Genomic DNA, 57,671 nt, shown 5'->3' with positions numbered 1-57,671 from the left:
GGCCGCTCGACGGCGAAGGGGCTGGGCATGCGGATCGACGGCACGGTGGCGCTCGTGACGGGGGGAGCGTCCGGGCTCGGTCGCGCGACGGCGGAGGGGCTCGTCGACGCCGGGGCGCGCGTCGTCGTCGCCGACCTCGCGTCGTCGGACGGGGCCGCGGTCGCCGACACGCTGGGCGACGCCGTGCGCTTCGTCCCCACCGACGTGACGAGCGAGGACGACGTCGCACGGGCGCTCGACGTCGCCGACGAGCTCGGCGGGGCCCGCGTCGTCGTGAGCTGCGCCGGGATCGTCCTCGCGCAGCGCGTGCTCGGCAAGCAGGGCGTGCACGCGCTCGACGCGTTCCGGCGGGTCGTGGACGTCAACCTCGTGGGGACGTTCAACGTCGTGCGGCTCGCGGCCGAGCGGATGCTCGCGCTCGACCTCCTGCCCGACGGCGAGGAGCGCGGCGTCGTCGTGCAGACCGCCTCGGTCGCCGCGACCGACGGCCAGGTCGGCCAGGCCGCGTACGCGGCGTCGAAGGCGGGCGTCGCGGGCCTGACCCTCCCGCTCGCGCGCGACCTCGCGCAGCACCGCGTCCGCGTCATGACGATCGCGCCCGGGATCTTCCGGACCCCGATGATGGCGTCGCTGCCCACGGAGGCCCAGGACTCCCTCGCCGCGCAGGTGCCGCACCCGAGCCGGCTCGGGAGGCCCGAGGAGTACGCGCGGCTGGTCCGGGCGATCGTCGAGAACCCCATGCTGAACGGCGAGGTGATCCGCCTCGACGGCGCGATCCGGATGGCGCCGCGCTGACATGCGACCCGACCCGACGACCACCGCCCCCGCGCTCGACGCCGCCACGTTCCGCGCCGAGCTGCTCTCGCTCGCGACACGCGAGCAGAAGCGGCAGTATGCGCGGTTCTTCCCCGGCGACGCCTCGTTCGCCGGTGTGCGCATGGGCGACGTCTTCACGCTCGCGAAGCGCTCGCTCGCGATGCCCGTCGCAGAGATCGAGCGTCTCCTCGAGGACCCCGTCCACGAGGTCCGGGCCGGCGCGTGCTCGATCATGGGCAAGGCGTCGACCGCGCGCCGCGTCGACCCGGCACGGCACGCGGAGCTCGTCGGGCTGCTGCTGCGGCGCCACGACCGCGTCGACGCGTGGGACCTGGTCGACCTCACCGCGCACCAGGTGCTCGGGACATGGCTCCTGGACCGGCCCCGCGACCCGCTCTACGAGCTCGCGCGGGCCGCCGACTGGCCGCGACGGCGCACGGCCGTCGTGGCGACCGCCGCGTTCCTGCGCAAGGGCCAGGTCGACGACACCCTCGCGCTCGCGGAGATCCTGCGCGACGACCCCGAGCCGTTCGTCCAGAAGGGCGTCGGCTGGATGCTGCGCGTCGTGAGCGACGCCGAGCCCGAACGGTTCCGCGCGTTCCTCGACGAGCACGCCGGCACGATGCCCCGGGCGACGCTGCGGGCCGCCGTCGAGAAGCTGCCGCCTGCGGAGCGCAAGGCGTGGGCCGCCCCGTGACGCGCGACGCGACCGAGCTCTTCGCCGGCCTCGTGCGCGCGTGGGGGGACGCGCTCGTCGCGAACGACCCCGCGGCGATCGACGGCTTCGTCGATCCCGGCTGGGTGCTCGTGGGGACGGACGGGAACGCCCAGCCTCGCGCCGCGTTCCTGGCCGCCGTCGCGTCGGGCGACCTCGTCCACACGGAGATGTCGTCGCAGCTCGTCACCGTGAGCGTGCACGACGACGTCGCGGTCACCCTCGCGCGCGGTGTCTCGGCGGGCACGTGGCAGGGCGCGCCGTTCCGCGACGACGAGTGGTCGGTCGACACCTTCGTCCGGCGGGACGGCCGGTGGGTCTGCGTGCACACCGCCGTCGTCCCGGCGAGCGGCCGAGGGGCGGGCGCGCCGACCTGAGCGCGGGCCGTCGGCGCCTCAGCCGACCGTCCCCGCCCCGAGCAGCCCGAGGCCGAAGAGGGTCCAGTCGTTGAGGACGTGCGCCCCCGCCGAGACCGCGAGGTTCTTCGTGAGCAGGTAGGGGACGAACAGGATGACGCGTGCCACGCCGATGATGAGCAGGCACTGGAGCAGGTTCCAGTCGTACGTCGGCAGGTGGATCAGCGCGAAGAGCACGGCCGCGACGACGAGGGCGATGGTGATCGAGGCGCGCCGGCCCAGCCGCCATGCGACCGTCGCCAGGGTCAGCACGGCCAGGAACGGCACGACCGTGAAGACCTCCTCGCCGACGAGCTGCGGGATCATGCTGAGGAAGTACGCGATGCGGTCGCCCGTGCCGAGGTCGGCGAGCGCCGCGCCCGTCGGGTTCGGGTTGGCGTCGAAGAGCGACGAGACCAGCAGGCCGACGGCGAACGTCACGACGACGTTGAGGGCCGCGAAACCGACCATGAGGCCGACGTCGCGACCGCGCACCCGGCGGAACAGCGTGCCCCACGCCGCGCGCACGCCGCCCAGGGCCCACGCGAGGGCGAGCAGCGGCAGCCCCGCGAACAGGACGCCGCGCACCACGATGCTCAGCCAGGGCGGCCCTGGAACGCCGACGAGCAGGTCGCACGCGGCGGCCACGAGCCACGCCCCGAGGAGCACCGCCCACTGGACCCCGGTGAGGCGCTTCGGGTCGCCCGCGTAGAGCGGGAAGTCGTGGCTGCGGGCGGCTGTGCCGCTCGCCGCGGGGATCGTGCCGTCTCCGGCGGTGGTCGCGCTGCTCATGCTGGGTCTCCTGGGGCGGGGCGGCGGTGACGCACTGCGACGCGGCCCGTGCGGCGTCACGAGCAGTATGTGACCGAGGGCCGGCGACCGCTCGCCCGATGCTGTGACGCTCCGCACGTCCGCACGGTGCGATGCTGTCTTCGTGCGCGTCGAACCGGTGTCCGAGGAGGTGCTGGTCCGGCGGGTCGTCGACACCGTGCTCGCCGCTCCGGGCCGCCCCGGCGCGTTGCGCGTGCTCGTCGACGGTCATCCCTCGGCCCGCCCGGAGGCGCTCGCGGACGCCCTCGTCGACCCGCTGCGCGCCGCGGGCAGGCCGGTCGCCCGGCTGCACGTCGCGGACTTCTGGCGGGCCGCGTCGCTGCGGCTCGAACGAGGCCGGGAGGACCCCGACGCGCTGCTCGAGGACCGGATCGACGTCGAGGGCCTCAACCGCGAGGTGCTCGACGCCGTCGGCCCGGGCGGCCGTGGCCGGTACCTGCCGAGCCTGCGCGACCCGGTGACGGACCGCGCGACGCGCGCGGCGTACGTCGAGGTGGAGCCGGGCCTCGTCGTGGTGCTCGACGGGTCGCTCGCGCTGGGCCGCGGTCTCACGACGGACCTTGCGGTGCACCTTGCGCTGCGGGCCGCGACGATCGGGCGGCGGACCGTCCCGGCGGACGCGTGGACGCTCCCGGCGTACGCGCGGTACGCGGCCGAGGTCGCGCCGGAGCGGGTCGCCGACGTCGTCGTGCGGGTCGACGACGCGCGCCACCCCGCGCTCGTGGAGCGCTGAGCCCCGGTTCGTCGCCGTGCGGAACGTCGCCGCCCGTGGAACTCTCGAACCTTGCCCGCCGAGCGAAGGAGTCCTCATGACCGGTCCTGCTGTCGAGCCCCTCGCCGTCCCCACGACCGACGCCGGCCTGCCGCTGTCGCGCCCGCCCGCCAACTTCGTGCCCGTCCGCAGCTGGCGCCTCGACTCGCTCGACGGCCTGTCGGCGCTGCGGCGTGAGCTCGGGGAGGTGCTCGGGCAGGCGGAGCCCGGGGCGGACGCCGGTCTCGCGCAGACGCCGGAGAAGGTCGTGCTCGTCGCGTCCGAGCTGGCCACGAACGCGCTCGAGCACGGACTGCCCCCCACGGTGGTGAGCCTCTCGCGGGACAAGGACCTGTGGCTCCTGGACATCGCCGACCACGAGCGGGGCGTGCCTCCGGTGTACGCCGGGGTGCGCGTACCGGGCGCCGGCGGCATGGGCCTCCACCTGGCGCGGCAGCTCGCGCTCGACGTGGGCTGGTACACGACCGGGACGACGAAGAACGTGTGGGTGACGTTCCCGGTGGACCGCCACGACGAGGGTGACCCGGCGCTACGCTGACGGGGAGCCGTGAACCCGCGGGGCGCTGGCGAATTTCTCCACAAGCACTCCGCAGCGTGAAACTTTATGCCACAATGGCGTCGTGCCGAATCCTGCTGGCGACGCCGCCTGGATCGTCGCGCTCGACGTCGGCGGTTCCGGGAGCCGGCTCGTCGCGCGTCGGCTGAGCGCCGCGCTCGCCGGCGACGAGGCGGCGCCGGGCGACGTCGTCCTCGCCGGCCGGTCCGTGACGATCCGTCCGGACGGGAGCGACGCGGTCGACGTCGTCCGCGAGCTGCTCGCGCGCCTGCGAACCGACGCGCCGCACGTGGCGGGGGTCGGAGCCGCGGCTGTCGGTGCGACCGGGCTCGCGACCCTCGTGCGCGACCCGGCCGAGCTGCACGCCGCGCTCCGGGACGGCCTCACCACCTCCGGTGCTCCCGACGGGAAGGACCTCTTCCGCTCGGCGGTCGCGGCCGACGCGCTGACCGCGCACCTCGGAGCGCTGGCCGGTCGCGGAGGGGCTGTCGTCGCCGTCGGGACGGGGGCGATCGCCCTCGGCACGGACCTGCGCACGACGTGGCAGCGGGTCGACGGCTGGGGGCATCTGCTCGGAGACCTCGGCGCCGGCTCGTGGATCGGCGCGCAGGGTCTGCGTGCTGCCGCCGCGGCCCACGACGGCCGGGCGAACGGCGGGTCCGCCGCCCTGCTGGACGCCGCGACGCGGCGGTTCGGCCCTGTACAGACCTGGCCGTCGCAGCTGTACACGCGCACGGACCGCGCCCAGGTGCTCGCCTCGTTCACGCCCGACGTCGCGGCCGCGGCGCGCGCGAGCGACGTGGTGGCCCGGCAGATCCTCGCCGGCGCGGGCACCCATCTCGCGACCACGCTCGCGGCGGCGGTCGTCGACGGCGTCCCGCCGCTCGCCGCGGCGACGGGCGGCGTCCTCGGCGTCGGGCCGCTCCTCACCGAGCCCTTCCGCGCGCGCCTCGCCGTGCTGCGGCCGGACGTCGAGCTCGTCCCGTCGGCGGGCACGCCGCTGGACGGCGCGCTGCTGCTGGCCGGACGGCTCGCGCAGGACCCGGCGGGCGTCGTCGGGCACGAACCGTGGCTCAGCGTGTCCGGCGCCGCGCGCGCCACGCCTCGCCCCGCATCTCGCCCCACATCTCGCACCGCACCGCACGCCGACCTCTCCGAGGAGGACCCCGATGGCCGCTGACGGTCTCGTCCGCATCCGCCAGGCACTGCCCGCGCTGCGCCCCGCCGAGGCGCGGATCGCCCAGGCGGTGCTCGACGACCCCGCGTCCGTCGTGGGCAAGACGATCACGGAGCTCGCGGCCGACGTCGGCACGTCGCAGGCGACCGTCGTCCGGTTCTGCCGCGCGGTGGGCTACGCCGGCTACCCCGAGTTCCGCATCGACCTCGCGCAGGCGACGAGCCGGCGTGCCGTCGAGCAGGAGCGGGCGAACGTCGCGCACGGCGAGATCGACCCGGACGACACCGTGCAGGACGTCGTCGAGAAGATCGCCTTCCACGAGGCGCGGACCATCGAGGAGACGGCGCGCGCGCTCGACCTCGAGGCGCTCGAGGCCGTCGCAGCCGCGGTGGCGGCGGCGCCGCGCATCGACCTCTTCGGCGTCGGGTCGAGCGGTCTCACCGCGCAGGACCTCGCGCAGAAGCTCCAGCGCATCGGGCTCGTGTGCTTCGCGTCGCCGGACCCGCACGTGCAGCTCCAGTCCGCGGCGCTCCTCGGGCCGGGGGCGGTGGCGCTCGGCGTCTCGCACAGCGGCCTCACGGTCGAGACGAACCACGCGCTGCGTATCGCGCACGAGCGGGGCGCGACGACCGTCGCCGTCACCAACTTCCCCGAGTCGCCCCTGGTCGGGCACGCCGACCTCGTCCTCACGACGACCGCGCGCGAGACCCAGTTCCGCTCCGGGGCGCTGTCGAGCCGTATCGCCCAGCTCGCGATCGTGGACTTCCTCTTCGTGCGCGTCGCGCAGCGGCTGTTCGAGCGGACCACGGAGAACCTCCGGGCGACCTACGAGGCGGTGCAGCCGCACCGGCTCGGGTACGAGCGCCGGGCCCGCCCGTGACGCCCCGCCGGCCACGGACCGTCCGGCCCGCTGAGCCCGGGCCGGGGTTCGAGCTCCGGACCGACCTGCTGACCCGGGTCGCCCACGCGCACGACGCCTCGCACTACCTGCTGCGGCCCGACGTCGTCGTCCGGGCGCACGACCGGGGCGGCGTCGTCGCCGCGCTCCGCGAGGCGCACCGGCGCGGCCTGCCCGTGACGTTCCGGTCGGGCGGGACGAGCCTGTCCGGGCAGGCGTCGGGCGGCGGGATGCTCGTCGACACGCGCACGCGGTTCACGCGCGTCGAGGTGCTCGACGGCGGCGCGCGCGTGCGGTGCGAGCCCGGCGCCACGCTCCGGCTCGTCAACGCGCACCTGCTCCGGCACGGCCGCCGCCTCGGGCCGGACCCCGCGAGCGAGATCGCGTGCACGATCGGCGGGGTCGTCGCGAACAACTCGAGCGGCATGTCCTCGGGCACGGCCCGTACGGCCTACCGGACGGTCGAGGCGATGACGGTCGTGCTCGCCGACGGGACGGTGCTGGACACGGGCGCCCCGGACGCGGACGCGCACCTGCGCGCCGTCCGGCCCGACGTCCACGCGGGCCTCGCCGCGCTGCGCGACCGCGTGCGGTCGAGCGCGACCGCGCGCGCCGAGATCGAGCGTCAGTTCGCGATGAAGAACACGATGGGCTACTCGGTCAACGCGCTGCTCGACCACGACGAGCCGGTGCGGATCCTCGAGCACCTGATGATCGGGTCCGAGGGGACGCTCGGCTGGGTCGCCGACGTCACGTTCCGCACCGTCCCGCTGCTGACCCACGCCGCGACCGCCCTTCTCGTGCTCGACTCGATCGAGCGCGCGACCGACGCCCTCGTGCCGCTCGCCGCGTCGGGTGCCGAGGCGATCGAGCTGCTCGACGCGGCCTCGTTGCGGGTCGCGGCGGCCGATCCCGCGGCGGACCCGAGCATGCGGGCCCTCGCCACAGGTGCCGGGATCACCGAGCAGACGGCGCTGCTCGTCGAGTACCGCGCCGCGACCGCGGACGGCCTGGCGCCGCTGCAGGAGGCGGCGCGCGACGTCGTCGGCTCGCTCGCACCGTCGTCGGGGGTCCCGGCGACCCTGACGACCGACCCCGCGACGCGCGAGCGCCTGTGGCGCGTGCGCAAGGGCCTGTACACCGCGGTCGCGGGCGCTCGCCCCGCGGGGAGCACGGCCCTGCTCGAGGACGTCGCGGTACCGGTGGCCGACCTCACCGCGACCGTGCGCGACCTCGGCGGGGTCTTCGCGCGCCACGGCTACGACGACGCCGTGACGTTCGGGCACGCCAAGGACGGCAACCTGCACTTCATGATCACGCCGCGGCTCGGCGACCGGGCGGAGCTCGCCCGGTACGCGGCGTTCAGCGAGGACCTCGTGGACCTGGTCCTCGGCCACGGCGGCACGCTCAAGGCCGAGCACGGCACGGGCCGCATCATGGCGCCGTTCGTACGGCGTCAGTACGGCGATGAGCTCTACGACGTCATGCGCGAGGTCAAGCGGCTGCTCGACCCGCGGGGCCTGCTGAACCCCGGCGTCGTGCTCAGCGACGACCCCGAGGAGCACCTGCGGAACCTCAAGGTCGAGGCGTCGGCGGGCGGCGAGGACGCCCCGCTCGTGGACCGCTGCGTCGAGTGCGGCTACTGCGAGCCGGGCTGCCCGTCGCGCACCGTCACGACGACGCCGCGCCAGCGCATCGCGCTGCTCAAGGAGCTGTCAGTCGCGTCGCCGGCCGAGCGCGCCGAGCTCGAGCGCGCCTACGACCACGCGGCCGTCCAGACGTGCGCCGTCGACTCGCTGTGCGTCGAGGCGTGCCCGGTCGGCATCGACACGGGTGCGGTGATGAAGGGCCACCGCGCCCGTGCGCACGGTCCGCTGGCCCGCCGCGGCGGAGAGGTCGCCGCCGAGCACTGGGACGGCGTGCTCACGGGGGTGCGCGGAGCGCTCGCCGTCGCCGACGTGCTGCCGACGCCGCTCGTGCGGGGCGCGTCGCAGGTCGGCCGCTCGTTGCTCGGGTCCGACGTCGTGCCGCTCGCGGGGGACGACCTGCCCGGCCCGGGGCCACGCCGCCAGTCAGGGTCGCAGGTCAGCGGGGTGTCCTCTCGCCCTGACAACCCGACGGCGGGCCGCGACCTGTCAGGGTCGCAGGTCAGCGGGGTGTCCTCTCGCCCTGACGCGGCGCCGCGCGCGGTGCTGTTCGCCTCATGCACCGGCGAGATGTTCGCGCCGGCGGCAGGGGGCCTCGGCGCGGAGGCGGCGCTGCGGGCGGTGTGCGAGCGCGCCGGCATCGGGCTCGCCACCCCCGCCGGGGTCGGTGGCCTGTGCTGCGGCACGCCGTGGTCGTCCAAGGGCCTGCCCGACGGCGCGGCCGCCATGGCCCGCCGGGTGCTCGACACGCTGTGGGTCGCGACGCGCGAGGGCGAGCTGCCCGTCGTGTGCGATGCCTCGAGCTGCACGCACGGCCTCGTGGAGTCCGGGCACCGTCTTGCGGACGACGAGGAGGCCCACGGCCGGTGGTCGAGGCTGCGGTTCGTCGACGCGGTGACGTTCGTGCGCACCGACGTCCTGCCGGCCCTCGCGGACCGCGCCGTCGACGTCGCGACGGTGGGCGACGTCGTCGTGCACCCCACGTGCGCGAGCGTGCACCTGGGTGCCGTGGACGACCTGCGCGCGGTGGCCGAGGCGGTCGCGGAGCGCGTCGAGGTGCCGGACGCGTGGGGGTGCTGCGGGTTCGCCGGTGACCGCGGGATGCTGCACCCCGAGCTGACGGCGGCGGCGACGCGCGCGGAGAGCGCCGAGGTCGCGCGCCACGCCGCGGCGCTCCCGGCAGGACGGTTCGACGCGTACGTGTCGAGCAACCGCACGTGCGAGACGGGCATGTCCCGGTCCACGGGCCACGACTACGTCCACGTCCTCGAGCTCCTCGAGGCCGCGACCCGCCCTGCGGTGACGGCGTGAGCGTTCCTCGACGGGGCCGCAGCTCCTGATGACAGCCGACGAGAGGCTCGTAGGATGACGACCGGGCGGTAGGTCGCACTCCGCCCGGACGCGGTTCGGACCCGGCCACCGCGCACGCTGCGCCGTGTGCGGTGGCCGCTCCTCTCGTACGACGACGTGCGGGGGGTCCCGCTCGACGGCGAGACGAGGAGGATCAGCCGCAGGGCGTGATGCCCTGACCTGCAAGGACACAGATCGGTCATCCCTCGAAGGAGAGACGATGAGCACGTCCCAGATGACACGTCGCAGCCTCATCAAGGCGCTCGCGACGTCGACCGTGGCCGTCGGCCTCGGTGCCGCCGCCGCCCCGGCGGCGAGCGCGGCGACACCCACCGCCGGGCCGCTCGCGGCAGCCGGCAACGGCCGGCTGCTGCCCCCCGGCAAGATCGGCATCCAGCTGTACTCGATCCGCGACAAGGTCTCGAGCCTCGGGTTCCGCGCGGTCTTCGAGCAGCTCGCCGACATCGGGTACTCCGAGATCGAGTTCGCGGGCTACAACCAGGGCCAGGTCGGGCCGATCACGCCGGAGGAGATCCGGCAGCTCCTCGACGACAACGGGCTCAGCGCCGTCGGTTCGCACGTCGGCCTCAACGCGCTGCGCAACGACCTCCCGCGCCAGCTCGAGATCGCCAACGTCCTCGGCATGCCGCACGTCGGGACCGCGAACGCGCCGACCAACGTCAACACCGTCGCCGGGTACCGCGCGGCGGCCGACGAGTTCAACGCCTGGGGGGAGCAGGCGCGCGCGGCGGGCCTCAAGCTCTACCAGCACAACCACGCCGGCGAGTTCGCGTTCGCCACGGACCAGCCGGACGTGCGCCTCTACGACGTCTTCTTCGACAACACGGACCCGCGGACGGTGTTCCTCGAGATGGACGTGTACTGGGCCTTCGTCGGCCAGTACCGCTTCCCGGGCTTCGAGCCGATCGACTACGTCCGGGACAACCCGCACCGCTACCCGCTGCTGCACCTGAAGGACGGCGACCGCAACGCGGCGAACCCCAACGGGTTCGACATCATCGAGTTCGACGCCGGCGACCTGCCGTACCGCGAGTTCCTCCGGGCCACGAAGGCGCGCGGGACCCGGTACGGCATCTGGGAGCAGGACAACGCCCCGACGACGGCGGTCCCGCCGAACCCGGTCGACTCGTTCGGCAACGCGGAGCGCAGCTACGCGGCGCTGCTCGGCCTGCGCGGCTGACGTCGCGGCCGGACGTCCCGCACCGACCCGGTCCGTCCGACGGCGGGTCTCCCGCGATCCCCGCAGCACCCTGGAACCAGGGCCGCTGCGGGGATCGCGGCGTCTGCGGGTGCGCCGGAACCCAACTAACGATCAACTTCCAACTTTTGATTGACACCTGACAGAAGGTCCGTAGGATAACGACCGGGCGGTAGGTGAACGTACCCGACGCCCGCCCGCTCCGCGCACCGCGCAGGGGCCGGAGAGGTACTTCCTCCCGCACGCCGACGTGCGGGAGCTTCGCTCGACGACGAGACGAGGAGGACACGACGCCGGGCGCCCGTCCGCGCCCCACCAGTCCACACACACAGACCGGGCCACCCGATTCCGTCGTTGGCGCGACGGGGGCGACCCGGTCCGGATGACCCCTCACAGGCGACTGAAACCTCACAGGAGTGGCATCACATGAAGGATATCCGCAGGCGGTCACGCCTGAGCAGAGGGATGACGGCCGCACTCGCCGCCGGCGCCCTCGCGCTGACAGGCGTAGGCCTGGCGGTCGCGCCCGCGACCGCGCACGACGGCGTCGACCACGGGGCCGAGCCCGGTGCCGACACCGCGCTCGACTGGTCGAACTACGAGAAGGTCCTGCTGACGAAGAACGTCGGCGAACCCCTCGACATGGCGATCCTGCCGGACTCGCGCGTGCTGCACACCGCGCGCAACGGCGACATCCGGCTCACCGACCCGGCGACGGGCACCACGCGCACGATCAACCAGGTCCCCGTCTACGCGAACTCGGAGGACGGGCTCCAGGGCATCGCGCTCGATCCCGCGTTCGCGGAGAACGGCTGGGTCTACCTCGTCTACGCGCCGATCGACGCCGACGGCGACGGGCAGCCCGACACCCCCACGGGGAACGCCCCGAACTCGCTGCCCGCCGGCGCCGACGAGAGCTACTGGGACCAGTGGGTGGGCGTCAACCGTCTGTCGCGCTTCCAGTGGACCGACGACGCGCTCGACCTGTCGAGCGAGCAGGTCATCCTCGACGTCGAGGTCCAGCGCGGGCAGTGCTGCCACGTCGGGGCCGACATCGACTTCGACGGCGAGGGCAACCTCTACCTCACGACGGGCGACAACACGCCCGCGAGCACGCCCGGCGCCAACGGCTTCGCGCCCAACAACGACGCGCCGGGGATGAACCCGGGCTTCGACTCGCGCCGCGGCGCGGGGAACACCAACGACCTGCGCGGCAAGATCCTGCGGATCCACGTTCAGGAGGACGGGACGTACACGATCCCCGAGGGCAACCTGTTCGCCCCGGGCACCGAGAACACCCGGCCCGAGATCTTCATCATGGGCGTGCGCAACCCGTTCCGCTTCGAGGTCGACCCGGAGACGAGCTCGATCTCCTGGGGCGACTACGGGCCGGACGCGACCAAGGCCGTCGCCGACGCCAACGACCGTGGCCCGATGGGCTACGTCGAGTGGAACGTCGCGAGCCTCGACGACCCGCACAACGCGGGCTGGCCCTTCATGACGGGCGACAACTTCGCATACAACGACTGGGACTTCGAGACGTCGACCGCGGGGGAGTTCTTCGACCCGGAGAACCTGCAGAACACGTCCCGCTGGAACACCGGCCTCGTCGACCTCCCGGCACCGCGCCCCGCGACGCTGTACTACGGCGACGAGCCGGGCGACCAGCCGTGGGACGAGCTCGTGAACTTCGGGACGAGCAACGGCCAGGCGCCGATGGGCGGCCCGGTCTACCACTACGACGCCGACAACCCGTCGACCACCAAGCTGCCCGAGTACTGGGACGGCAAGGCGTTCATGGGCGAGTTCTCGCAGGACTACATCGCGGCGATCACCGTCGACTGGTCGACGTTCGACGTCACGCACATCGAGGACTTCCTGCCGAACTCCGCCCTGACGAGCGCCGCGCAGCCGATCCACGACAACCCGATGGACATCGAGATCGGTCCGGACGGCTCGATGTACGTGCTCGACTACGGCGACGGCTTCTTCCGCGCCAATCCCGACGCGGGCCTCTACCGCATCGACTACGTCGAGGGGAACAAGTCCCCGCAGGCGCGGTTCACCGCCACGCCGAACTCGTCGTCCGAGGCCCCGCTCGAGGTCACGTTCGACGCCTCGACGTCGTCCGACCCCGACGGTGACACCCTCACCTACGAGTGGGACGTCGACGGCGACGGCACGTACGACTACACGGGCGCGCAGGCGACGCACACCTACACCGAGATCGGCGCCTACACGGCTCGGCTCCGGGCGACGGACGACGGCGGCCGGCGCGGGCTCACCTCGCGCGTCATCTCGGTCGGCAACCAGGCGCCCGAGGTCACGGTGGAGTACCCGGGCAACGGCTCGTTCTTCGACTGGGGCAACGCGATCCCCTACCGGGTCACGACGACCGACGCCGAGGACGACGCCTCCGTCGAGACGCCGGAGCCGCACCTCACCGCGGACTCCCCGATCAGCGCGTGGCTCGCGGACCAGATCGGTCACGACGTCCTCGTCGAGAACCTCGGGATCGACGCGGAGACGCTCGGCGAGATCAGCGGGTACAGCCTCAACGAGCTCGTCGCGCTGTCCGGCGGCGCACTGTCGGCGGAGATGGTGCAGGGCGTGGTCACGGCCTACGCGGCGGCCTTCGAGGAGGCTCCGAGCGGTGGCGGGACCGTGTGCTCGCGCGTCGCGTGGACGTACGGCCTCGGTCACGACGAGCACGCCCACCCGGAGAACACGGGCGCGGGCTGCACGGGTGCGTGGCTGACCGACCCGAACTCGCCCGAGCACGGGCCGGGCGCACAGCTCTACGGCGCAGTCGTCGTCACGTACACGGACGCCGGTCACAACGGGCTGCCCCCGGCCCAGGGCGAGGCCACCGTCCGCCTCAACCCGAAGCTCCAGCAGCCGGAACACGCGACGCAGCGTCAGGGCGTCGTCGTGTACGCCGACGAGACGGCGTCGGGCGGCACGGCCGTCCGCGGCCTCGGTGCGGGCGGCGACTTCCTGCGCTTCGACCCGGTGAACTTCGCCGGGATCGACGGGGCGGTCGTCCGGGCGAACGGCGCCGGCCAGGTCCAGCTGCGCTGGGGTGCCGCCGACGCGGCGCCCTTCGCGACGGCGACGATCCCGGGCGGTGCGGGCTGGAAGGACGTCGAGATCGCGTTCGACGCTCCCGAGGGCAGCGGTCAGCTCTTCGTCACCTCGGCGGACGACCTCGCGCTCGACGCCATCACGATGGTCGGTGCCGGCGTCGCCGACGTCACGGCCCCGACCGTGGTCCACACCCTCGCGCCGGCCGAGCCGACCGGGGTGGGCGGGGTCTTCAACGAGCCGGTCACGTTCTCGGTGGGTGCCACCGACGACGGGGCGATCCGGAGCGTGGAGTACTCGCGCGACGCCGGGGCGACGTGGCAGGCGCTCTCGTCGCGCCAGCAGTACTCCGTCGCGTTCTCCGAGAGCGGCACGTACGACCTCCAGTACCGGGCGACCGACACCGGGGGCAACGTCTCCGAGCTCGGCAGCGCGTCGTTCACGATCGACCTCGAGGCACCCGACGAGCCGACGGTGGAGTCGACCACGAGCATCGCGCTCGGTGCCGCTCGCGTCACCTACGGCGACCTGGGCGAGGCGGTCGTGACGGTCGCCGGCGAGGGCGGCGTGCCCACCGGCGAGGTCGTGCTCACGGCGGGTGACGTCGAGGTCGGCCGCGGGACCCTCGCCGAGGGCACCGCGACGATCGCGATCGACCCGTCGCTCGCCGTCGGGACGCACGTCGTCAAGGCCACGTACCAGGCGGACGGCACGTTCAAGGCGTCGTCGGCCGGGGCGCGGCTCACCGTGGCCCAGGCGAGGTCGACCCTGACCGGGTCGGTCATGCCGAACCCGGTCAAGCCGGCGGTCGCCGCCAAGGCGACGCTGCACGTCGAGCCGTCGACCGGCGTCGTCGCCACGGGTGACGTGGTCCTGACCGTCAAGAAGAACAACGTCACCGTCGCGACCCGTACCGGGACGCTCGACGCGGCCGGCGACGTCGTCGTGACGCTGCCCAGGCTCGGGGAGACCGGCACCTACCAGGTGCAGGCCCAGTACGCCGGTTCCGCCGGTGTCGCGAAGAGCTCGGCGACGTTCAACCTCACGGTCCGCAGCTGACCGTTCGCCGGTGGCTCGGGCCTCGCGCCCGGGCCACCGGCCCACCGGACGTCCCCGGGCTGTCCCGGGGCGGCTCACCTCGAAGGAGAGACATGAGTTCACAGCACCACCACCACCCGACGGTCCCGGCCAAGCCGATGAGCCGTCGCAACCTGCTCAAGGCGCTCGCCGCGTCGTCGGTCGCCGTGGGTGCCGGAGCGATCCTCGGCCCGGCGGCGGCCAGCGCGCTCGGGGGCGCAGGCCTGGCCGCGGCCCCCGCCCCGTCGGGCGGCCGCGGGCGCCTGGTCCCCGTCAACCGCATCGGCATCCAGCTCTACACCGTCCGCGACAAGGTCAGCTCGCTCGGCTTCCGCCAGGTGTTCGAGGAGCTGGCGGACATCGGCTACTCCGAGATCGAGTTCGCCGGGTACACGCAGGGCAACGTCGGCGCGATCACCGTGCCGGAGATCCGCCAGCTCCTCGACGACAACGGCCTGCGCGCCGCGGGCGCCCACGTCAACCTCAACCTCAACAACATCGACGCCGAGATCGAGAAGGCGCTCGTGCTCGGCATGCCGCACCTCGGGCAGGGCGGCCCGATCGCGGGCGGCTACGGCGGCCCCGTGCCGAAGGACGCGTGGCTCCAGGCGACCGACGTGTGGAACCAGATGGGAGCGAAGGCGAAGGCGGCAGGCCTGAAGCTCTACTCGCACAACCACGCCCAGGAGTTCAACTTCACGAGCGACGACCCGAGCACGCGCGTCTACGACCTGCTGTGGGAGAACCTCGACCCCGAGCTCGTCTTCTTCGAGATGGACGTGTACTGGGCCTACGTCGGCCGTCACCTGTACCCGGGGTTCGAGCCGATCGAGTACGTCAAGGCCGACCCGCGCCGCTTCCCGATCCTGCACCTCAAGGACGGCAAGACCAACGAGGCGAGCACCAACGGCTACGACATCATCGAGTTCGGCGCCGGGAACATCCCCTACGCCGCCTTCCTCTCGGAGCTGCGCGACCGCGGTCAGCGCTTCGGCATGTACGAGCAGGACAACGCCGCGACCGTGGCGGAGCCCGGCAACGAGCTCAACTCCCTGGGCAACGCCCGGCGCAGCTACGGCGAGATCTCCTCGCTCCGCGGCTGACGCGACCGACCACACGTTTCTTTCGAAGGAGAAGCACGCATGACATGGAAGTGGAAGGTCCCGTCCGCCGCGCTGCTCGCGCTGGCGACGGCCACGGTGGTCGCCCCGGCGGCGCACGCCGCGGACGTCGAGTGCACGGGCGACCTCGGTGACCAGACGATCAGCGGGGACCTCGTGGTCCCCGGCGGCGTCGACTGCGTCCTGGGCGGCGCGACCGTCGAGGGCGACGTGGTCGTCGAGCCCGAGGGCTGGCTCGACGCGACGTCCGTGACGGTCGGTGGCGACGTCGTCGCGACCGACGCGTACGGCGTCTCGCTCGACGGCACGAGCGTCGGGGGCGACGTGAGCGCGTACTCCGCCGACACGCGGGTCGGGTTCCTGTACCTCAACGACCTCACCGTCGGTGGCGACGTCGCAGCCGGGGGCATCGACGTCGAGATCAACGACTCGACGATCACCGGCACGCTCCTGACCCAGGAGGCGAGCTACGTCGACCTGCTGCGCACCTCGGTGCACGGCGACGCGACGCTCGACGGCTCGGCGTACGGCGTGTCCGTCGCCGGTGCGGTCGTCGGCGGCTCGCTCACGGTGAGCAACGGCCAGCGCGACCTGCTCGTCGGGGCGACCACCGACGGCCAGGCCGACGAGTGGGGCAACGCCGTCGCGGGCGACCTCGTGCTCACGGACAACTCGGGCAACCTCCGGGTCGCCGGCACGGCCGTGCAGGGCACGATCCGGACGTCGGGCAACGACCCGGCGGCGGCGTTCGGACCCGGCAACACCGCGGGCGGCGTCGACGGCGACCACTCGGGCGAGGCGCCCGCACCGGCTCCCGAGGGCGACCAGGCCGTGGCCGTCACCGTCCCGGCGCAGTCGGGCGGCGAGCTCACGTGGCAGCTCGAGGGCTCGTCGAGCCTCGTCGACCTCGGTGTCGCCACCGAGGAGCTGAGCTACTACCAGGCGATGGGCCAGCTCGTCCCGGTGCGCGTGCAGGACACGCGTGCGGGCGACCCGGCGTGGTCGGTCACCGGCCAGGTGTCCGACTTCGTCGCGGGCGGGCAGACCGTCGAGGGCAAGTACCTCGGCTGGACGCCGGGCGTCCTCGAGAACGGCGGCGACGCGGTCGCCGGCGAGCACGTGGCGTCCGGGTTCGACGAGGGCGAGGGCCTCGCGCAGGCCCGCACCCTCGCGCGGGCCGACGAGGGTCACGCGCGCGGCGCGTCCGTGGTCGGGGCGACCCTCGACCTCAAGCTGCCGCTCGACACCCCGCGCGGCACGTACACCGCGACGATCACCCTGACCGCTCTGGGGTGATCCACCCGCCCCGCCCCGCCCCCCGGGCCGAGGGGGGCGGGGTGTGGCCGGCCGCCACGAGCGCCGTGGCGGCCGGCCGTATGGTCAGGCACCGACGGGCGCCCGTCTCCACCAGACGGGCACCGCCGCCCGAGCATCACCGACGAAGGACCCAGCACCATGACCGACCGCCGCACGAACCCTCTCTCGTCCGCGAGCGCACGCCTGCGGCGCGTGCTCGCCGTGCTCGCCGCGCCGGTCCTGACGCTCGCGCTGCTCGTCGCTCCCGCCGCCGTCGCGACGGCGGACGTCGAGCCCGCGCCCGAGTCCTCGACGACCGTGCAGTGGGGCTTCCGCCCCGCCGACACCGCGCAGGGCACCGACCGTCCCAACTTCGCGTACTCGCTCGCGCCGGGCGGCTCGGTCCAGGACGCGATCGTCGTGACGAACCACGGCGACGAGCCGCTCGCCCTCGGGGTCTACGCGGCGGACGGGTTCCTCACCGACGACGGCACCCTGGACCTCCTCCCGACCGGCGAGGAGTCGACGGCGCTCGGGTCGTGGATCGTGCTCGCCCAGCCGGGGATCGAGGTCCCGCCGCAGGAGAGCGTCGAGGTCCCCTTCACCCTGACCGTGCCCCAGGACGCCACGCCCGGCGACTACGCCGCCGGGGTGGTCTCGTCCCTCGTCGTCGCCGCGGACGACGGCGTGACGACCGACCGCCGCCTCGGCTCCCGTGTCCACCTGCGCGTCCAGGGCGACCTCGCCCCCGCGCTCGCCGTCGAGGACGTGCACCTGGAGTACGACGGCACGCTCAACCCGTTCGCGGCCGGGACCGCGACGATGCGCTTCACGGTGCGCAACGAGGGCAACACGCGGGTCGCTCCCGCGACGTCCGTCCGCGTGACCGGTCCGTTCGGCCTCGCGGGCGGCGCCGCGGCCTCCGTCGACGTCCCCGAGCTCCTGCCCGGGTCGTCGGTCGAGCGCACGGTCGAGGTCGACGGCGTGCGGCCGCTCGTGCGGCTCGACGGGACGCTCACCGTCGGCGGCGAGGTCGTGCCCCTGCCGGGCACCGTCCCCGATCCCGAGGTTGTCGTGCCCGGCGTGACGGCCTCCGCATCCACGTGGGCGGTCCCGTGGGTCGCGCTCGGCCTGCTCGTCCTCGTCGTCGCGCTCGTGGTGTGGCGGGTCCGGGCGCGCCGCCGCGCGAAGGCCGCGCAGCAGCGCGCCGTCGACGCGGCGGTCGCCGCCGCCCTCGCCGAGCGCGAGGCCGCCGACGCCGTCGTCGCGGGGGACCGCGACCCGACCGGGACCTGAGCCCGCGTCGGGCGACCCGGCTCGGTCCCGCGTCAGACGGCCGAGCCGTCGCGCGCCGGGCGCGGCTCCGCCACCGGGCGGACGGCCCCGGCGACGGCGAGGCTCAGCACGGTGGCGGCGCAGAGGACGAGCAGCGCGTGGCGCGCCCCGACACCGTCGACGAGCAGGCCGAGCAGGGGCGGTGCGCTGAGCATCGCGACGGTGGAGAACGACGTCGCGACCGCGACCCGCGGGCCGGCGTGCGCCGGGTCGTCGGACGCGGCGGCGATCGCGACCGGGTTCGCGAGGGCGGCGCCGCACCCCCAGAGCACGATCCCGACCCAGGCGAGCGGCAGGCTCGGTGCGAGACCGAACGCGAGGAGCCCGACGAGCGCCGACGCCCCGGAGGCGCGCAGCACCGTGACGCGGCCGAACCGGTCGATGAGCCCGGTCCCCGCGAACCGGAACACCGTCATCGCGCCCACGAACGTGCCGTACGCGACCGCCCCGACCGCCTCGCGCACCGCGAACCCGTCCACGACGGCGATCGACAGCCAGTTCCCGGCCGATCCCTCCGACAGCGACGACGCGAGCAGGACGAGCCCGATGAGCAGCGTGCGCGGCTCGCGCCAGGCGGCGAGCGCCGCGCGGACACCGGAACCCCGGCGGGGCGAGGCGGTCCCGCCCGCGTGCTCGGGGGCGAGCGCCGTGGCCGGGCGGATCAGCGTGGCGCGGGCGACGGCGACGGCGAGGCTCACCACGACGAGCTGGGCCGTGATGCCGACGTGGGCCCACGAGAACGCCGCCGCGACGAGCGCGCCGCACGCCGCACCGATGGAGAACGCGGCGTGGAAGTGGGGCAGGATCGCCCGCCCGACGTGCTGCTCCACGGAGGCCGCGCAGATGTTGATCGGCACGTTGGTCAGCGCGCCGCACGCACCGTTCACGAACGCGCCCACCGCGAAGAGCCCGACGCTCCCCGTTCCTGTGCCGGCCGCGACGAGCGCGAACCCGACGACGTTGCCCGCCGTCGCGACGACGAGCGTCGTGCGGCTGCCGAACCGTGCGACGACCGCCCCGGTCACGACGACCGCGGAGAGCGTGCCGAGCCCACCCACCACGAGCAGCGCCCCGAGCTGTCCGGAGCTCAGCCCGAGCGCGTCGCGGACCGACGGCAGGCGGCTCATCCACGACGTGCCGACGACCCCGAAGAGGGCGAACTGCGCCATGAGCGCCCAGCGGGCGCGCGCCACCGTCGCGGCGTCGTCGGCCTGGGCAGGGGTGTTCCCGGAAACCGTTGGGAGTCTTGACACTTGCCGCAGTTTACGGAGCGTCGTGCCGCCGAACCCCGGGTTGCACGTCGCTGAATCCCTTCAACGGCGTGCAACCCGGGGTTCGGCGGCAGCCGGCGGCACACGGCCCATGGTTCGGCGGCAGCCCGGCGGCAGCCCGGCGGCAGCGCGGCGGTAGCGCGGGGTCCGGCGGCCGGCGGGTCAGACGCGGACGGTACCCGCGACGACCGTGACGCAGTCGCCGCCGACCCACACCGTCCCCTCGTCGTCGCGCTCGACGCGCACCCGGCCCGCACGACCGAGGGCGGCGCCCTGCGCGGCGACGTACCGGTCGGGCAGCCGTCCGTCGCGCACGAGCCACTGCCCGACGACCGCGTTGAGCGACCCGGTCACGGGGTCCTCGGGGATGCCCATGGCCAGGGCGAAGCCGCGCACCTCGGCCGCTGCGCCGTCGGGCCCGGACGCGTCGTCGGACCCGGAGGCGTAGAGGCCGACGACGCCCACGGACAGGTCCGGGTGCTGCGCGCGCAGGGCCGTGAAGTCGGGCGCGAGCGCCGCGACGCGCTCCGCCGAGTCGAGCAGCACGACGCGCCAGCCGGGTCCGTTGTCGAGGAGCCGGTGGTCCACGACGGCGTCGGCGGGGACGCCGAGCGCCGCGACGATCGCACCGACCTCGTCGTCGCCGAGCGGAGCGTCCGTGAGGAGGTCCGGCGCGGCGAAGGCGAGGGAGCCGGAGTCGTCGCCGGCGTCGACACCCCTCCGGATCGTCACGAGGCCCACGCCGCACTCCTGCACGACGGCGCCGCTCGCCCGGGGCGTGCCGCCCGCCTCGAGCCAGGCGTGGCACGAGCCGAGGGTGGGGTGCCCGGCGAACGGCAGCTCGCCCGCGGGGGTGAAGATGCGCAGGCGGTAGTCGGCACCGTCGGCCGCGCCGTGTGCCGTGGGCGGCAGGACGAACGTCGTCTCGGAGAGGTTGGTCCACCGCGCGAAGGCGGCCATCTGCTCGTCGCTCAGCCCGTCGCCGTCGAGCACGACGGCCACCGGGTTGCCGAGCGTCGGGACGGCCGTGAAGACGTCGACCTGCGCGAACGGTCGCGACGGATCGACGTCGCCGTGGCGTGCACTCATACGAGCGAGCCTACGCGGCGGCGCGCGACGGGTGACTTTTGCCGATCCTTTGACAGAAGTTGTCGACAGGACGGCTGAACCGGGGTTACATTGTCCAGCGTTGTCATCGACGGGGAGACAGCGTTGTCCCCGCCGGTCCGGTCGGCCTCACGAGGAGCGAAGATGCTCGTACGCACGTCACCCCCACCACCTCGGAACGGCGTCGCCAGACGACGGCGCGGCATCGCCGCCCTCGCCCTCGGCGCCGTCGCCGTCACCGGTCTCGCCGCTCCCTCAGGGGCCGCAGACCTGCCCGAGCAGGAGCCCGGCGTCACGCTGCGGACCTTCCAGCTCGCGTCGGACCCCGGTGCGGTGTGCACCCTGAAGTCGGGCCAGACCCCGAACGTCGACAAGCTCATGCCGACGATCGACTGGACGACGGCCGAGCAGTTCGGTGCCGAGGACCGGTTCATCTCCCAGGTCACCGCCAACCTGACGGTGGAGACCGCGGGGCAGTACACCTTCCGCGTCACCAACGACGACGGCGCGATCGTCTACATCGACGACCAGCAGGTCATCGAGAACGACGGGCCGAACGACTCGACGTCCGTCGAGGGGAACGCCACGCTCACCGCTGGCGTGCACGCGCTCCGCGTCGACTACTACGAGGGCGGCGACAAGCAGCGCCTCACGCTCGCGTGGAAGACGCCGGGCAGCTCGACCTTCGAGGTCGTCCCCCAGTCGGTGCTGAGCACCGAGGCGGACGTCGTGCGCGTGACCGCGCCCGGCTACAAGTACTGCGAGGGCGACACCGACACCGCGGGCGACGGCCTGCGGCTCGACACCGTCAACCCCAACTACGAGCTCACCGACCTGCGCCCCGAGGGCTTCGAGCCCAAGGTCTCCGGTCTCGCGTTCACCCCCGACGAGAAGCTCGCCGTCGTCACGACGGGCGAGGTCAGCTCCGGCGGCTGGCGACCCGACCCGGTGTCGGGCGAGGTGTACTTCCTCGACGGCGTCGTCGACGCCGACGGCCCCGAGGACGTCACGGTGACGAAGGTCGCGGACGAGCTCCTCAACCCCATGGGCATCGAGGTCATCGAGGACTCGATCTTCGTCTCGGAGCGGTACCAGCTCACGCAGCTCACCGACCCCGACGGCGACGGGTTCTACGACGTCCACACGAAGATCGCGGAGTGGCCCGACGGCGGCAACTTCCACGAGTTCGCGTTCGGCCTCGTCCACGACGAGGACTACTTCTACGTGAACCTGTCCGTCGCGATCGACAACGGCGGCGCGACGACCAACCCCCAGCCGGCCCAGAACCGCGGCACGTCGATCAAGATCGACCGCGAGACCGGCGAGGTCACCTACGTCGCGGGCGGTCTGCGCACCCCCAACGGCATCGGCTTCGGCCCGGAGGGCGAGCTGTTCGCGACGGACAACCAGGGCGCGTGGCTCCCGTCGAACAAGCTCGTGCACATCGAGCAGGACCGGTTCTTCAACCACTTCACGAACCCCGCCGGGCCGTTCGACACCAACCCCGTGACCCCGCCCGCCGTGTGGCTCCCGCAGAACGAGATCGCCAACTCCCCGGGCAACCCGATCCTCGTCGAGGAGGGTGAGTTCGCCGGCCAGATGCTGCTCGGCGACGTCACCTACGGCGGCATCCAGCGCGCGTTCCTCGAGAAGGTCGACGGCGAGTTCCAGGGTGCGGTCTTCCGCCACACCGCGGGCCTCGAGGTCGGCGTCAACCGTGTCCTCACCGGGCCCGACGGCGCGCTGTACGTCGGCGGCACCGGCGAGGGCGGCAACTGGGGCGAGTCCGGCAAGCTGCGCTTCGGCCTCCAGAAGCTCACGCCCGTCAACGAGGACTCCTTCGACATGAAGGAGATGCGCGTCGTCGAGGGCGGCTTCGAGATCGAGTACACCGACCCCGTCTCCGACGAGGTCGTGGCGAACCTGGCGGACGCGTACCAGCTCAAGCAGTGGCGCTACGTGCCGACGCAGCAGTACGGCGGCCCCAAGGTCGACGAGCAGCCGGTGTTCGTCACGGACGCCCAGGTGTCCGAGGACCGCACGACCGTCACGCTGCAGGTGGACGGCCTCAAGCCGGGGCACGTCGTGCACCTGCGCTCCCCGCGGCCGTTCGCCTCGGCCGAGGGCACGGAGCTCCTCAGCACCGAGGCGTGGTACACGCTCAACTCGCTCCCGGGCTACGTCGCGCCGGCCGACCGCGGCTGGTACGAGGCCGAGACGGCGCAGCCGCTCGGTGGCTCCAGCATCGCCGCCGACCACAGCAACTACTCGGGCACCGGCTTCGCCGCCGGTATGACGAACGTGGGCTCCGGCCGCACGTTCACCGTCACCGTCGACGAGGCGGGGACCTACCCCGTGAACGTGCGGTACGCGAACGGCATCCACCCCTACACCGAGCTGCGGGCGAAGAACGTGTCGCTCCACGTCAACGGCGAGGACCTCGGGCAGTGGAACTTCCCGACGACCGGCGACTGGAAGAACTGGGGCACGCAGACGCGCGACCTCGAGCTCCAGGCCGGGACGAACACCATCACGCTCCGGTACGAGGACGGCGACGAGGGCAACGTCAACCTCGACGTCCTCTCCGTGGGCGAGACCCCGGACATCTGCACCCCGGGTGAGGTCGAGGAGGGCTACACCGCCCTGTTCGACGGGACGCTCGCGAGCCTCGACGCCGGGTGGCGCATGGCCGGCCCGGGCGGGTTCGGCCGGCAGGACGACTGCTCGATCCGCGGCGAGGGCGGCATGGGCCTGCTCTGGTACACGGCCGAGGAGCTCGGCGAGTACTCGCTCAAGCTCGACTGGAAGCTGTCCAAGGACGACAACGGCGGCGTGTTCGTCGGCTTCCCGAACCCGGGCAACGACCCCTGGGTCGCGGTCAACCAGGGCTACGAGATCCAGATCGACGCCACGGACGCCGACGACCGCACGACCGGTGCGGTCTACACGTTCCAGGGCGCTGACCTGGACGCCGTGGACGAGGCGCTCAACCCCGTCGGGCAGTGGAACGCGTACGACATCCGCGTCGAGGGAGACCGCATCCGCATCTACCTCAACGACGTGCTCGTCAACGACTTCACGAGCACCGACCCGGCGCGCGACCTGTCGAGCGGGTTCGTCGGCATCCAGAACCACGGCGGCGGCGAGATGGTCTCCTACCGGAACATCCGGGTGAAGGACCTCGCGGGCGCCGAGGACCTCGCGGTCGACGCGACGGCGCAGGTCCGCTGCCTCGCGGGCAAGACGTACGTGGCGGTGCGGGCGACCAACGCCGACACCGTGCCCGCGGACATCACGCTCACGACGCCGTTCGGGACGAAGACCGTGACCGGCGTCCAGCCGGGCGCGTCGGCGTACCAGTCGTTCGCGACGCGGGCGACGTCGGTCGAGGCCGGCGCGGCGCAGGTGTCCGCGTCCGGTGACGGCCGCACGGCCCAGCTCGACGTCGCGTACGACGCGGCGAGCTGCGGCTGACGCACCACCCAGGGGGCCTCGCGCCCGGCGTCACGCCGGGTGCGAGGCCCCCGCCCGTCCGCAGGGCCGTCCACAGGCCCGCGCCGGCCGGGCGTGACGGGAGCGCGGTCCGACGGCGCTCCCGTCACGACGTACGCTGCTCGGGCCACCGACCCACCGGTCGCTAGGCCTTTCCGCGCCCCGGCCCATGACCCGAGGCGCACCTCGACGAGGAGGAACCCATGCTCGAACGGCTCGGTCGCGCCGTGGCCCGACGACGCGGGCTCGTCCTCGCGCTCTGGGCGGTGCTGCTCGTGGCCGGGGCCGTCCTGGGCGGCGCCGTCTTCGACCGCACCCAGCCGATCGCCGACGCACCCGCGGGCAGCGAGTCGGCGCTCGCGGACGCGTGGCTGACCGAGGTCACGACCCCCACCGGGGAGGAGCCCGAGGGCGAGCTCGTCAGCGCGGTGATCAGCGGTCGCGACTTCTTCGACCCGACGCTCGTCGAGAGCGCGACCGCGGTCATGGCCGAGATCCGCGCCGTCCCCGGGGTCGTCGACGTCTACGACGCCTACACGGCCGGCGGGCTCATCAGCGACGACGGTCAGGGCTCGCTCGTGAACGTCGAGCTCGACCCCGCCCTGGACGACGACGCGGCGCTCGCCGTCGCGGACCAGGTCGCCGCGGCGCTGCGCACCGTCGACGCACCCGAGGTGCTGGTGGGCGGCGAGCTGCTCGCCGAGCGCGCGTTCGTCGACCGCGCCATGACGGACGCCGCCGTCGGCGAGGGGATCGCGCTCGCCGTGCTCCTCGTCGTGCTCGTCGTCGTGCTGGGTGGTCTGCGCGTCGGAGCCCTGCCGGTCCTCGCCGCCCTCGCGACGATCGCCGTCGCGCTGCTCGTGCTGTCGGGCCTGCTGGGGGTCGTCCCCGTCAACGAGTTCGCGGTGAACGTCGTGACCCTGCTCGGCCTCGGCCTCGCGGTCGACTACGCGCTGGTCGTCGTCGCGCGGTTCCGCGAGGAACGATCGCTCGCCCCGGACGAGGCGACCGAGGTCCTCGTCGGCCGGGCCGTCGCCACCGCCGGTCGCGCCGTGCTCGTCTCCGGCGTCGCCGTCGGCATCGCGCTCACCGGCCTCCTGCTGCTCGGCGACCCGCTGCTGTCCGGGATGGCCGTCGGCGGCGCCGTCGTCGTGCTCGTCGCGACCGTCGCCGGCCTCACGCTCGTGCCCGCCCTCGTCGCGACGTGGCACCGGCACGTCCCCGCGCCGGGGGTGCGGACGTGGTCCCGGCCATGGCTGCCGCGACCGGCCGCCGGCCCGGACGCCGCACGCCGGACCTCCACCGGCGCGAGGGACGCTGCCACCCCGGACCGGACCGCGGTGCCGGGCGGGACGACGTCGGGAGGGACGGGACTGCTGGGGCGCTTCGCGCGCCTGGCCCAGCGGCACGCGGTGCTCGTGACCGTCGGCGCGACCGCGGGGCTCCTCGTGCTCGCCGCGCCGCTCGGCTCGCTCACGCTCGGCAGCTCCGAGGTGCGGTCCCTCCCCGCCGACGCCGAGGAGCGCCGCGCGTACGAGGCCCTCACGACGGGGTTCTCCGACCTCGGCGTCGAGCCGGTCACCGTGATCCTCGACGCACCCGTCGACGACCCCCGGGTCCCGGACCTCCTCGACGAGGCCGCCGCGCTGCCCGGCGTCGCCGACGCCGGGCTGAACCTCGACGCCGTCGACCCCGACGTGACCGTCGTCGACCTCACGCCCGCCGGTGACGCGACCGGTGCCGAGGCCCAGCAGGTCGTGCGCGAGGTGCGCGAGCTGCGGGACGCCCGGTTCGGCGTCGGCGACGCGCAGAGCCTCGCCGTGCAGGTGGCCGGGCCCGCGGCCGAGGTCGTCGACACGCAGGCGCAGCTCGTGCAGCGCCTGCCGCTCGCGCTCGGGGTCGTCGTCCTCGCGACGTTCCTGCTGCTGCTCGCCCTCACACGGTCGGTCGTCGTGCCGGTCAAGGCGCTGCTGCTCAACGGACTGACCATCGCGGCGACGCTCGGCGCGCTCACCGCGATCTTCGGGTGGGGCTGGGGCGAGGGCGTGCTCGGGTTCGACTCCTGGGGCGCGCTCGACGTCACGACACCGCTGCTGCTGTGCCTGCTCGTCTTCGGGCTGTCGATGGACTACGAGGTCTTCCTCCTCGCGCGCATCACCGAGGAGTGGCGGCGCCGCGACCCCGCCGAGGACGCGCGTGTCGCGAACGACCGCGCCGTCCTGCGCGGGATCACCGCGACCGGTCCCGTGGTGACGACGGCGGCCGTCGCCATCACCATCGTGTTCCTCGGGTTCGCGATCGGTGACGTCGTCGCGATGAAGGAGGTCGGCGTCGGCATGGCGATCGCCGTCGTGCTGGACGTGACCGTGGTGCGCGGGCTGCTCCTCCCCGCGACGATGACGCTGCTGGGGCGGTGGAACTGGTGGCCGGGGTCGTCCGGGGGCTCCGCCGGCGTCGGGTCCGCCGACGGCTCCGCCGGGGTCGGGTTCGCCGACGTCTCCGCGGGGGCGGGGCGGGGCGTCCATCCGCCCCCCCGTTCTCGCGGGCTCCCCCAGCCCCCCACGACCCGCCCCACCCCCGCGGACACGTCGGCTCCCTGAGCGGCGTCACCACCCGCGCTCGCCGAGGTAGTACCCGGGTTGGGCGAGGTAGTACCCCGGTTCCGCGAGGTAGTACCGGGGTCACTCGAAGTAGTACCGCGGTTGCGCGAGGTAGTACCGCGGTCGCCCGAAGTAGTACCGCGGTTGCGCGAGGTAGTACCGCGGTCGTCGGGGAGGACCCTGGTCGGGGAGACCAGAGTCCTCCCCGTGGTCGTCAGACGTCGCGGAGGACCTCGGTGACGAAGCGGGCCGAGCGCTCGCGCAGGCCCTGGATGCGCAGCTCGATGAAGAGGTCGCGCATCGCCTGGTCGTCGCCCATCTCGGTCCGCGTCGGGGTCCGGCGGACGTTCGCGGAGCAGAGGAACTCGGTGCAGATGAGCGTGCCGACGGTGTTGCCGCGGCGGCCGGCGGCGCCGGTGCGACGTGCGACGTAGAGGCTGACGTCCTCCGTGACGACGACGTCCTCGCACCACGCGCACACCGCGCGCTTGCGCGGGCCGCCGGTCTTCGCGTCGGACGAGCGCAGCAGGATGCCGGTGGGCTCGCCGTCGAGCGGGACCACGGCGTACGACGCGAGCGGCGCCTTGCGATCACGCCACCCGAGGTAGTCGAGACGCTCCCAGTCGAGGGTGTCGAGGTCGGGGAGCGTCGCCTGCGCGGCCTCGCGCTTGGAGGCGTTGACGAAGGACGAGCGGATCTGCTTCTCGGTCAGGGGGTTCATGGGTTCACGGCTTCCGGTGCGGTCGGGTGCCGACGGCGGTCGGGGCGGCGCGGGCGACCGGGCACGGCCGTGCGCGGTGCACGACGGCGCTCCAGGCCCGGGCGACATGAGTCACCGGCGGCGGAGTGGGCGGGTGAGGCCCGACGTCGGGACCGGCCACGGGAGCGGGAAGAGCTCAGGGGCGGGCGGGCGACGTGCGGGTCGACGCGCTGGCCGAGCAGGCCGACGCGGCCACCTCGCAGCCTGCGGTGACGCCGTGCATCCGCTGTCTCCTCGTCCCTGTGACGTTCCGGCGCGGACCGGTCACGGCCCGCGAGGTCGGTCTCAGATGGTTGACCGACCCAACCATGGTGCCCCAGCGATCGCGTCGAGTCCACCGACTTCCCCGCCGAACCCCGGCGTGACGGTCACGAACGGTCGCCGCTGCCGCACGACCCGGGGCTCGGCGGGCGGGTGCCGCACGACCCGGGGTTCGGGCACGCGGACCCGGGGAACCGTCACCCGGCGGCGGAGCCGGCCACCGCGTCGCCGAGCTGCACGACGACGATCCGGTGACCGTCGGGGTCCTCGACGTGCGCGAACCGGTCACCCGTCTCGTCGTCGCTGCCGGGCCCGACGGTCGGCTCGACCCCGACGGACGAGAGCCGCGCGAGCTGCGCGTCGAGGTCGTCCACGTACAGCACGAGGTTCGGGAGGCCGAAGCGCACGAGCGGGGACGCGCCGTCGGGCAGCGGGACGAGCCACAGGCCGGGCTCGTCGACGCGGCCCGGGCCGACGTGGAGCAGGGGGAAGCCCTCGGTCTCGCCCCGGAACAGCGTCCCGAAGCCGAACCCGCCGGCCCAGAACGCGGCGCTTGCGTCGAGGTCCCGGCACAGCAGGACGGTGCGGCCGATCGTCGTCGTCATGCCGGGGAGCCTAGCCACGCCGACGTCGGCACGCGTGCCTGGTGAGGACGACCGGCATACCGTGGGACGACACCGGTCCGGGTACGGTGGAGCGCTGTCTGGAAGGTCGGTGATCGAGCCCGACCTCCACGAGACCTCAGAAGGAGTCACCGACATGACCACGAGCAGCGAGCAGGCGGCACGCAGCCCTCTTCCGACCGGCACCGAGGGCCGTGACATCCCCGGCCACGCCGGCGCGTTCGCACGGTTCGTCGTCTCGCTCGTCCTGTTCGTCGGCGGCATCGTCCTCATGGGCGCCGGGATGTCCCGTCCCGACGACGGGGTGTGGCTGTTCGTCGGCGGCATCGCCGCGTGCACCATCGCCTTCATGTGGCCGATGACGGTCACGGGCAAGACCGAGCGCTGACGGCCGCCCTGCCTCTCGCCGAGGTAGAACGACGGGTCGCGAGGTAGAACCTCACGGGTTCTACCTCGCGACCTGCGGTACTACCTCGCGACCTGCGGTACTACCTCGCGGACTGCGGTACCACCTCGCTACCTGAGTACTACTTCGCGGACTCGGCGAGCGTCGCCCGGACCGCCTTCGCCGCCTCGACGAGGTGCTCGAGCGACGGGACCGTCTCCTCGTAGCGGCGCGTCTTGAGGCCGCAGTCGGGGTTGACCCACACGACCTTCGGGTCGATCGCCTTCACCGCGAGCTCGAGCAGCTCGGTGACCTCCTCGGTCGCCGGCACCCGCGGGCTGTGGATGTCGTAGACGCCCGGTCCGATGCCGCGGTGGTAGCCGGCCTCGGCGAGCTCCGGCACGATCTCCATGCGGGAGCGCGCCGCCTCGACCGACGTGACGTCGGCGTCGAGCCCGTCGATCGCACCGATGACCTCGCCGAACTCCGAGTAGCACAGGTGCGTATGGATCTGCGTCGCCGGCTCCACACCCGACGTCGCGAGGCGGAAGGACCGCACCGACCAGTCGAGGTACGCCGCCTGGTCGGCGCGTCGCAGCGGCAGGAGCTCGCGCAGCGCGGGCTCGTCGACCTGGACGACCCCGATGCCCGCCGCCTCGAGGTCGGCGATCTCGTCGCGCAGCGCGAGCCCGACCTGGTTCGCGGTGTCGCCGAGCGGCTGGTCGTCGCGCACGAACGACCACGCGAGGATCGTCACCGGGCCGGTCAGCATGCCCTTGACCGGCTTCTCGGTGAGCGACGCGGTGTACGCGGACCACTCGACCGTGATCGGCGCCGGGCGCTGCACGTCGCCCCACAGCAGCGGCGGCCGGACACAGCGCGAGCCGTACGACTGCACCCAGCCGTTCGCGGTGACGGCGAACCCGTCCAGGTGCTCCGCGAAGTACTGGACCATGTCGTTGCGCTCCGGCTCGCCGTGCACGAGCACGTCGAGGCCCAGCTCCTCCTGCAGCCCGACGACGCGCGCGATCTCGTCGCGCATGGCCGACGTGTAGTCGGCGTCCGACAGCTCGCCCTTGGTCCACAGCGCGCGGGCACGGCGGATCTCCGGGGTCTGCGGGAACGACCCGATGGTCGTGGTGGGCAGGGGCGGCAGGTCGAGGCGCTCCTGCTGCGCGGCCGCCCGCTCCGCGTACGGTCCGCGCGCGAAGTCCCCGTCGGTCAGCGCGGCGGCACGCTCGCGGACGGCGGGGACGACGACGCCGCTCGCCCCGGCCCGCGACGCGACGGCCGCGCTCGACGCGGCGAGGGCGTCGGCCACCGCCTCGCGTCCGTCCGTGAGCGCGCGGGCGAGCGTCGCGACCTCGCCGACCTTCTGGTCGGCGAACGCGAGCCAGTCGCGCAGGCGCGGGTCGAGCGTCGTCCCGGTCGCGGCACCCGGCTCGGCGAACGTCTCGTCCTCGACGTCGTGCGGCACGTGCAGGAGCGACGTCGACGTCCCGACGGCGATGGCACCCAGGCCCGGCCCTGGGACGAACGTCTCGAGCAGGTCGAGCTTCACGTCGAGGTCGGCTCGCCACACGTTGTGCCCGTCGATCACGCCGAGGACGAGAGTCTTCCCGTCGAGCCCCAGCGGCAGGCCGTCGGGGAGGTCGGCGGCGACACCGTCGAGCGCGATCGCCTCGACGTCCGTCTCCGCCAGGACCGCGAGGAAGTCGTGGTACCGGCCGTCGGGACCGGGCGAGGTCTCGAGGCGCCCGTAGGGAGCAGCGACGAGGATCGCGGGCCGCGCGCCCTGTGCCGAACCCGGGATCTCTCCCGAGCCGGAAGGATCTGTGGGGAGCGATCCGGGGTTCGGCACCGGGCGGAGGTCGGTGGTGAGCGCGCGGTACGCCGTCTCGACCGCCGTAGTGAGCTCCTCGGCGTTCCCCGGGTCGGTGACGAGGATCGGCTCGTCGAGCTGGACCCACGGCGCACCCGCCGCGGCGAGCGCGCGCAGCAGGTCGGCGTAGGCGGCGACGACGTCGTCGAGACGGTCGAGCGGCGAGTACCCGGCGGGGGCGTCGTCGGCGGCCTTCGACAGCGCGAGGAACGTCACCGGCCCGACGACGACCGGCCGGGTCACGACCCCGGCCTCCTTGGCCTCGACGAACTGGCGCACGACGTGGTCGTCGACGAACCGGATCGGGGTGTCCGGACCGATCTCGGGCACGAGGTAGTGGTAGTTCGTGTCGAACCACTTGGTCATCTCGAGGGGTGCCCGCGAGTCCTGGCCGCCGGTGCCGCGAGCGACCGCGAAGTACCCCGCGAGGTCGAGCCGGCCCTCGGCGTCGGTGAGCCCGGCGAACCGGGACGGCACGGCGCCGAGCGTCGCGACGACGTCGAGCACCTGGTCGTAGAAGGAGAACGAGCCGGGGACGGACGCGTCGTCGGCGCCGAGGCCGAGGTCGACGAGACGCCGCACGGTCGCGAGCCGCAGCTCGCGCGCCGTGGCCTCGAGCTCGTCCGCGCTCGTGCGCCCGGCCCAGAACGCCTCGACGGCCTTCTTGAGCTCGCGGCGGCGCCCGATGCGCGGGTAGCCGAGGACGGTCCCGGCGGGGAAGTCGACCGGAAGGTGGGTAGGGGAGGGTACGGAAGTGGCCATGTCGATACCTCTAGCTGGTCCGGGAGGACCGGTCAGACGGGCTAGCCGTGCGTGGCGGCGCTCGTCGTGGGCAGGGAGGTGCCGGAGACCCACGGCCCGCTGGCCAGGTCCGGGACGCCCGGGAGGTCGACGACGGCCGAGCCGTCGTCGCCGTCGCTCCCGCGCGTCCCGCCGCCGAGGTGGACACCCTCGAGCAGGTCAAGTGCGGCGTGGTGCTTGTTGAACGTGTACACGTGCAGGCCCGGCGCACCGGCGTCGAGGACGCGCTGCGCGAGGTCGACCGAGTACGCGATCCCGTAGGCGTGCTGCGCCTCCGGGTCGGGGAGGGCGTCGAGCGCGTCCAGCAGGTGCTGGGGAGCGGGGACGCCCGTGAGCTCCTCGACGCGACGGAGCCTGCGCGGCTCCGTCGTGGGCAGCAGCCCGGCGAGGATGGGGATCGTCACGCCGGCCGCGCGGGCCTCCGCGACGAAGTCGGTGTACGACGACGCGTCGTAGAACAGCTGGGTGATCGCGAAGCTCGCGCCCGCCTGCTGCTTCTGCAGGAGGCGCTGCACCTCCTGCGTGCGCGTGGTGCCCGCGGCGCGGTTCCCGTCCACGAACGTCGCGACGGCGATCGTCAGCGGTCGGGCCGCGCCGCGCAGCGCGAGCGACGGGTTCGCCGCGCAACGGGAGGCCTCGACCTCGCGCAGGAGCGCGACGAGCTCGATGCTCGACCCCACGCCGTCGGGCGAGGGACGCCATTCCGGCTGGTCCTTGGGCGGGTCGCCGCGCAGCGCGAGGAAGCTGCGGACGCCCGCGTCGAGGAAGTCGGTGATGACGTCCTGCACGTGCTCGCGCGACGCACCCACGCACGTGAGGTGCGCGATCGCGTGCACGGGCGTGCCCTGGAGGAGCCGGCCGATGACGTCGAGCGACGTCTGCCGGTCGTTGCCCGCCGCGCCGTACGTCACGGACAGGAAGTCCGGCTGCGTCGCGACGAGCCGGCGCGCGGTCTCCCAGAACTTCGGCGCGGCGTCCGGGCGCCGGGGCGGCATGAGCTCGAACGAGATCGTGGGGCTCGCCGCCTCGGCGTGGGCGCGCCGGACGGCGTCGGCGACGCTCACGGCGCGACCTCGCGCGGGGGCTGCGCGGCCGGGCGCGCCGACGTGCGGACGGGAGCGCTCGCCGTCGGGCACGGAAGGCCCGGACGGTGCGCGAAGGATGCCTCGTTGACCATAGTCACTCCATCGACCCTGGCGTTAGCACCTTTGTCCTCGGGAGGCTTCCGTCGGCGGGTTGCTGCGGTGTCGTCGAGCCAGGACTCTCGACCGCTCTGGATGGTTCACCCGATCCTAAGCGCTATCCGCCATGCGGTCGAGGGCGCTCGTCAGGTGAGACGCGCCGTCGGCTAGCGTGAGCCCGTCGCGACACCTGCCCACGGAGGACCATGAAGACGACCGCAGCGCTGTTCTCCCGGCAGGAACGGCTCACCAGGGCGCTGGCGAAGGAGCTCGCTGCCCCCCAGGCTCCAGGGTGGGAGAGCATCTCCTTCTGGGCCCACGTCGTGGACGACCGGGTGCAGTCGTCGGTCTCTCTCCTGCGCGAAGGGACGCCAGACGCGGTCGGACCCCCGACGCCCAGGTTCTGGGAGCTGCTCGACACGTTGCGCGCCGTCATGGCCCGCCGCGGCCGGGGCACGTGGTTCGGGATGTCTCTCAGCGTCCCGGCCAAGGGCCGCGCGACGGCGACCTTCGACGGCGACCGCGAGCCGCTGATCGTGCCCCCGCCCTCCTACGAGAACTTCGGAAGGGACGCGGCGCGGTTCCCGCGCGACGTCGAGCACCGTCCCGCGTGGTTGCGCGAGCGGCTCTCCTGGGCGGCGTTGACGCCGGCGCAGCTCGCGCGCGCCGAGCTGGGGCGCTCGCACATGGAGGTGCCGATCTACGGCGGTACGCGGCAGCTGTTCCCCGTGTCCGTCGTGCCTGACGACGTCGTCGTGGTCACCGACTCGTGGACCGGGGCCCGGGCGTTCGTCGCCGCGGACGGGACGGTCCGCGTCGTCGAGGGCGAGCAGAGGACGCGCCCGAGCCCCGGGCCGCAGCCTCCCGCGCCGCCCCGTGGAAGCTGGCCCGGCGACGCGCCGTGAGCCGACCGGCCGCCTCAGGAAGCGCGCGCGGTGGACGCCCCCGGACGGCGCGGTCGTTCCGGGACGTGCAGCCGGCGCAGGATCCGGTCGGCCCGCAGCGGGGGACCGCGGCGGTCGAGCCGCGACACGACGACGACCGTCGCCGTCGCGAGCGGGATCGTCCACGCCGCAGGCTGGGCGAGGAGCGCCCGCACCCACCCCGGCACGTCGCCGTCCGCGCCCGACGGCGACACCCCGTAGCCGGTGACGACCGCCGAGGACGCGAGCAGCGCCGTCGCGCACAGGACCGCACCCACGACCATCCCCGCGACCGCGCCGCGCGCTGTGAGGCCTCGCCACCACACGCCGAGCAGGATCACGGGGGACAGCGCCGACGCGGCGAACACGAACACGGTCCCGACGCTCGTGACGAGGCCCTGGGGGATGGTGAGCAGCGCGACGGCGAGCGGGACGACCGTGCACGCGACCGCGGACCAGCGGAACGAGCGCACGGTGCCGCCGAACAGGTCCTGGCTGACGACCCCCGCGAGCGCCACGACGAGCCCGGACGACGTCCCGAGGAACGCCGCGAACGCGCCCGCGACGACGAGCGCCGCGAGCAGCTCGCCGCCGACTCCCGGCACGAGGCGCGTCGGCAGGGTGAGCACCACGGTGTCGGCGAGACCGGGTTCGGCGAGGTCCGGTGCGACGACCCGGGCGACGAGTCCCAAGGTGCTCGACACCATGTAGAACACGCTGATCATGACGATGACGACGACGGTCGTGCGCCGCGCGGACCCGCCGTCGGGGCTCGTGTAGAAGCGGACGAGCACGTGGGGGAGGCCGATCGTGCCGAGCAGCAGGGCGAGGAGGAGCGACGTCGTCGCGTAGACGTCGGAACCGGCCGGGCCCTGCGCGTGGGGGAACACGACGGCGGGGTCGTGCGCGGGCGCGTCGGCGAGCGGGCCGGCGTCGGCGCCGAGCGCGAGGAGCAGGAACACGACGGGCACGGCGAGGGCCGTGAGCTTGACCCAGTACTGGAACGCCTGGACGTACGTGATGGACCGCATGCCGCCCGCCGCGACGACGGCGCACACGACGACCGCGACGCCCACCGACCCGACCCACGGCGGGACGGGGGCGACGGCGGCGATGACGAGAGCCGCGCCGTGGAGCTGCGGCACGACGTACAGCCACCCGATGACGAGCACGAGGACGCTCGTGACGCGCCGCGCGGTCACGGAGTCGAGCCGGGCCTGGACGAAGTCGGGGATCGTGTAGGCGCCGCTGCGGCGCAGCGGTCCCGCGACGAAGAGCAGCACGAGCAGGTAGCCCGCGGCGTACCCGACGGGGAACCAGAACGCCTCGGAGCCCGCGAGCAGCGCGAGCCCGGACAGCCCGAGGAACGTCCCGGCCGACAGGTACTCGCCGCTGATCGCCGACGCGTTCCACACCGGTCGCACCGTCCGCGACGCGACGAAGAAGTCGCTCGTCGTGCGCGAGATGCGCAGCCCGTAGACGCCGATGAGGACCGTCGCGAGCAGGAGCAGCCCGACGGCGACGAGCGGCAGCGCGGTGCTCACGCGTCCTCCGCGGTCTGTTCGCCGGGTGCGTCGTCCGGCTCGGCGAGCGCCCGGAAACGCCTCTCGTTGCGCGCCGCGGCGACGGCGAACACGACCGCGAACGCGACGATCACGGGGTAGAAGCCGTACGCGTGGACCAGCCAGGGGAGCGGCACGCCGGCGACGACGACCTCGTCGAGCGCGCTCGTGGTCGTGACGAGCAGGGCGAGCAGGAGCACGGCCACGAGGAACGTCCCGGCGCACGCGAGGGCGAGCCGCAGCTGGGCGCGTGCGAGGCTGCGGGCGTAGACGGTGACGTCGTCACCCGCCTCCACGGCGCGGGGCGGCCGGGCCGTGGTGCCCGACGGCGCGGGGTCGGGCAGGAGGGCCGGAGCGCCGGGGCCGGCGGGCGGAGCGGGGTCGGTCGAGCGGACGCGCACGCGGCGGGCGCGCCGGTCGTCGAGCGGGTCGCTCACGACGGTCGCCGCCGGGGGCGCAGGAACGCGTCGCGCACCGCGGGGAGCATGCGCCGGCTCACGGGCACCTCCTGTCCCGCGACGACGAGCACGGGCCGCGGCCCGCCGAACCGCGCCGCGGTGACGGCGCCGCGTTGCACGAGGTACGAGCGGTGGACGCGCAGGAAGCCGGCCTCCGCCCAGCGCTCCTCGAGGTCGGTGATCGGCTCGCGCACGAGGTAGGAGTCGGCGTCCGTGACGAGGCGGGAGTAGTCGCCCTGCGCCTGGACCCAGCGCACCGCGCTGCGCCGCACGACCCGGGTCGTCTGGCCGACGGTCACCGCGAGGGCCTCGTCGTCAGGGGTGGTGTCGCCGGCCGGGGGCCGCTCGCCGGCGTCCCCGGGTGGGCGGCGCCCGTCGTCGTCCGCGGGCGGCCGGTCCGACGGCGGCTCGGCGGGCGGCGCCGGGCGGCCGGCCTCGACACGGGCGACGACGCGCTCGACGGCCCGCGCCAGGCGCTCGCGCCGCACGGGCTTGAGCACGTAGTCGACGACCTCGAGGTCGAACGCCTCGAGCGCGCGGGCCTCGTCCGCCGTGACGAGCACGACGGCGGGCCGGTGCACGAAGCGTGACAGCGCCCGCGCGAGGTCGAGCCCGCTGAGGCCGGGCATGTGGATGTCGAGGAACGCGGCGTCGAGCCGTTCCTCGGCGAGGACGCGCAGGGCCTCCGAGCCGGTGGACGCCGTGCGCACGGACCGGACGTGCGGGTCGCGCCCGAGCATGGCGGCGAGCTCGTCGAGCACGGGCCGCTCGTCGTCGGCGACGAGGACGTCGAGCGTCGGCCCGCCCGTCGTGCCCGGGGTCGTCCCGCGGTCCGTCGCGCCGGGGCCCGTCGTCCCGGGTGTCGTCACGGGCGGGCCTCGGTCTCGTGCAGGGGCTGCGAGAGGGGGATGCGCATCCGCACCATGGTGCCGGACCCGGGGGCCGTCTCGATCTCCAGGGCGTGGTCGTCGCCGTAGAGCTGGCGCACGCGCGTGTCGACGTTGCGCAGCCCGACGTGTCCCGCGCGGTCGCCGACGAGCACGGCGTGCAGCGTCGCGGGGTCCGTGCCGACGCCGTCGTCCTCGACCGTGATCTCGGTCTGCGTCCCCTCCGCGCGGGCGGTGATGACGATGGTCCCGCCCTCCTCGCGCGGCTCGAGCCCGTGCCGCACCGCGTTCTCGACGAGCGGCTGGACCGACAGGAACGGGATCGTCGTGGCCAGCACCTCGGGGGCGATCCGCAGCGTCACGGTGAGGCGCTCGCCGAAGCGCGCCCGCTCGAGCTCGACGTACGAGTGGATGCTGCGCAGCTCGTCGGCGAGCGTCGTGAAGTCGCCGCGGTCGCGGAACGAGTAGCGCGTGAAGTCGGCGAAGTCGAGCACGAGGTCGCGGGCCCGCTCGGGGTCGGTGCTGATGAACGCCGCGATCGCGCCGAGCGCGTTGTAGACGAAGTGCGGGCTGATCTGCGCGCGCAGCGCCCGTAGCTCGGCCTCGGCGAGCGCGGTGCGCGACGCCTCGAGCTCGCCGAGCTCGAGCTGGGCCGCGCACCACTGCGCGACCTCCTCCGTGGCGCGCACGAGCGGCGGTCGCACGCGGTCGGCGAACGCGACGACGGCGCCGACGACCGCGTCGCCCGCGACGACCGGCGCCCCCACGGCCTCGCGCTGCGCGTACGTGCCGACGTCGACCGTGCCCGACGGCGCGTCGCGCGCCGGGCGGTCGTCCCGCCCCTCGGAGACCTGGCGCCGTCCGGTCGAGACGACCTGCTCGGCGAGGCGCCGCGCGTCGGGCACGAGGTGCGACGGCCCGTCGAGGGCGAGGACCCCGTCGCGCGTGACGATCGCGAGCGCGTCGCACCCCAGGAGGGTCCGCAGCGACCGCGCGGCGCGGCGGACGTCGTCGCCGTCGAGCCCGTCGCGCAGGTGGGTCGCGGCGCGCGAGGCGAGGTGGAGCGTGCGGAAGGTGGCCTGCTCGGAGTCGCTCCCGAGCTCGCGCGTGCCGCGCGCGAACCGGAGCGCCAGGACGAGGCCCGCGGTGATGAGGACCCCGACGACGAGGCCGGCGGCGACGCCGGCGAGCACGGGCCCGGTCATGCAGCGATCGTAACGAGCCTCGACCGCGGACCGGGTTCCGCCGAGCACGACCTGAGGGTCGTCATCGGCGTGATGACGACCCTCAGGTCGTGGTCGACAGTGCGTGGCGTCGTTCTCGGCCGCGAGGGCGTCAGCAGCAGCGCGAGCCCGGGTTGGCGTCCTGCTCGGCGTGGCGCGCGCGCCAGAACTCGCGCTCGCTGACGACGTCGCACCCCGGGTGCGCGGCGCGCTGGTGCGCGACGTAGGTGGGGTACGCGTCGTCGCCCATGACCTGCCGGACGTACCAGCGGACGGCGGCCGCGGCGTCGTGCACCCGCCGGCCCGCGGTGCGGAGCCCCGCCACGACGGTCGCGCGGACCGTCGTGGCGGAGCCCTGCGGGTCCTGTCGCACCGTCACCGGTGCCCCGTCGCGACAGGACGCTTCTCGGCCGGCAGTGCCGACCACTCCTTCTCGAGGGACTTCTCCGCCGGGCCGGCGACGAGCCCCGCGGGCGCGAACCGGCGCGACGGGACCGCCGGGTCCTCGTGGTTCTCGCCACCGCCGGCGCGCAGCGCCTTCACGGTCGTGACGACCGAGGCGATCATGACGACGATCGCGAGGACCACGAACACGATCGACAGGGTGCCCTGGACGAAGGTGTTGCGGACGACGGCCTCCATCGCCTCGACCGATCCCGCCGTGCCGAACGACGTCTCGCCGGCGTCGAGCGCGTCCTGGAACGCGTTGTGCTGCGCCCAGTACCCGACCGCGGGGACCGGCGAGAAGATCTTCTCGAACGACGCCGTGATCGTCACGACCGCGGTGAACGCGAGCGGCAGCGCGATGATCCACAGCCAGCGGAAGTAGCTACGGCCGCGCTTGGTGACGATCGCCAGCACGACGGCGAGCGCGATGGCGGCGAGGAGCTGGTTGGCGATGCCGAACAGCGGGAAGAACGTGTTGATGCCGCCGAGCGGGTCGGTCACGCCGAGGTACAGGATCGACCCCCACCCGGCGACCATGATCGCGGTGCACAGCCAGACCCCTGGCCGCCACGTGACCTCGCGGAACTTCGGCGCGACGTTGCCGATCGTGTCCTGGAGCATGAACCGCGCGACCCGCGTGCCGGCGTCGACGGCGGTGAGGATGAACAGCGCCTCGAACATGATCGCGAAGTGGTACCAGAAGCCCATCATCGCGGTGCCGCCCACGAGCTGCTGCATGATCGTCGCGAGACCGAGCGCGAGCGTCGGGGCGCCGCCGGTGCGGGACACGATGGACGGCTCGCCGACGGCCTCCGCGGTCGAGGTCAGCATGTCGGGCGTGAGGTTCACGCCCATGAGCCCGAGGCCGTTGACGAACGCGACCGCGCCCTCCACCGTGCCGCCGGTCGCGGCGGCCGAGGAGTTCATCGCGAAGTAGATGCCGCGGTCGATGGAGATGGCCGCGACGAGCGCCATGATCGCGACGAACGACTCCATGAGCATGCCGCCGTAGCCGATGAAGCGCGTCTGGCGCTCCTTCTCGACGAGCTTCGGGGTCGTGCCGGACGCGATGAGCGCGTGGAACCCGGACAGCGCCCCGCACGCGATCGTGACGAAGAGGAACGGGAACAGCGACCCGGAGACCACCGGGCCGGTCTCGCCGCTCGCGAACTCGCTGATCGCGGGCACGGTGATCTCGGGCCGCACGACGATCACCGCGACCGCGAGGACGACGATGACGCCGATCTTCATGAACGTCGACAGGTAGTCGCGCGGCGCGAGGAGGAGCCACACGGGCAGCACGGCCGCGACGAAGCCGTAGACGATGACGCCCATCGCGATCGTCGTGCGGTCGAGGTGGAACATCTCCGCGCCCCACGCGGTGTCCGCGACCCAGCCGCCGCCGATGATCGCGGCCATGAGGAGCACGAAGCCGATGATCGAGACCTCGGTGATGCGGCCCGGTCGGAGGTAGCGCAGGTAGACGCCCATGAACAGCGCGATGGGGATCGTCATGGAGACGCTGAACACGCCCCACGGGCTCTCGCCGAGCGCGTTGACGACCACGAGCGCGAGGATCGCGACGATGATGATCATGATGAGCAGGGACGCGACGATCGCGGCCGTGCCGCCCACGCGACCGAGCTCCTGGCGCGCCATCTGGCCGATGGTCCGGCCGCCGCGGCGCATGGAGAAGAACAGGACGAGGTAGTCCTGCACCGCGCCCGCGAGCACCACGCCGACGATGATCCAGATCGTCCCGGGCAGGTAGCCCATCTGCGCGGCGAGCACCGGCCCGACGAGCGGTCCGGCACCGGCGATCGCGGCGAAGTGGTGGCCGTAGAGCACGCGGCGGTCCGTCGGGACGTAGTCCTTGCCGTCCTCGCGGACCTCGGCGGGCGTCGCACGGCGGTCGTCGGGTCGCGTGATGTACCGCTCGATGACCTTCGAGTAGAAGCGGTACGCGATGAAGTAGGTGCACACCGCGGCGAACACGAACCAGATCGCGTTGACCGTCTCGCCGCGCACGACGGCGAGCATCACCCACGCGATCCCGCCGAGCAGCGCGACCGCGGACCAGACCGCGATCCGCGTCGGGGTCCAGCGCGGGGCGAGGTCGTCCTCGGGGACGGCGGTCGGGGGGAGCGCGGGATCGGGGACGATCTCCGGCTCGGGGGCCGCGGGTCCTTCCGCGGTCCGGGTGGACGATGACACAGGAGCCTCCCAGGGCGTCGCGTCGTTGCGTTCGACACGAGCAGGCTAGAGACGCAGGTCACACCGTGACGTGCCCGCCGGGACCGGCGGTCCAGGGGTGCGACGAACGGTGGTCGGCGTGCGACGAGCGGTGCGTCGCTGCTGCCGTCGACGCCCGGCCGCGCGACGATGGCGACGTGGAGGACGACCGTGCGGTGGACGGAGACCGTGCCGTGGACGGAGACCGTGCCGTGGACGACGGCCGGACCCCGACGCTCGACGCGCCGCCCGTCCGGCTCCGCGCCTGGCGGCCCGACGACGCGCACGTCGTCGTCGAGGCGTCGCAGGACCCGCTGATCCCGCTCGTGACCACGGTCCCTCGCACTGCGGACCCCTGCGCGGTGGACGCGTACGTCGCGAGGCAGCGCCGACGGCTGGCCGACGGGGTCGGCTACTCGTTCGTCGTCGCGACGGCCGACGACGACCACGCCGTCGGGCAGCTCTCCGTCCTGCTCCGCGACGCCGACCACGGTCGGGTCAGCATCGGGTACTGGGTCGCGGCGAGCCGCCGACGGCGGGGCTACGCGGGAGCGGCGCTGCGGGTCGCCGCGGACTGGGCGCTGGGCCTGCCGGGCATCCAGCGCGCGGACCTCTTCGTCGAGCCGTGGAACGAGGGCTCGTGGCGCGCCGCGGAGCGCGCCGGCTTCGTCCGGGAGGGGCTGCTGCGGGGGTGGCAGCGCGTCGGCGGGGAGCGTCGCGACATGTACGTCTACGGGCGCCTGATCGACTGAGCACGTCCCGGCTCGTCGCCGGGCGGGTGGGCGGTCCCGGCGATAGGTTCGTGCCGTCCCCCTGTGACGGAGGTCTCGACCCGTGCACCATCGCTCGTCCCCGGCGGCCCGTGCCCCCCACCCCCTCGCCACGGTCGGTGCCGCGCTCCTCGCGCTCGCCCTCGTCCTGGTGCTCGCGATCCCCGCGGCGCTCACCGCCGCGGCGCAGACCGGCACGGGCACTCTCTCCCTCTTCAAGCGCATCGAGAACCTCGACACGGGCTCCTCCGAGGGGCGCCGCGAGCTGTGGACGATGCACGCGCAGAACGTCGCCACGGGGGAGCTCATCGAGGGCGACGGGCTCAACGGCGTGCAGTCGCTCCAGGTGCCGGCCGGGACGTACCGGATCTGGGAGAGCGGCGGCGTCGCGGGCTACCGGTTCCAGGACTGGAACTGCGGCGGCGAGGACATCTTCGACCCGACGCCGGAGATCGTCGTCCCCCCGGGCGGCACGCTCACGTGCACGGTGGACAACGAGGCGATCTACCCGACGCTGACGCTGGTCAAGGACGTCGTCGGCGGTACTGCAGCACCCGAGGACTGGACGCTGCGCGCGCAGGGGCCGTCGTCGATCGGCGGGCCGTCCGGCTCCGACGAGGTGACGAGCCAGGAGGTCCGGATCGGGCAGTACACGCTGTCCGAGGAGGGCGGTCCGGACGGCTACCGCGACGACGGGTGGTCGTGCGAGGGCGCGGAGGTCGACGGGTCGACCGTGACGATCGACCTGGCCGACTCGGTGACGTGCACCGTGACGAACGTCGGGCCGGTGACGCCGACGGTCCCGACGCTGACCCTCGTCAAGGAGGTCGTCGGCGGGCCGGCCACGGCCGCGGAGTGGGACCTCACGGCGACGGGTCCGTCGACGCTCACGGGCGCCACGGGCGACCCGACGGTGACGGCGGTCGAGGTGGAGCCGGGGTCGTACGCGCTCACCGAGGACGGGCCCGCCGGGTACGACGGCGCGTGGTCGTGCAGCGGTGCGGCGTCCGGCGACGGGTCCGGCGGCTCCGTGACGGTCGCCGAGGGCGAGGACGTGGTGTGCACGGCCACGAACACGTGGACGGGCGCGACGCTCACCCTCACGAAGCTCCTCGAGGGCGAGATCTTCGCGCAGCCCGAGCACTGGACGCTCACCGCGACCGGGGGGCCCGACCCCGATGATCCTGTGTCGGTGAGCGGCCCGTCCGGGTCGGACGCCGTGACGGACGCCTTCGTCCCCGCGGGGGACTACACCCTCGCCGAGGACGGGTGGAGCGGCTTCGAGGCCGGCCCGTGGGAGTGCACCGGCGCCCCGGTGACGGGCGACGTCGTGAGCATCGGCCCGGGCGCCGACGTCGCGTGCACGATCACGAACACCCCGCTGCCGTCGCTCCTCACGCTCGTCAAGGTGGTCGACGGCGGTCCCGCCGCACCTGAGGACTGGACCCTCTCGGCGACGGGGCCGCAGGCGGACGGCGAGCCCGGGACGATCTCGGGACCGTCGGGCAGCGTGGCGGTGACGCAGGTCGACGTGGGCGAGGGCGTGCACACGCTGGCCGAGTCGGGCGGGCCGCCGGGCTACGAGCCCGAGGGCTGGGTGTGCGAGGGCGGCCTGCTGCAGGAGGGGTCGAGCGTCGTGATCGGGCCCGACGAGGACGTCGTGTGCACGGTGACGAACACCTACGTCGAGTCCACGCTCACGCTGGTCAAGGTGGTGGTCGGGGGCTCCGCGGACCCCGCGGCGTGGACGCTCAGCGCGACCGACGCCTCCGGCGAGACCGTGGCCGAAGGCGCCGCGGGCAGCACGGACGTCACGTCCGTCCCGCTCCCTCCGGGGAGCTACGACCTCGCGGAGTCGGGCGGCTACGGCGGCTACGTGTCGGAGGGGTGGACCTGCGGACCCACGCCGGTCGACGGTTCGACGGTCACGCTCGGCCCGGGCGACGACGTCACGTGCGTGGTCACGAACCGTGCGGAGCTGCCGCACCTGACGCTCGTCAAGGAGCTCGACGACCGCGGGTACACCGGTGAGGCCGAGCCGACGGACTGGACCCTCACCGCCCTCGGTGGCGGGACGTCGATCTCGGGGGTGACGGGCAGCCCGGAGGTCTCCCACGTCGCCGTCGCGCCGGGCCGGTACGTCCTCGGCGAGACGGGCGGCCCCGACGGGTGGACGGCGCTGCGCTGGGTGTGCGACGCCGCGCGCGTGGTCCAGTCCCCGGGCGAGGACGGCGCCCTGCTCTCGACCGTCGTGGTGGAGCCGGGCGACGACGTCACCTGCACCGTCACGAACCACTGGCTCGCGGGCACGCTGACCCTGCACAAGCAGGTGGTCGACGACGTGGTCCCGGTCAGCGACTGGGAGCTCACGGCGTCGGGACCGACGCCGATCTCGGGCTTCGACGGCAGCCGGGACGTGGCACTCGTGCCCGTCGCGGAGGGGACGTACGACCTCTCGGAGTCGGGCAGCGGGTGGGACTACACCGAGCAGGGCTGGGTCTGTGACGGCGGCGAGCTGGTCGACGAGGACACCGTCCAGGTCGACGACGGTGCCGACGTGACGTGCACGGTGACGAACACGGTGCTCGACGCGCCGACGCCGTCCCCCACGCCGACCCCCACCCCGACGGACCCGACCGTGCCGCCCACGGACGGGCCGACGGACGTCCCGACGGGCGGCCCGGACGACACGCCGAGCGGCGACGCGGACGGCGGCGACCAGATGGCCGCGACGGGCTCCGACGTGGGCGCGCTGCTCGCGGTGGCCCTCGCGGCGCTGCTCGTCGGCGGCGTCCTGCTCGGGCTGCGACGCCGCGTCGGCTGAGCCCCTCCGCGGCCGTCCGCGCGGCGTCGTGCCTGCTGAGCCGTCCGCCGCGCGCGGCCCGACGGCGCGGGCTACTGTCCTGCCGTGGCCGACGACGAGGCGGGCAAGAGCGGTAGGTCCTTCCGGGAGACCGTGACGGTGATCCTTCTCTCCGTCACGGCCGTCCTCACGGCCTGGAGCGGCTTCGAGGCGAGCAAGTGGGGCGGCGAGATGTCGATCGCGTTCTCGCGCGCCTCGACGCAGCGCATCGAGGCGTCCACGGAGCGGACCCGCTCGGAGGCCGCGCGCGCGATCGATCTCCAGGTGTTCAGCCTGTACCTGGAGGGCGTCGCGAACGAGAACGACGAGCTCGAGAGCTTCGCGCGCGACCGCTTCACGCCTCACTTCGAGCCGGCGTTCGAGGAGTGGCTGGCCTCGCGCCCGCTGCAGAACCCCGACGCCGCCCTGAGCCCGTTCGCGCTCGACGCGTACGTCCCGCCCGGCGAGGTCGAGGCCGTCGAGGCGGACGCCCGGGCCGACGAGTACTTCGACCAGGCGCTCACGAACAACCAGCGCGGCGACGACTACACGCTCGTGACCGTCCTCTTCGCGCTCGTGCTGTTCTTCGGCGCGTTCGCGGGACGGTTCCGCTCGGAGCGCGCGTCGTGGGGCATGGTCGGCGCGGGCGGCGTCCTCTTCCTCGTCGGCGTCGGGCTGCTCCTGAGCTTCCCGAAGATCGTCTGACCGCCATCGGTCGACCGGTGCGCCACCGGTCCGGTCGGCGACCGCCCCCACCCGGGCTCAGGCGTCGCCGGGTGCCGGGACGCCTGTGAGGCGACGGACCGCGTCGAGGACGTCCGCGTCGTCGTGCGGCTCGGTGTCGAGCGCGCGGTGGATGGTCATGCCCTCGACGAACGCGTCGAGGGCGCGGCACGTCGTGGGGTCGAAGTGGCGTCCGAGCGCCTCGCGGCTGCGGCGCATCCAGTCGTTCGTCAACGTGCGGTAGGCGGGGTCGCGCGCCGCGAGCGTGTAGAGCTCGTGGCTGAGCACGAGGTCGCGCTGCGTGGCGAAGACGTCGTGCGTGACCAGCAGCGTCACGGCCCGGACCGCCTCCTCGGGCGTCGCGGCCTCGACCATGCGGCGCTCGAACTGTGCCGCCGCCTCGCGCGCGAAGCGGCCGAACGCCTCGCGCAGCAGCTCGTCCATCCCGGCGAAGTGGTACGTCATCGACCCGAGCGGCACGTCGGCGGCGGCCGCGACGCGGCGGTGCGACGTCCCCGCGACGCCCACCTCGGCGAGCACGTCGAGGCACGCGTCGACGATGCGGTCCCGGCGCCCCGGGTCGTGGCGGCGGGCGCGGCTCGTCGGCCGGGCTGCGGCCTCCCCGGGAACCACGTCAGACCTCGCGGACCACGCGCGCCGGGTTGCCGACGGCCACGACGTTCGCGGGCAGGTCGCGCGTCACGACGGCGCCGGCCCCGACGACCGTGTTCTCCCCGATGGTCACGCCCGGGCACACGATCACGCCACCGCCGAGCCACACGTTGTCGCCGATCGTGATCGGCCGCGCCGCCTCGAGCTTGTCGCGCCGGGGCTGCGGCTCGACGGGGTGCGTCGGGGTGAGCAGCTGGACGTCCGGGCCGATCTGGCAGTCCTCGCCGATCGTGATCGCCGCGACGTCGAGCGCCGTGAGGTTCGCGTTGACGAACGTGCGCGCGCCCACGTGGAGGTTCTCGCCGTAGTCGACGACGAGCGGCGGCCGGATCCACGCGCCGTCGCCGAGGGTGCCCAGGAGGTCGGCGAGGATCGCCCGCGACGACGCGTCGTCCGCCACGACGGCGCGGTGGTACTCGTCGGCGAGGCGGATCGCGCGCTTCGCGAGGCGCTCGTTCTCCGGGTCGTCCGCGATGTACAGGTCGCCCGCGAGCATGCGCTCGCGGTTCGTCCGGGGGTCGCCGGCGAAGTGGTCGGTCGTCATGGGGTGGCCTCCTCGGGCTCGGTGGCGTGCAGGTCGTGGCGGTCCGTGCGAGGCGGTCCCTCGGCGGCCGGGGGCGGGGCGGTCTGGCGACGGCGGCCCGTGAGGACTCCGCTGAGGAGCACGACGACGACGCCCGCGGCCGGGAGCACGAGCAGCCCGGTACGCAGGCTCGACGCGTCCGCGACCAGCCCGACCAGCGGTGGCGACAGCAGGAACCCGAGCCGCATGAGCCACGACACGAGGGTGAGCCCGGTGCCCGGGCACAGGCCGGGGACCTCGTCCGCCTGCTGCATCGCGGCGGGCACGAGCGTCGCGGTGCCGAACCCCGCCGCGGCGAACCCGGCGATCGTGCCGGGCACGGAGGGGAACGCGAGCGCGAGCCCGGCGCCGACGGCGATGAGCGCTCCGCCGAACCGCGCGACGCCACGCTGGCCCCACCGGTCCACCATGCGGTCCCCGACGAGGCGCCCGACGAACTGCGCGCCGACCAGCGCGACGAACCCGAAGGCCGCGAGCTCCGCCGTGGCGCCGAGGGCAGGGCTCGAGAGGTAGACGGCCGCCCACGTGCTGCCCGCGTCCTCGACGAGCGCTCCGGCGATCGCGACGAGCACCAGCGCGGCGAGCAGGCCCACGGTGCGCACGGTGACCCGCCGCCGGCCCGGGAGGAGGTCGCCCGCCCCGCGCGTCGGTGTGGCGTCCGGACCCGTGACGTCCCGGTCGGGGGCGGCGCCGACGGCTGCCGCGTCGTCGAGCCCCGTGTCCGGGCCGGGCAGGCACCAGCGCCGCGCGAGCAGCGCCACCGCCGAGAAGAGCAGCCCGGTGATCGCCAGGTGCACCCCGAGCGGGAGGCGCAGCGCGATCGCGGCGGCCGCCATGAGGCCGCCGGTCACGGCGCCGACCGACCAGACCGCGTGGAACCCGTTGATGATCGACCGGCGGTAGCGGCGTTGGACGCGCAGGCCGTGCGCGTTCTGGGCGACGTCGGTGAACGCGTCCATCGCGCCGCCGACGAAGAGCGCCGCGACGAGCAGGGGGAACACGGGTGCGGATCCCGCGAGGAAGACGCCGATCCCCGTGAGGACGGTGCCCGCCACCGCGACACGCGCCGAGCCGAACCGTCGCAGGAGGGGAGCGGCCAGCAGGCCGGCCGCGATCGCTCCGGCGGGGAACGCGGCGACGGCGGCGCCGTAGCCCGCGTTGCTGAGGTCGAGCGCGTCCTTGATCTCCGGGTACCGGGGCACGAGGTTGGCGAACAGCGCACCGTTGGTGAAGAACAGCAGCGCGACGGCGACGCGCGCACGGCGGTCGACCGTCGCGACCGCGGCGGAGGACGACGACATGCGTACGATCGTACACATGATGCCTGGGTCACCCGGCCCCCGAACCCGGGGTTGCCGGGCGTTCCGGGGTCCGGACGGCGCACGACCCCGGGTTCGGCACGATCTCCGGTGGGCGATCCGGCGTCCGCGCCGCGGGCCCCCTAGGCTCGGGGCATGGACCTCGAGGAACGCCTGGCCGTCTTCATCGACTACGAGAACCTCGCGCTCGGCGCGCGTGAGCACCTGGGCGGGATGTCCTTCGACTTCGGGCCGATCGCCGACGCCCTCGCGGTACGGGGCCGCGTCGTCGTGCGGCGCGCCTACGCGGACTGGTCGTACTTCGACGAGGACCGGCGCTCGCTGACCCGGCACCAGGTCGAGCTCATCGAGATGCCGCAGCGCATGGGGGCGTCGCGCAAGAACGCGGCCGACATCAAGATGGTCGTCGACGCGATCGAGATGGCGTTCGAGCGCGACTACATCTCCACGTTCGTCATGTGCACCGGCGACTCCGACTTCTCCCCGCTCGTCCACAAGCTGCGCGAGCTGAACAAGCGCGTCATCGGCGTCGGGGTCGAGAAGTCGACGTCGCGCCTCCTGCCGCCCGCGTGCGACGAGTTCTTGTTCTACGACCGCCTCGAGGGCGTCGACGTGCCCGACGAGCCTGAGGAGCGCTCGACGTCGCGCCGCGGTTCTGGCCGGTCCGCGGGCGGGGCGAGCGGCTCGGGAGGCAGCGGCGCGCGCGGCCGGAGGCGCGCGACGTCGGGCACGGAGAAGGCGGCGAAGCCGGAGCGGACGCGCGAGGAGTCCGCGCGCGCCGCGGCGGCCGCGCTCGTGGGCACGGACCTGGCGGGGGCGCCGGCCGAGGAGACCGCGCCCGTGGCGGGCGACGGCGCGCCGGAGGGTGCGGACGAGGCGACCGTGCCGACGACGGTCCCGGCCAGCGCGGACCCGGTCGCTCCGGACGAGCCGGCCGACGCGGCCGACGACGACGCGCCCGCGGGCGAGGACCTGCCCATGGAGGTGCGCGTCGCGCAGACCCTCGCGGACCTGGCGTCGTCGACGGGTGGCGCCGTGACGGCGTCGGTCCTCAAGCGGACGCTCCTGCGCAAGGACCCGACGTTCAGCGAGGCCGACTACGGTTTCCGCACGTTCGGCGAGTTCCTGCGGTTCCTCGCCGACCGCGGGTTCGTCGAGCTCGCGACGGGTCCGGCCACGGGAGACCCGGAGGTGTCCCTGCCCGCGCAGGGCGACACGGACGCGACCTTCGAGCTCCTGCGCTCGGTCGTGCAGGAGGAGGGCGGGTCCGCGGCGCTGTCCGGGCTGAAGAACGCCATCCGCAAGAAGCGGCCGGACTTCAGCGAGAAGGCTCTCGGCTACCGCGGGTTCCTGCAGTTCTGCAAGGCGGCGCAGGCGGCGGGCGCCGTGACGCTCGCGTGGGACGACGACGCCGACGACTACCTCGTCACGGTGGCCTGACCGGACCGCTCACACCGTCTCGACGACGCCGTCCTGCGGCCCGTCCGTCCGTCGGTCGGCTGCCAGGGCGGCGTCGTCGCGGTCACGTCCGAGCCTGCTCGCCACCATCGGCAGGATGATCACGGAGAGCACCCCGGCTCCCACGAGCGCGGTGCCGGTCCGTGAGCTCATCGCACCGTCGTCCACGGCGAGCTCGGTGAGCGCGACGAGGACGGGCAGCGCCGTCGCCGAGTAGAGCGCCGTCTGCACGCGCTCGCGCGCGGGCAGGTCCCGACGGAAGAAGAAGAGCACCGGGCCGCCACGGACGAGGAGCATCAGGACCAGCAGGAGGACCGGCAGGGCCGGCGCGGCGACGATCGAGTCGACGTCGAGGCCCATGCCGGAGCTGACGAAGAACACGGGGATGAAGATGCCCCACGCGACGACGTCGAGCTTCTCCTCGAGCCGTCGCACGTCACCGGGGGCCCACCGCCGCAGGACCATGCCGCCGACGAACGCCCCGAGCACCGCGTCGAAGCCCATCGCCGCCGCGGTCGCGAGGAGGGAGACCAGCAGCAGCACGGTCAGGCGCAGCGTGCTCTGCCCGGTGCCGTGCTCCGACGCCTCGAGGAGGCGCAGGCCCGCGGGCGCGTGGACCCGCGCCGGGAGCGCCGAGAGGCCGATAGCGACGGCCCCGAAGAGTACGAGCAGGACGGCGGCGGCCCCCGTCTGGCGCGTCCCGAGGAGCAGGGCCATGGCGACGATCGGAGCGAGCTCGCCCACCGCGCCGTTGACGAGCACGGTCCGTCCCAGGCGCGTGCCGAGCCGGCCCGCGTCGCGCAGGATCGGCAGCACGATCCCGAGCGCCGTCGTCGTCAGGGCGATCGCGCCCGCGGCGAGCGCGTGGACCGTGTCGTGCTCGAGGAGGAGGAAGGCGACCAGCGCGCCGAGCAGGAGCGAGGTCAGCCACGCGCCGCCGGCCCGGCGGCCCTCGCGCTCGCGCAGCACGCTGGGCTCCAGCTCGTACCCGGCGAGGAGGAAGAGGAACCCCATGCCGAGGTCCGAGAGCAGGACCACGTCGTCGGGACCGGCGACGTCGAGCAGCTCGGGACCGATGACGACGCCCCCGAGCAAGCAGGAGCACCACCTGGGGGAGCCGGGCGCGCGCCGGCATCAGCCCCGAGAGCAGCGGCGCCAGGAGCGCGACGACGAACACGGGGACGAGCGGCGCGTACTCGTTCACGGCGACTCCCTGGGCGGCGGACGGCGGCACCAGCATGGCGCACCGGCCCGCAGGGCGCGCGGGCGGCGTGCGCGGGTGGGCCGCGCTCCGTGGTTGACCTCGCGCCCCGACGGGTCCTACCGTCCAGAGGAGCCGCGGCGCACCGCCGCCGGCCCCTGGATCGGCAGACAGGACCACTGAGCCGGCGCACCGAGGCGCCGGACGTGCGCCACCGGTGACGCGACGACCAGCCACCAGGAGTCCTCATGACCCGTCTCTGGATCCGTGACCCGCTCGGCGTCTTCACCGCCGACGACACCCCCGCCGCCCCCGACGCGCGCGGCGGGATCGTCGTCGAGGAGGGCGTCGTCGCGGAGCTCGTCCCGGCGGGCGGAGCACCCGCGACGCCCGTCGACGAGACGTTCGACGCGTCGCAGCACGTGCTCACGCCCGGCCTCATCAACACGCACCACCACTTCTACCAGACCCTCACGCGCGCCTGGGGGCCTGTCGCCGACGCCCCGCTGTTCCCGTGGCTCCAGCGCCTCTACCCGGTGTGGGCGCGCCTCACGCCGCGCGACCACGAGCTCGCCACGACCGTCGCGCTCGCCGAGCTGCTCCTGTCCGGCTGCACGACGGCGGCCGACCACCACTACGTGTTCCCCGACGGCCTCGACGACGCGATCGACAACCAGGTCGAGGCCGTCCGGCGCCTCGGGATGCGCGCGACCCTCACGCGCGGGTCGATGACCCTCGGCGAGGACGACGGCGGCCTCCCGCCGCAGTCCGTCGTGCAGACCCTCGACGTGATCCTCGAGGACTCCCGCCGCCTCGTCGAGACGTACCACGAGCGCGGCGCCGGGGCCCAGGTCCAGATCGCGCTCGCCCCGTGCTCGCCGTTCTCCGTGACGACCGAGGCCATGCGCGAGAGCGCCGCGCTCGCCGAGGCGCTCGACGTGCGCCTGCACACCCACCTCGCCGAGACGATCGACGAGGAGGACTTCTGCCGCGAGCGCTTCGGGCTGCGCACCGTCGACTACCTCGAGTCGGTCGGCTGGCTGACCGACCGCGCGTGGCTCGGTCACGGCATCCACTTCGACGACGACGAGGTGCGCCGCCTCGGAGCGGCCGGGACCGGCGTGGCGCACTGCCCGACGTCGAACATGCGCCTCGCGTCCGGCATCGCGCGGGCCGTGGAGCTCGAGGACGCGGGCGCGCCCGTCGGGCTCGGCGTGGACGGATCGGCGTCGAACGACGCCTCGACGATGATCCTCGAGGCCCGCCAGGCGCTCTACCTGCAGCGGCTCAAGTACGGTGCGGACATCCCCGTGACGCGCGCGCTCGGCTGGGGGACGCGGGGGTCCGCACGCGTCCTCGGCCGCGACGACGTCGGCGTGCTCGCCGTGGGCAAGCAGGCCGACCTCGCGCTGTGGCGCCTCGACGAGCTGCGGTTCTCCGGGACGCACGACCCCGTCGCCGCGCTCCTGCTGTGCGGCGCGGACCGGGCGGACCGCGTCATGGTGGGAGGAGAGTGGCGCGTCGTCGACGGCGCGATCCCCGGGCTGGACCTGGGCGCTCTGATCGCGGAGCACTCCGCCGCCGCGCGCCGGCTCGTCGCGGGGTGAGCCCGGGGCTTCGTCGGGGTCGAGCGCCCTGGGGGGTCCGGGCGGGGCCTGCATGGGGCGGCGGCGGGCCTACCCTCCGCGGCCTCGTCCCTCGGCCGCTCCCGCCAGACCCACCACGACCCGCCGCCGCCCCACTCCGACCCCCGCCCTCCGCCGGCTCCCGCCTTTGCGTCGCCGCAGGCCACGGACGAGTTGGTGGCGGAGACTTGACACACGTCACAGTTGGGGTTCGAATGGTGGAAGTACTTTTCCGCTGAGCGGAACGATAGCCGACGAGGAGGTCCGCTATGAACGCGCGAGCCCAGAAGGTCGCGGACGACGCCGAACGCCGTCCGGTACGCCCCGAGGACCAGCGTCTGCCCCTCGGGGCGACGTTCGGTTACGGGTTCCAGCACGTGCTGACGATGTACGGCGGCATCATCGCGCCGCCGCTCATCGTCGGCTCCGCAGCGGGCCTCACGCCCGCCGAGATCGGTGTTCTCGTCGCCGCGTCGCTCTTCATGGGCGGCCTCGCGACGATCCTGCAGACGATCGGCATCCCGTTCTTCGGCTCGCAGCTGCCGCTGGTGCAGGGCGTCTCGTTCGCGGGCGTGTCGACGATGGTCGCGATCGTCGGCGGCGGGGGAGGGATGCAGGCCGTGCTGGGCGCCGTGCTCGTGGCGTCCGCGGTGGGCTTCCTCATCACGCCGTTCTTCGCGCAGATCATCCGGTTCTTCCCACCGGTGGTCACGGGTGTCGTCATCACGACGATCGGGCTCACGCTCATGCCCGTCGCGGCGAACTGGGCGATGGGCGGCAACGCGGAGTCGCCGGACTACGGCTCGGTGAGCAACATCGGGCTCGCGGCGCTGACGTTCGCGATCGTGATCCTGCTCTCCAAGGTCGGCAGCGGGACCGTCTCGCGCCTGTCGATCCTCCTCGCGATCGTCCTCGGCACCCTCGTCGCGGTGTTCACCGGCCAGGCCGACTTCGCCGGCGTGGGCGACGGTCCCGTCGCCGCGTTCCCGGACTTCCTCGGCTTCGGCGCCCCGACGTTCGAGATCGCCGCGATCGTCTCGATGCTCATCGTGATCCTCGTGACGCTCACCGAGACGACGGCGGACATCATCGCCGTCGGTGAGATCGTCGAGACGAAGGTCGACCGCAAGCGCATCGCCAACGGCCTGCGCGCCGACATGGCGTCCTCGGTGGTCTCGCCGTTCTTCGGCTCGTTCACGCAGTCCGCGTTCGCGCAGAACGTCGGCCTGGTCGCGATCACTGGCGTCAAGTCGCGGTTCGTCGTCTCGGCCGGAGGCGCGATCCTCGTGGTCCTGGGCCTGCTGCCCATCCTGGGGCGCGTCGTCGCCGCCGTCCCGACGCCGGTCCTCGGCGGTGCGGGCGTCGTGCTGTTCGGCTCGGTCGCCGCGTCCGGCATTCGCACGCTCGCCAAGGTCGACTACTCGAACTCGATGAACCTCATCATCGTCGCCGCGTCGATCTCGTTCGGCATGATCCCCATCGCCAAGCCCGACTTCTACGACCAGTTCCCCACGTGGTTCGGCATCATCTTCCACTCCGGGATCAGCTCGGCCGCGATCATGGCGATCCTGCTCAACATCCTGTTCAACCACATCAAGGCGGGCACGCCCGCGCAGCCGTCGGTGTTCGCCGAGGGCGCCGAGCGCGGCGCGAGCTCGGTCGACGACGACGATCTCGACGACCTCGAGGACGACGGCGTGCTCAACGGCTCCACCGGACGTCCCGGCCCGGCGTCGTCGACGAGCGCTCCGCGCCCGACCACGACCCCCGACGCCGCCGCTCCGACGTCCGCTCCGACGTCCGCCCACCCGACCGCCAGCGGCGCTGCCGCCGAACCCCCGGCCCACGAGGGCGACACCCCCGCCACCCGGCCCACCACAGCGCCGCGCACGGCGACCCCGTAGGACCCAGGCACGACGGCGTGCTCGACGACGCCCCGCACCCGCGTGATCTCCTCGCCCGGGTGCGGGGCGCCGTCGTGCACCGGCCTGTCAGTGCGGGAGGTCACCGGGGTGACCCGTGGCCCTGACACGTCGGTGTCGGCGCGCCGTTGTCAGGCTGAGAGGTCACCGGGGTGATCTGTGGCCCTGACAGGTGTCGGGTAGCGTCGGACGTCGGCCGACCGGCCGGAGCCCCCTACCGCTGGACCGCACCATGAGCACCCCACCCCCTGACCTCGGACCCGCCGGCCCTGTTGCGACCGGCCCCGGTACGACCGGCCCCAGCACCACTGCGCGCGAGGCGACCACCCCGACCACCGGCGCGACGTCCGCGGACCGGCTCGGCCACGGCCTGCGCGCGCGGCACCTCACGATGATGGGGCTCGGCTCGGCGATCGGTGCCGGGTTGTTCCTCGGCTCGGGCGTCGGGATCGCGACCGCCGGGCCGGCGGTGCTCGTGTCGTACGCGATCGCCGGCGTCCTCGTCATCCTCGTCATGCGGATGCTCGCCGAGATGGCCAGCGCGCGGCCGGCGAGCGGGTCGTTCTCCGTGTACGCGGAGGAGGCGCTCGGGCCGTGGGCGGGGTTCGTCCTGGGGTGGCTCTACTGGTTCATGCTGGTCATGGTCCTCGGTGCGGAGATCACCGGGGCTGCCGTGATCGTCACCGGCTGGTTCCCGGGAGTGCCGCAGTGGGGCGTGGCGCTCGCCGTCGTGACGGTGTTCGCCGTCGTGAACCTGTGGGGCGTGCGGCAGTTCGGCGAGTTCGAGTTCTGGTTCGCGTTCGTCAAGGTCGCGGCGATCGTCGGGTTCCTCGTGGTGGGCGTCCTGCTCGTCCTGGGTCTGCTCCCGGGCACCGACCCCGTGGGGACGAGCAACCTCCTCGGGAACGGCGGCTTCGCGCCCGAGGGCTGGGCGGGCGTCGCGGCCGGGCTCCTCGTCGTGGTCTTCGCGTTCGGCGGCATCGAGATCGTCACGATCGCCGCGGCCGAGGCGCGCGACCCGCGCACGGCCGTTGCGCGCGCCACACGGTCGATCGTCTGGCGCATCCTCGTGTTCTACCTGGGCTCGGTCGCGATCATGGTGCTCGTCCTGCCGTGGGACTCGCCGCTCCTCGCGGAGAGCCCGTTCGTCGCGGTGCTGGACCTCGCCGGCCTGCCCGGCGCGGCGCGCCTCATGGAGGTCGTCGTGGTCGTCGCCCTGCTGTCGGCGTTCAACGCGAACGTCTACGGCACGTCGCGCATGGCGTACTCGCTCGCCGGGCGCGGTGACGGCCCGACGGCGCTGCGCCGCGTCTCGCGCCGCGACGTCCCGTGGGTCTCGGTGCTCGTGTCGGTGTTCTTCTCGCTCGTCGCCGTGGGCCTCAACTGGCTGGCCCCCGACGCGCTCCTGGGCGTCCTGCTCAACGCCGTCGGTGCGGCGCTGCTCGTCGTGTGGGTCCTCGTCGCGGTCTCGCAGCTGCGCCTGCGCCGTCGGCTCGAGGCCGAGGCGCGCGCCGCCGGCGAGCCGATGACGCTGCGCATGTGGGGGTTCCCGTGGCTCACGTGGGCGGTCCTCGTCGGGCTCGCGGCGCTCACCGTCCTCATGCTCACGGACGACACCGCGCGCGCCCAGCTCGCCTCGACGGCGGGGCTCGTCGTCGTGCTCCTCGCCCTGTACGCGCTCACCCGCGGAGGCCGCGCGCGGCGGCTGGCGGCGACACCCGACCCGGCCCGCGACCGGTCCGGCACGGCCACCTGAGACCCGGGACGACGTCGTGCACCAGCGTGCACGACGTCGTCGCAGGTCACGTCGCGTGTGCACGGGCGTGCGCGGACGACGGTGCACAATGAGCGGATGACCTACCGCGTCCTCAGGCTCATCCTGTCGCTGCTCGCCTACGTGCTGCTGCGACCCCAGGTGACCGGACGCAACAACATCCCGCGCAACGGTGCGGTCATCCTCGCCAGCAACCACCTGTCGTTCATCGACTCGCTCCTCATCCCGATCGTCGCGCCGCGGCACGTGACGTTCCTCGCCAAGGCGGAGTACTTCGAGGGCCGCGGCATCAAGGGACGGCTGTCGCGGTGGTTCTTCACGACGATCGGGATGATCCCGGTGCAGCGCGACGACCCGCGCGCCGGCCAGCGCTCGCTCGAGGACGCGCTCGAGGTGCTGCAGCGCGGCGGCGCGTTCGGCATCTACCCCGAGGGGACCCGTTCGCGCGACGGCAAGCTGCACCAGGGCCGCACCGGCGTCGCGTGGCTCGCGCTCGCCGGGCACGCGCCCGTCGTGCCGGTCGCGGTGCGTGGCACGGACAAGGTCCAGCCCATCGGCGCGCGCCTCCCGCGCATCCACCGCGTGCAGGTGCACTTCGGCAAGCCCATCGACCCGCAGCGCCAGCTCACGGCCGGGACGAGGCCCGCGCAGGCACGCCGCGAGCTGACCGACGAGGTCATGGCGTCGATCCACCGCATGAGCGGCCAGGACCTCGCGGCCTGACCGGAGTCTCGCCGAACACGACCTGACGGTCGTTCTGGGGTCCTTTGCGACCCTCAGGTCGTGGTCGACGGCGCGCGACGGCGTGCTCGTCACCCGATCGAGCTGAGCCCGAACGCCGTCGCGAAGCCCAGCACGGTGACGAGGCCTGTCACGGGCCCGCCGAACTCGGTGGCCTCGGGGATCATCGTGTCGACGAGCATCGTGAGCAAGGCGCCCGCGGCGAACGCCTGCGTGACCGCCACGACGGCCGGCGACGCGCCGTCGAGCGCGAGGTAGCCGAACCCGGCGGCGAGAGCCGACACGACCGTCGTCGACCCCCAGAGCAGCCACAGCCGCGACGGGCTGGTCCCCGACTTGAGCAGGCCCGACGTCGCCGCCATCGCCTCAGGCAGGTTGGACAGGAAGACGGCGGCGAGCATCGCGACGCTCACGCCGCCGCCACCGATGAGCGTCGCGCCGAGGACCACCGACTCGGGGATGCCGTCGAGCACCGTCCCGAGCGCGATCGCTGCGCCGCCCGTTCCGCCCGCGGCCTGGACGGTGTGTCCCTGCACGCCGGTCGAGCGCTTGCGGCCCTCGCCCCCCAGGTTGTCGATCACCCGGTCGCCCAGGAAGTACGTGAGCGCGCCGCCCGCGAGCCCCGCCAGCAGCAGCCACCCGCTCACGCTGCGCGACGCGTCCTCCACGAGGTCGTACGCCACCGCGCTGATGAGCACGCCCGCGCCGAACGCCATGACGAGGCCGACAGCGCGCTGTCCTGGCGGGCGCCACAGCACCACCGCCGCGCCGATCAGCAGCGACGAGCTCGCGAGCAACCCCCACCAGAAGCCCTCCATGGGGACAAGTGGACCAGCGAGGCGCACGGACCGCGCGGCGGGCCCGACGGCGCCGCTCGCCCGGGCGGGGGGGGCGGCCCGTGCGGGACCCGGGGGAGGATGGGGCGCATGACGCGGGGGACGCGCCCGGGCGGTGGCGACACGGCACGGCGGCTGACCGCGCCGCTGCGCAGCGCGTCGACCGTGCGCGCGGGCGTGTACCTCGTGATCGGCGGGGTCGTCGCGGGCGCCTACCTGGTCCTCGTGACGGGCTTCGTGCAGATGTTCGCGTCGACGCAGACGCCGCGCGTCGCCGCGGGGGTCCTCGCCGTCCTCTCGGCGGTGATCGCCGGCACGCCGCCGTTCCTCGCGCCGGTGCGTGCCCTGGAGATCGCGGCGGTGCGGACGTTCCTCGACGTCGACCTGCCGACACCCGCCGGCGACGCGAACCCGAGCGCCGCCACCCGGTGGCGGGCCGCGGCGTGGTACGCGCTGCACCTCGCGCTCGGGGCCGCCGTGCTCGTCGTGGTGCTCCTGGCGATCCCGGTCGCGACGCAGCTCGTCCTGTCGGCCCTCGGGATCGAGCCGGTGCTGCTCGGCGACTGGCGACCCTGGGAGCTCGTGCCGTCCTGGGCGGACACCTGGGCACTGGCACTGATCGCTGTCGTGCTCCTTCTCCTGCTCCCGTACGTGATCGTCGCCGCGCGGGAGCTGCTCCGCCAGGCGGCCTGGCCGCTGCTCGGCCCCGACCAGCTCGAGCGCATCGCGGAGCTCGAGGTCGCGGCCGACCGCGACGCCGAGCGGGGACGGCTCGCGCGCGAGCTGCACGACTCCGTCGGGCACGCGCTCACCGTCACGACG

At 73.9% G+C, this 57,671-nt stretch carries 44 protein-coding genes and 1 riboswitch (1 of these 45 running past the window's edge); of the genes, 26 read left to right on the top strand and 18 right to left on the bottom strand.

Annotated features, from left to right (window positions below):
* Positions 1 to 27 precede the first annotated feature (27 nt).
* Genes NFS20_RS16060 through NFS20_RS16050 form a run of 3 tightly spaced genes read left to right on the top strand, consistent with a single transcriptional unit; the run spans position 28 to position 1,908 of the window.
* On the top strand, positions 28 to 795 hold the full coding sequence (locus NFS20_RS16060; protein WP_251152811.1) for an SDR family NAD(P)-dependent oxidoreductase: 768 nt from the start codon (positions 28 to 30) through the stop codon (positions 793 to 795).
* A gap of 1 nt (position 796) precedes the next feature.
* Positions 797 to 1,513 (top strand): DNA alkylation repair protein, encoded by a 717-nt coding sequence (locus NFS20_RS16055; protein ID WP_251152810.1) that lies wholly within the window; start codon positions 797 to 799, stop codon positions 1,511 to 1,513.
* Positions 1,498 to 1,908, top strand: a complete 411-nt coding sequence (locus NFS20_RS16050) for a nuclear transport factor 2 family protein (RefSeq protein ID WP_251152809.1) — start codon at positions 1,498 to 1,500, stop codon at positions 1,906 to 1,908. The genes NFS20_RS16055 and NFS20_RS16050 overlap by 16 nt, the downstream gene beginning before the upstream one ends.
* 18 nt (positions 1,909 to 1,926) lie before the next feature.
* Here NFS20_RS16050 and NFS20_RS16045 read toward each other — a convergent pair whose 3' ends face one another.
* Entirely contained in the window at positions 1,927 to 2,718 is a 792-nt protein-coding gene (locus NFS20_RS16045; protein ID WP_251152808.1) for a CPBP family intramembrane glutamic endopeptidase, read from the bottom strand.
* A gap of 142 nt (positions 2,719 to 2,860) precedes the next feature.
* Here NFS20_RS16045 and NFS20_RS16040 point away from each other — a divergent pair, with 142 nt between their 5' ends.
* The 10 genes from NFS20_RS16040 to NFS20_RS15995 all read left to right on the top strand — a co-directional run bounded on the left by NFS20_RS16040 (position 2,861) and on the right by NFS20_RS15995 (position 18,249).
* The gene (locus tag NFS20_RS16040) at positions 2,861 to 3,490 is read left to right on the top strand and encodes a nucleoside/nucleotide kinase family protein (protein ID WP_251152807.1); all 630 of its coding nucleotides are present in this window, start codon (positions 2,861 to 2,863) and stop codon (positions 3,488 to 3,490) included.
* 76 nt (positions 3,491 to 3,566) lie between these two features.
* Positions 3,567 to 4,067 (top strand): ATP-binding protein, encoded by a 501-nt coding sequence (locus tag NFS20_RS16035; protein WP_251152806.1) that lies wholly within the window; start codon positions 3,567 to 3,569, stop codon positions 4,065 to 4,067.
* An 82-nt stretch (positions 4,068 to 4,149) separates the two neighbouring features.
* Positions 4,150 to 5,265, top strand: coding sequence for an N-acetylglucosamine kinase (locus NFS20_RS16030; protein WP_251152805.1), 1,116 nt, complete (start codon positions 4,150 to 4,152; stop codon positions 5,263 to 5,265).
* Complete coding sequence (locus NFS20_RS16025; protein ID WP_251152804.1) at positions 5,255 to 6,142, top strand: MurR/RpiR family transcriptional regulator; 888 nt, start codon at positions 5,255 to 5,257, stop codon at positions 6,140 to 6,142. Before NFS20_RS16030 ends, NFS20_RS16025 begins: the two co-directional genes overlap by 11 nt.
* Positions 6,139 to 9,117 (top strand): FAD-binding and (Fe-S)-binding domain-containing protein, encoded by a 2,979-nt coding sequence (locus NFS20_RS16020; RefSeq protein WP_251152803.1) that lies wholly within the window; start codon positions 6,139 to 6,141, stop codon positions 9,115 to 9,117. The genes NFS20_RS16025 and NFS20_RS16020 overlap by 4 nt, the downstream gene beginning before the upstream one ends.
* A gap of 259 nt (positions 9,118 to 9,376) precedes the next feature.
* Positions 9,377 to 10,357: a sugar phosphate isomerase/epimerase family protein gene (locus NFS20_RS16015; RefSeq protein ID WP_251152802.1), complete on the top strand. Its 981-nt coding sequence runs from the start codon at positions 9,377 to 9,379 to the stop codon at positions 10,355 to 10,357.
* A gap of 483 nt (positions 10,358 to 10,840) precedes the next feature.
* A complete protein-coding gene (locus NFS20_RS16010) occupies positions 10,841 to 14,518 on the top strand; it encodes a PQQ-dependent sugar dehydrogenase (RefSeq protein WP_251152801.1) in 3,678 nt (1,225 codons plus the stop codon).
* 92 nt (positions 14,519 to 14,610) lie between these two features.
* Positions 14,611 to 15,639, top strand: a complete 1,029-nt coding sequence (locus tag NFS20_RS16005) for a sugar phosphate isomerase/epimerase family protein (protein WP_251152800.1) — start codon at positions 14,611 to 14,613, stop codon at positions 15,637 to 15,639.
* Positions 15,640 to 15,678: 39 nt separating this feature from the next.
* Complete coding sequence (locus tag NFS20_RS16000; protein WP_251152799.1) at positions 15,679 to 16,953, top strand: hypothetical protein; 1,275 nt, start codon at positions 15,679 to 15,681, stop codon at positions 16,951 to 16,953.
* A 159-nt stretch (positions 16,954 to 17,112) separates the two neighbouring features.
* Complete coding sequence (locus NFS20_RS15995) at positions 17,113 to 18,249, top strand: WxL protein peptidoglycan domain-containing protein (RefSeq protein ID WP_251152798.1); 1,137 nt, start codon at positions 17,113 to 17,115, stop codon at positions 18,247 to 18,249.
* Between the two features lie 32 nt (positions 18,250 to 18,281).
* On the opposite strand, the gene NFS20_RS15990 is transcribed toward NFS20_RS15995, so the two are convergent.
* Positions 18,282 to 19,541: an MFS transporter gene (locus tag NFS20_RS15990; protein WP_251152797.1), complete on the bottom strand. Its 1,260-nt coding sequence runs from the start codon at positions 19,539 to 19,541 to the stop codon at positions 18,282 to 18,284.
* Between the two features lie 180 nt (positions 19,542 to 19,721).
* Positions 19,722 to 20,648 (bottom strand): PhzF family phenazine biosynthesis protein, encoded by a 927-nt coding sequence (locus NFS20_RS15985; RefSeq protein WP_251152796.1) that lies wholly within the window; start codon positions 20,646 to 20,648, stop codon positions 19,722 to 19,724.
* A gap of 162 nt (positions 20,649 to 20,810) precedes the next feature.
* On the opposite strand from NFS20_RS15985, the gene NFS20_RS15980 reads away from it, so the two are divergent.
* Positions 20,811 to 24,140, top strand: a complete 3,330-nt coding sequence (locus NFS20_RS15980; protein WP_251152795.1) for a 3-keto-alpha-glucoside-1,2-lyase-like domain-containing protein — start codon at positions 20,811 to 20,813, stop codon at positions 24,138 to 24,140.
* 221 nt (positions 24,141 to 24,361) lie between these two features.
* Positions 24,362 to 26,758 carry an MMPL family transporter gene (locus NFS20_RS15975; RefSeq protein ID WP_251152794.1) on the top strand — a complete coding sequence of 799 codons (2,397 nt, stop codon included), beginning with the start codon at positions 24,362 to 24,364 and terminating at the stop codon, positions 26,756 to 26,758.
* 214 nt (positions 26,759 to 26,972) lie between these two features.
* Here NFS20_RS15975 and NFS20_RS15970 read toward each other — a convergent pair whose 3' ends face one another.
* Entirely contained in the window at positions 26,973 to 27,479 is a 507-nt protein-coding gene (locus NFS20_RS15970; protein WP_251152793.1) for an FBP domain-containing protein, read from the bottom strand.
* A 497-nt stretch (positions 27,480 to 27,976) separates the two neighbouring features.
* Positions 27,977 to 28,384, bottom strand: a complete 408-nt coding sequence (locus NFS20_RS15965) for a VOC family protein (RefSeq protein ID WP_251152792.1) — start codon at positions 28,382 to 28,384, stop codon at positions 27,977 to 27,979.
* 154 nt (positions 28,385 to 28,538) lie between these two features.
* On the opposite strand from NFS20_RS15965, the gene NFS20_RS15960 reads away from it, so the two are divergent.
* Positions 28,539 to 28,790 (top strand): hypothetical protein, encoded by a 252-nt coding sequence (locus NFS20_RS15960; RefSeq protein WP_251152791.1) that lies wholly within the window; start codon positions 28,539 to 28,541, stop codon positions 28,788 to 28,790.
* Positions 28,791 to 28,929: 139 nt separating this feature from the next.
* On the opposite strand, the gene metE is transcribed toward NFS20_RS15960, so the two are convergent.
* Positions 28,930 to 31,431 carry a 5-methyltetrahydropteroyltriglutamate--homocysteine S-methyltransferase gene (gene metE, locus NFS20_RS15955; RefSeq protein ID WP_251152790.1) on the bottom strand — a complete coding sequence of 834 codons (2,502 nt, stop codon included), beginning with the start codon at positions 31,429 to 31,431 and terminating at the stop codon, positions 28,930 to 28,932.
* 41 nt (positions 31,432 to 31,472) lie between these two features.
* Positions 31,473 to 32,534: a methylenetetrahydrofolate reductase gene (locus NFS20_RS15950; protein ID WP_285821142.1), complete on the bottom strand. Its 1,062-nt coding sequence runs from the start codon at positions 32,532 to 32,534 to the stop codon at positions 31,473 to 31,475.
* 117 nt (positions 32,535 to 32,651) lie between these two features.
* A riboswitch (SAM riboswitch) is annotated at positions 32,652 to 32,754 on the bottom strand.
* Positions 32,755 to 32,857: 103 nt separating this feature from the next.
* On the opposite strand from NFS20_RS15950, the gene NFS20_RS15945 reads away from it, so the two are divergent.
* Positions 32,858 to 33,556: a hypothetical protein gene (locus tag NFS20_RS15945; RefSeq protein WP_251152789.1), complete on the top strand. Its 699-nt coding sequence runs from the start codon at positions 32,858 to 32,860 to the stop codon at positions 33,554 to 33,556.
* A gap of 14 nt (positions 33,557 to 33,570) precedes the next feature.
* On the opposite strand, the gene NFS20_RS15940 is transcribed toward NFS20_RS15945, so the two are convergent.
* From NFS20_RS15940 to NFS20_RS15915, 6 genes are all read right to left on the bottom strand, one after another.
* Complete coding sequence (locus NFS20_RS15940) at positions 33,571 to 35,118, bottom strand: sodium/solute symporter (protein ID WP_251152788.1); 1,548 nt, start codon at positions 35,116 to 35,118, stop codon at positions 33,571 to 33,573.
* Positions 35,115 to 35,573, bottom strand: a complete 459-nt coding sequence (locus NFS20_RS15935; protein WP_251152787.1) for a heavy metal transporter — start codon at positions 35,571 to 35,573, stop codon at positions 35,115 to 35,117. The genes NFS20_RS15940 and NFS20_RS15935 overlap by 4 nt, the downstream gene beginning before the upstream one ends.
* Complete coding sequence (locus NFS20_RS15930) at positions 35,570 to 36,463, bottom strand: LytR/AlgR family response regulator transcription factor (protein ID WP_285821141.1); 894 nt, start codon at positions 36,461 to 36,463, stop codon at positions 35,570 to 35,572. Before NFS20_RS15930 ends, NFS20_RS15935 begins: the two co-directional genes overlap by 4 nt.
* A complete protein-coding gene (locus NFS20_RS15925; RefSeq protein WP_251152786.1) occupies positions 36,460 to 37,686 on the bottom strand; it encodes a sensor histidine kinase in 1,227 nt (408 codons plus the stop codon). Before NFS20_RS15925 ends, NFS20_RS15930 begins: the two co-directional genes overlap by 4 nt.
* 130 nt (positions 37,687 to 37,816) lie before the next feature.
* On the bottom strand, positions 37,817 to 38,083 hold the full coding sequence (locus NFS20_RS15920) for a YbdD/YjiX family protein (protein ID WP_353050470.1): 267 nt from the start codon (positions 38,081 to 38,083) through the stop codon (positions 37,817 to 37,819).
* The gene (locus NFS20_RS15915; RefSeq protein WP_502800827.1) at positions 38,080 to 40,365 is read right to left on the bottom strand and encodes a carbon starvation CstA family protein; all 2,286 of its coding nucleotides are present in this window, start codon (positions 40,363 to 40,365) and stop codon (positions 38,080 to 38,082) included. The genes NFS20_RS15920 and NFS20_RS15915 overlap by 4 nt, the downstream gene beginning before the upstream one ends.
* Positions 40,366 to 40,577: 212 nt before the next feature.
* On the opposite strand from NFS20_RS15915, the gene NFS20_RS15910 reads away from it, so the two are divergent.
* From NFS20_RS15910 to NFS20_RS15900, 3 genes are all read left to right on the top strand, one after another.
* Positions 40,578 to 41,135, top strand: a complete 558-nt coding sequence (locus NFS20_RS15910) for a GNAT family N-acetyltransferase (RefSeq protein ID WP_251152785.1) — start codon at positions 40,578 to 40,580, stop codon at positions 41,133 to 41,135.
* 82 nt (positions 41,136 to 41,217) lie between these two features.
* On the top strand, positions 41,218 to 43,977 hold the full coding sequence (locus tag NFS20_RS15905; RefSeq protein WP_251152784.1) for a hypothetical protein: 2,760 nt from the start codon (positions 41,218 to 41,220) through the stop codon (positions 43,975 to 43,977).
* An 84-nt stretch (positions 43,978 to 44,061) separates the two neighbouring features.
* A complete protein-coding gene (locus NFS20_RS15900) occupies positions 44,062 to 44,700 on the top strand; it encodes a hypothetical protein (RefSeq protein ID WP_251152783.1) in 639 nt (212 codons plus the stop codon).
* A 57-nt stretch (positions 44,701 to 44,757) separates the two neighbouring features.
* Here the strand turns inward: NFS20_RS15900 and NFS20_RS15895 are convergent, their stop codons facing one another.
* From NFS20_RS15895 to NFS20_RS15885, 3 genes are read right to left on the bottom strand one after another with little or no spacing between them, the layout of a single operon-like run.
* A complete protein-coding gene (locus tag NFS20_RS15895) occupies positions 44,758 to 45,351 on the bottom strand; it encodes a TetR/AcrR family transcriptional regulator (protein ID WP_251152782.1) in 594 nt (197 codons plus the stop codon).
* 1 nt (position 45,352) lies between these two features.
* The gene (locus tag NFS20_RS15890) at positions 45,353 to 45,934 is read right to left on the bottom strand and encodes a sugar O-acetyltransferase (RefSeq protein WP_251152781.1); all 582 of its coding nucleotides are present in this window, start codon (positions 45,932 to 45,934) and stop codon (positions 45,353 to 45,355) included.
* Positions 45,931 to 47,274: an MFS transporter gene (locus tag NFS20_RS15885; RefSeq protein WP_251152780.1), complete on the bottom strand. Its 1,344-nt coding sequence runs from the start codon at positions 47,272 to 47,274 to the stop codon at positions 45,931 to 45,933. Before NFS20_RS15885 ends, NFS20_RS15890 begins: the two co-directional genes overlap by 4 nt.
* A 153-nt stretch (positions 47,275 to 47,427) precedes the next feature.
* Between NFS20_RS15885 and NFS20_RS15880 the strand changes: the two genes are divergently transcribed.
* Positions 47,428 to 48,732 carry a PIN domain-containing protein gene (locus NFS20_RS15880; RefSeq protein ID WP_251152779.1) on the top strand — a complete coding sequence of 435 codons (1,305 nt, stop codon included), beginning with the start codon at positions 47,428 to 47,430 and terminating at the stop codon, positions 48,730 to 48,732.
* 9 nt (positions 48,733 to 48,741) lie between these two features.
* Here NFS20_RS15880 and NFS20_RS15875 read toward each other — a convergent pair whose 3' ends face one another.
* Positions 48,742 to 49,845 (bottom strand): cation:proton antiporter, encoded by a 1,104-nt coding sequence (locus NFS20_RS15875; protein ID WP_251152778.1) that lies wholly within the window; start codon positions 49,843 to 49,845, stop codon positions 48,742 to 48,744.
* A 354-nt stretch (positions 49,846 to 50,199) separates the two neighbouring features.
* On the opposite strand from NFS20_RS15875, the gene NFS20_RS15870 reads away from it, so the two are divergent.
* The 4 genes from NFS20_RS15870 to NFS20_RS15855 all read left to right on the top strand — a co-directional run bounded on the left by NFS20_RS15870 (position 50,200) and on the right by NFS20_RS15855 (position 55,995).
* Positions 50,200 to 51,558, top strand: coding sequence for an 8-oxoguanine deaminase (locus NFS20_RS15870; protein WP_251152777.1), 1,359 nt, complete (start codon positions 50,200 to 50,202; stop codon positions 51,556 to 51,558).
* 287 nt (positions 51,559 to 51,845) lie between these two features.
* Complete coding sequence (locus NFS20_RS15865; RefSeq protein WP_251152776.1) at positions 51,846 to 53,480, top strand: nucleobase:cation symporter-2 family protein; 1,635 nt, start codon at positions 51,846 to 51,848, stop codon at positions 53,478 to 53,480.
* Positions 53,481 to 53,730: 250 nt separating this feature from the next.
* A complete protein-coding gene (locus NFS20_RS15860) occupies positions 53,731 to 55,254 on the top strand; it encodes an amino acid permease (protein ID WP_353050469.1) in 1,524 nt (507 codons plus the stop codon).
* 96 nt (positions 55,255 to 55,350) lie between these two features.
* Positions 55,351 to 55,995, top strand: a complete 645-nt coding sequence (locus tag NFS20_RS15855; protein WP_251152775.1) for a lysophospholipid acyltransferase family protein — start codon at positions 55,351 to 55,353, stop codon at positions 55,993 to 55,995.
* 89 nt (positions 55,996 to 56,084) lie between these two features.
* Here NFS20_RS15855 and NFS20_RS15850 read toward each other — a convergent pair whose 3' ends face one another.
* Positions 56,085 to 56,831, bottom strand: a complete 747-nt coding sequence (locus NFS20_RS15850; protein ID WP_251152774.1) for a ZIP family metal transporter — start codon at positions 56,829 to 56,831, stop codon at positions 56,085 to 56,087.
* Between the two features lie 108 nt (positions 56,832 to 56,939).
* On the opposite strand from NFS20_RS15850, the gene NFS20_RS15845 reads away from it, so the two are divergent.
* Positions 56,940 to 57,671: the 5' portion of a sensor histidine kinase gene (locus tag NFS20_RS15845; protein WP_251152773.1), read on the top strand. It continues 633 nt past the right edge of the window; the window shows 732 of its 1,365 coding nt (coding positions 1-732); it begins with the start codon at positions 56,940 to 56,942; the stop codon falls past the right edge of the window.

This window comes from Cellulosimicrobium sp. Marseille-Q4280, assembly GCF_943181405.1.
In the GTDB taxonomy this organism is placed as follows: Bacteria; Actinomycetota; Actinomycetes; order Actinomycetales; family Cellulomonadaceae; genus Cellulosimicrobium.
This window is presented reverse-complemented; position numbering and strand designations above follow the sequence as displayed.

Coding starts and splice junctions, on each gene's coding strand:
- NFS20_RS16060 (WP_251152811.1), top strand. CDS start 28: ATGCGGATCGACGGCACGGTGGCGCTCGTGACGGGGGGAGCGTCCGGG.
- NFS20_RS16055 (WP_251152810.1), top strand. CDS start 797: ATGCGACCCGACCCGACGACCACCGCCCCCGCGCTCGACGCCGCCACG.
- NFS20_RS16045 (WP_251152808.1), bottom strand. CDS start 2,718: ATGAGCAGCGCGACCACCGCCGGAGACGGCACGATCCCCGCGGCGAGC.
- NFS20_RS16035 (WP_251152806.1), top strand. CDS start 3,567: ATGACCGGTCCTGCTGTCGAGCCCCTCGCCGTCCCCACGACCGACGCC.
- NFS20_RS16025 (WP_251152804.1), top strand. CDS start 5,255: ATGGCCGCTGACGGTCTCGTCCGCATCCGCCAGGCACTGCCCGCGCTG.
- NFS20_RS16015 (WP_251152802.1), top strand. CDS start 9,377: ATGAGCACGTCCCAGATGACACGTCGCAGCCTCATCAAGGCGCTCGCG.
- NFS20_RS16010 (WP_251152801.1), top strand. CDS start 10,841: ATGACGGCCGCACTCGCCGCCGGCGCCCTCGCGCTGACAGGCGTAGGC.
- NFS20_RS16005 (WP_251152800.1), top strand. CDS start 14,611: ATGAGTTCACAGCACCACCACCACCCGACGGTCCCGGCCAAGCCGATG.
- NFS20_RS16000 (WP_251152799.1), top strand. CDS start 15,679: ATGACATGGAAGTGGAAGGTCCCGTCCGCCGCGCTGCTCGCGCTGGCG.
- NFS20_RS15995 (WP_251152798.1), top strand. CDS start 17,113: ATGACCGACCGCCGCACGAACCCTCTCTCGTCCGCGAGCGCACGCCTG.
- NFS20_RS15985 (WP_251152796.1), bottom strand. CDS start 20,648: ATGAGTGCACGCCACGGCGACGTCGATCCGTCGCGACCGTTCGCGCAG.
- NFS20_RS15980 (WP_251152795.1), top strand. CDS start 20,811: ATGCTCGTACGCACGTCACCCCCACCACCTCGGAACGGCGTCGCCAGA.
- NFS20_RS15975 (WP_251152794.1), top strand. CDS start 24,362: ATGCTCGAACGGCTCGGTCGCGCCGTGGCCCGACGACGCGGGCTCGTC.
- NFS20_RS15970 (WP_251152793.1), bottom strand. CDS start 27,479: ATGAACCCCCTGACCGAGAAGCAGATCCGCTCGTCCTTCGTCAACGCC.
- NFS20_RS15965 (WP_251152792.1), bottom strand. CDS start 28,384: ATGACGACGACGATCGGCCGCACCGTCCTGCTGTGCCGGGACCTCGAC.
- NFS20_RS15960 (WP_251152791.1), top strand. CDS start 28,539: ATGACCACGAGCAGCGAGCAGGCGGCACGCAGCCCTCTTCCGACCGGC.
- metE (WP_251152790.1), bottom strand. CDS start 31,431: ATGGCCACTTCCGTACCCTCCCCTACCCACCTTCCGGTCGACTTCCCC.
- NFS20_RS15945 (WP_251152789.1), top strand. CDS start 32,858: ATGAAGACGACCGCAGCGCTGTTCTCCCGGCAGGAACGGCTCACCAGG.
- NFS20_RS15925 (WP_251152786.1), bottom strand. CDS start 37,686: ATGACCGGGCCCGTGCTCGCCGGCGTCGCCGCCGGCCTCGTCGTCGGG.
- NFS20_RS15890 (WP_251152781.1), bottom strand. CDS start 45,934: ATGACGACCGACCACTTCGCCGGCGACCCCCGGACGAACCGCGAGCGC.
- NFS20_RS15885 (WP_251152780.1), bottom strand. CDS start 47,274: ATGTCGTCGTCCTCCGCCGCGGTCGCGACGGTCGACCGCCGTGCGCGC.
- NFS20_RS15880 (WP_251152779.1), top strand. CDS start 47,428: ATGGACCTCGAGGAACGCCTGGCCGTCTTCATCGACTACGAGAACCTC.
- NFS20_RS15870 (WP_251152777.1), top strand. CDS start 50,200: ATGACCCGTCTCTGGATCCGTGACCCGCTCGGCGTCTTCACCGCCGAC.
- NFS20_RS15865 (WP_251152776.1), top strand. CDS start 51,846: ATGAACGCGCGAGCCCAGAAGGTCGCGGACGACGCCGAACGCCGTCCG.
- NFS20_RS15860 (WP_353050469.1), top strand. CDS start 53,731: ATGAGCACCCCACCCCCTGACCTCGGACCCGCCGGCCCTGTTGCGACC.
- NFS20_RS15855 (WP_251152775.1), top strand. CDS start 55,351: ATGACCTACCGCGTCCTCAGGCTCATCCTGTCGCTGCTCGCCTACGTG.
- NFS20_RS15850 (WP_251152774.1), bottom strand. CDS start 56,831: ATGGAGGGCTTCTGGTGGGGGTTGCTCGCGAGCTCGTCGCTGCTGATC.